This window comes from Gordonia jacobaea (genome assembly GCF_965344965.1).
Classification (GTDB): Bacteria; Actinomycetota; Actinomycetes; order Mycobacteriales; family Mycobacteriaceae; genus Gordonia; species Gordonia jacobaea.
Genome location: NZ_CBDRLS010000001.1, coordinates 172,415 through 230,085, shown reverse-complemented (window position 1 = coordinate 230,085; position 57,671 = coordinate 172,415). Strand labels below are relative to the sequence as shown.

Sequence of the window (57,671 nt, the reverse complement as noted above, 5' to 3'; positions counted from 1 at the left end):
CGCGTGGTCTGGGCGTCGGAGGTGTTCAACTGCAACGCACCCGACACGGGCAACATGGAGGTGCTCACGCTCTTCGGCACCGACGAGCACAAGGAGCGCTACCTCAAGCCGCTGCTCAACGGTGAGATCTCGTCGGCCTTCGCCATGACGGAGCCCGCGGTCGCGAGTTCGGACGCCACCAATATCGAGCTCTCGATGGTCCGCGACGGCGACGAGTATGTGCTCAACGGGCGTAAGTGGTTCGCGTCCAACGCGGTTCGTCCCGACTGCAAGGTGCTCATCGTGATGGGCAAGACCGATCCGACGGCGCCGACACACAAGCAGCAGTCGATGATGGTCGTGCCCACCGACGCGCCGGGCCTCACCATCGTGCGCAACCTCCCCGTCTTCGGATACGTCGATCGTGAAAGCCACGGCGAACTGGTCTTCGACAACGTCCGCGTGCCCACAGCCGACGTTCTCAAGGGTGAGGGCGAGGGCTTCGCCATCGCGCAGGCACGCCTCGGACCCGGACGCATCCACCACTGCATGCGGACTATCGGAATGGCAGAGCGCGCACTGGAATTGATGTGTGAGCGCGCCGTTGCGCGTGTGACCTACGGTGAGCCGCTGGCCGATCGCGCGAACATCCAGGACTGGATCGCGGAGTCGCGCATCGACATCGAGATGGTGCGTCTGCTCACCCTGAAGGCCGCCGACATGATGGACACCGTCGGCAACAAGGCTGCCGCCACCGAGATCGCGGCGATCAAGGTTGCCGCGCCCAACGTCGCGCTCAAGATCATCGACCGTGCGATCCAGGTGTACGGCGGCGCGGGCGTCACCGACGACTTCCCCCTCGCCATGGCCTACGCACACATCCGGACTCTGCGACTGGCCGACGGTCCCGACGAGGTGCACAAGCGGTCGATCGCGCGTCGTGAACTGCGCCCGTACCGCACCGGTCCGGTTCCGGAAACCGTTGCCGGCGTGACGGATCAGGCTCTGGCCGCGCGGTGGTGAGTGCATCGGTGACAGACCTCGGCATCCCCGACGTCGACTCCGATGCCCTGCGGGCGTGGTTGTCGGACAACGGCATCAGCCTCGACGGCCAGGTCACGGCGACGAGAATCGGTGGCGGACAGTCGAATCTGACCTATCTGCTTGCTGACGGGTCGGGTCGGCGCTACGTGCTGCGCCGACCTCCCGTCGGGCACCTGCTCGCGTCGGCCCACGACGTTGCCCGTGAGGCGCGGATTCTGTCGGCGCTCGCACCGACGGACGTGCCCGTACCCAAGGTGTACGGCGTGTGCACCGACGAAGCGGTGGCTCCGGTGCCGCTCGTCGTCATGGACTTCGTCGACGGTATCTCGCTGGAGAAGAGGGAGAACGCGGAGCTTCTTCCGCTGCCCGCACGCCGCAACGTCGGGACGTCGATGATGGAGACGCTTGCGCATATTCACGCGGTTGACCTCGACGCGACCGGACTGACCGATCTCGCCAGCCACAAGCCGTATGCGCAACGCCAACTCAAGCGGTGGGCCGCGCAGTGGGAGCACTCGAAGACGCGGGAGATCCCCGAGTTGGACTCGTTGACTCGCAGGCTCGCGGAGAACGTGCCGGAGCAGCACGAGACGTCCCTGGTGCACGGAGACTTCCACATCCGCAACGTGATGGTCGACCCGCAGACCGGTGACGTGCAGGCGGCTCTCGACTGGGAACTGTCGACGCTCGGCGATCCGCTCGCCGACATCGGCAGCACCCTGGCGTACTGGCCTGAGGTGGGGGAGGAGATCCCCGGACGATTCAGCGCCGAGACCATGGAGGGTTTCCCGACCCCGGCCGACGTGGCAGCCGACTACCTGCGAATCACAGGACGTGATCCGGAGGCGCTCAAGTACTGGCGGACGCTGGGGTTGTGGAAGGTCGCCATCATCGTCGAGGGCGTGGTGCGTCGAATTCAGGACGACCCGACCAACCGCGCCGTCGTCGGCGCCCCAACCCCAGAGTTGGTCGACCGCTTCGTGGACAAGGCGAGCAAGATGGCCGACGAGGCAGGATTGGCGTGACCCGATACCGTTGATCGATCAGACTGTCCGGTCGTGAAGTGAGGCCCGAGATCGCCGAGGAGACCCAGATGAGCACCGAAACCGACGACACCGCCGCGCACGACACCGCGCTCGAGGTGCCGTCGGTTTCGGGTGCTCCGAGCGCGGTGCGCAAACCCCTGACCGCTCGCGGAGAGAGAACGCGGGCGGCTCTGGTGTCGGCGGCGCGCACGGTCTTCGAGCGCGACGGATTCGCCGATTCACGGCTCACCGACATCACCACCGAGGCGCAGTGCTCGATCGGGTCGTTCTACACCTACTTCGACAGCAAAGAAGAGATCCTCGACGCTGTGCTCGCCGAAGCGCATCAAGACATGCTGCATCCCGGCTACCCGCACGTCGAGCCGGGTTCCGACGACGACCCGACCGAGATCCTCGCCGCGGCCAACCGAGCCTATTTCGAGGCGTATCGGCGCAATGCCGGCCTGCGTCTGGTGCTCGAACAGGTGTCGTCGACGATGGCGGAGTTCCGTGAGAGGCGGCGCCAGCGCAGCCTCGTGTTCGTCGAACGCAATGCTCGTCATATTCGGGAGTTGCAGGAGCGAGGCATCGCCGATCCAGAACTCGACCCGACGGCCGCAGCCGCGGCGTTGTCGGGCATGGTGTCGCGGATGGCCTACCAGGCGTTCATCGTCGGCGGCGAGCCGTCGGACATCGACGCGATGGTCGACACCGCCACCCACCTGTGGGTCAACGCGATCGGCCTTCGCCGTCCCGGTGCGGCCCCGCGCGACTGAGTGCCCCACGGGCACGTTCTCCCGGGTGCGCAACATCGGGCCATGAGGGTCTCGACGGGAACCTCATCGAGGTTGCTGTGTACCAGAGCCCGTCGAGCTGAGTTCGCGGAGCGAATCACGGTCGATCGCGCGCTTGAGGATCTTTCCGGTCGCACCCTTCGGTAGTGCATCGACAACGTGGACGATCCGCGGAACCTTGTAGGCGCTGAGTCGTTCCTTCGCCCAGCCGCGCAGGGCATCGGTGTTGAGCACGGCGTCCGGCCGCAACGCGATGACCGCGGCGATCTCCTCGCCATAGTGGTCGTCGGGCACACCGATGACGGCGACCTCGACGATGTCGGGGTGGGTGTAGAGCACCTCTTCGACTTCTCTCGGGTACACGTTGTAGCCGCCGCGGATGATGAGATCCTTTGCGCGGTCGATGATCCGGAGGTCGCCGTCGGCGTCCATCGCGCCGATGTCGCCCGTGCGCAGCCATCCGTCGACGAGTTCGGACGCGGTGGCCTCTGGACGGTTCCAGTAGCCGGTCATCACCGTCGGCCCCTTGAGGAAGATCTCACCGACCTCGTCGGCGCCGAGAGGTGTGCCGTCGGGATCGCGAACCTCGATGGTGAAGCCCGGCAACGCCGGTCCGACGGTTCCGACCTTCGGTTCGCCGTCGAGGTCGCGGAAGGTCGCGGTGCCCGCGGTCTCGGTGAGGCCGTAACCCTCGAGGATCGCGCAGCCGAACTTGTCGGCGAACGCACGAATGACCTCACCCGGCATCGACGCTCCGCCCGAGCACGCCAGTCGCAGGTCGACGAAATCGTCGGATGAGTATCCGGATGCGTTCTGCAACATCGCATTCCACATCGTCGGAACGCCGCACGCGATGGTGACATGCTCGTCGCGGATTCGGTTCATGAACTCCACGGGCGCGAAGGGGGACAGCAGCGACAGGCTGCCGCCCCAGGTCAGCGCGCTGTGCATCACGACGACCTGCCCGAAGCAATGGAACAGGGGAAGTGCTGTGGCCCAACGCTCTTCATCGCCGATTCGCAGCGCCGGACGGAACGCGATCGGAGCCGCGTTGACGTTGGCGATGCTCAACTGAGCGCCCTTGGGCTTCCCGGTCGTCCCCGAGGTGTACAGGATGACCGCGGTGTCGTGCTCGTCGCGTTCGACATAGGCCTCGACCGACGGCGCGTCCGTAACCGGATCATCCTCGAACGGCTTCAGTTCCACGAACGGAAGGCCGCGGTTCGTCGCGACCAGATCGGCCGCCGCTGCCGACTCGTGCCACGCGACGATCAACGAGGTCCCGGAATCGTCGACCACGTAGTCGATCTCGTGGGTGGTCGACATCGTGTTGACCGTGATGATGGTGGCGCCGATCGTATGGAGACCGTAGTGGGCGATGGCGAACTCGGGAATCGACGGCGCAACAAGCAGTACGCGGTCACCGGGAGAGACTCCCGAGGCTGCGAAACGCGCTGCGCTGCGGGCGATTCGAGCACGCAGGTCGCCGTAACGCAGGATGCGCTCGCCGCTGCGTACCGCGATGCGATCGGGATAGGTGTCGGCACCCTTCCACAGGGCGGCTACTGGATTGGCCATGAGATTCCTTATGACAGAAGGGGTGTGGAGCTGTGTGCACCCGGGGCGGTTACTCGCCCCGGGTGCATGGCGGTCACTCGAAGTAGCGGCGCGGGACGTCGACGAGCATGGTCGTGATATCGGCGTCGCTCACACCACGTTCGCGCAGAGCGGGGAGCACGTCCTCGCTGATGTGGCGGTAGTTCCAATTCGGGACCGCCTGCTTCTTGGCCTCGGGATCGAACCAGTCGATGAAGCACGACGCGTCGTGGGCGAGTCCCATCCGATCGGCGTAGCCACGTTTGGCGAGTTCGACGATGGTGTTGATGCGGTCGTCGAAGGGCAGCAGGACGTCGAGCCCGAAGCGGTCCATGCCAAGGATCGATCCCTCGTCGGCGACCTTCATGAGGTAGTCGAGGTCGGTCGAGTCCCCGGAATGTCCGATGACGACCTTGGTCAGATCGACGCCCTCCTCGCGCAGCACGCGCTGCGCGACGAGGCCAGAGCCGGTGTGCGGGTTGGTGTGCACGGTGATCGGAGCGCCGGTCTGAACGTGTGCCTGGCCGACGGCCCGCATCACGCGTTCGACGCCGGGCGTCAGTCCCTGCTCCTCGATGGCGCACTTGAGGAACGAGGCCTGCACGTCCGTGTCGGCGATGCCCTTGGTGAGGTCGCGGACAAAGAAGTTCACCAGCGGCTCGTCGACGTCGAAGAGCAGCCCGGGGCCGGTGTAGTGGAACTGGAAGGGAATGTCGTTGTAGGTGTAGAGGCCGGTTGCCACCACGATGTTCAGGTCGACCTGATCGGCGATCTTCTTGATGCGGGGGATGTAGCGGCCGAGGCCGAGCACCGTCGGGTCGAAGATGGTGTCGATACCGAGACCCTTGAGCTCGCGCAGATCGCGCACGGCGTCGGCGATCTTGCGATCCTCGTCCCAGTCGTCCTGATAGTTCTCTCGGTACTCCTCGCCGAGGACGAAGATGTGCTCGTGGATGAGTGTTGAACCCAGGTCGCCCGAGTCCACGGGGCCTGTGACGGTGTTGACAGTGCTCATCGGTTGTCCCTTCGACGTGTGTGAGTAGTCGCTGACTTCGGTCAGTGTGCGCTACGTCACCAAGAGACAATAGATGAGGCTGAGTTCATGTTCAAGTAGCAGTTTGCCGCTCTGTCACCCGATCAGTGCAGCACTGTGATGCCCCTGAGACTCACGCCGTCTTGCCATTTGCCACACTTGTGTGGTGCAGAAGTTACTGATGAGGCGAATGAGACTGTTGGGACTTGTAGTGATTGCGGTGATGGCTGCAATCGTTGCCGGTGCCGGCCAGGCATTGGCCGCGCCGGGAACCTCGACGACTCCCACATCACCCGCCCCGACATCACCCACCACACCCCACACTCCGACACCGACGTCGCCTTCTCTCGGTATCCCGCAGGTCGACGGAATCTTGGACACCCTCGCGGGTAACGGATCGTCGAAGCCGGGGCCGCAAGCGTCGGATACGGGCCAGATGATCGTGGTCACGGCACCGAAGGCGTCCGACCCGACCGCGACGCTCACCGCATTCGAGAAGGGCGCTGACAAGTCGTGGAAGCCCGTGTTCGGGCCGACCAAGGCGTTCCTGGGCTCGCTGGGAATGGGGGAGCCGAAGGACAACGTGTACCGCACGCCGGAAGGCACCTTCGCGCTGGACCAGGCGTTCGGTAGGCAGGCCAATCCCGGCACCAAGATGCCGTACTTCCAGGCGACGCGTCAGGACTGGTGGGACTCCAACATGAAGTCCCCGACGTACAACACCCATGTGCGCCAGGCGAACAGCCCCGGCGGCGACAGCGAGAACCTTTACGACGCGGGTCCGGTGTACGACTACGCGGTCAACATCGCGCACAACCCGCAGCGCACCCCCGGCAAGGCGTCGGCGATGTTCCTCCACGTCACCAACGGTGAGCCGACCATGGGCTGCGTCGCAATCGATCGCGACGTGATGCGCAAGATCCTCGCGTGGCTCGACCCTGCCAAGCACCCCAAGATCACCATCGGCGTCAACGCCGCCGCCCCCACGGGCGACGGGCCGTCGACCACCGCGCCGTCGGGAACGACGCCGAAGACGCCCACAACGCCGAGCGTGCCGGGAGTGTCAGACATCCTGGGCGACAAGGGGTTGAGCGATCTGTTGACGCAACTGGTCAACCTCATCCCGACTCTGCTCGGGACCAAATAGCACCCCGGGGCCAGTAGCAACGCGCTGACTGTGGGTCGAATCGAAGGACGTGGGTGCTGCAGCACCCACGTCCTTCGATATGGCACACATGTAGGGGCGCGGGTGTCGGCTCAGAATCCGGATGGTTCAAAGCCTGTCGTGAAATGTGGTGGTGCGCGATGCTTCTCGGGCGCATCACAGCCCACAACAGGAGTGAACCATGCCCTTCTTCGACGGCGCGCAGGGCCGGATCTTCTACCGGCACTGGCCAACCAACACCACGCCGACAGCCGCGCTGATACTTCTGCACGGATTCGGGGAGCACTCGGGGCTCTACCACCGCTACGCAGCGGAGTTGGCAGCGCACGGCGTCGAACTCTGGGCACTCGACCAGCAGGGTCACGGGCTGTCCGACGGTGAGCGCGGCGACGTCGGATCGTACGACGCCGTGGTGCACAACGCGCGAGCCCTGACCGACCTTGCCGCTGCACACTCGCCGGAGCTTCCGATCGCGATCAGTGGACATTCACTCGGCAGTCTCGGTGCACTGTTCTCGGCGCTCGATCAGCCGTCGAGGTACTCCAGTGTGGTGATCTCCGGTGCCCCACTGTCGCCGCTACCGTGGCTGAGTTCGGTGACCGAGGCTGGCGGCAGTTTCGAACTCGACCTCGACGCGCTGTCTGCCGACCCGTTCTATCGCGACGAGTTGGCCAACGATCCGTTGGCGTTCACCGGAGCCGATGTCGTCGAGGTCCTGAAGGCACTCTTCGAACCGGCGTGGGCGCGGCTCGACGAGGAACTGCCTACGTTGTCGACACCCGTTCTGGCAGTGCACGGTTCGGACGACCAGATCGCACCGGTGACCGGCGTGCTCGCCTGGCAGGACCGACTGCCCGGACTTCGCGTCGAGATCATCGACGACGCCGCGCACGACGTGCTCAACGAGACGGCCCACCGCGCGGTGGCCGACCACGTCGGCCGCCACGTCGTCGATCACGCCCTGACCGGAGCGAACGCATGACCTCAACTGCCGCAGCCACTTTCGCGCTCGACGAGCACGAACGGCGTGCGCTCGCCGACCTCACGAGCTTTCCGCTGCTCGGGGCGATCACCGGCCGGCGATCACGCCGCTTCCCGGTCGGCGGTGAAATCCCCTCGGGCGAATTGGCTTTCGCCAGTCGCAAGCCGGTGCAGCCGCTGAGCGACACCGAGCGCGCGATCGTCCTCGCGGCGGTCACCGGAGTGACCGGCTGGAACTTCGGGATCAGCCACCACCCCGGATACGCGCCCGCGCTACCGAACTACTCGGGCACCGCAACGGGCCGAACATTCCCATCCGCGGCCGGGTTTCACACCACGGAGTTCTTCTTCACCGACGACTCGGGTACCTACTTCTTGTCGAGCCGCGACGCACAACCGCGAGGGGAACTGCCGGAGGAGGGGAAGGCGTCCGATACCGACATCGAATCGTGGCTCGCGGAGACGGTTGGTCGATACCGGAAGATCTCCGACGAGCGCATCTACCTCCCGCGCGAAGAGCCCTACCTCGAGGGCCACAACACCTGGATCGCCAACCATCCGGGTTCGCTGCTCGTCATACCGATCGCCGACCTGGCGCAGCACTTCATCGCCAACGTGGCCTTCTTCCTTCAGAACGGCTATGGCCTGTACGACGACATCAACGGACGTGAGATCCCCGGTGGCACAGACTCTTCGCTGCGCCACGCCGGTGACCCGTTCCCGCTGTCGTTCGTCGAGCAGTACACGCTCGCCGAGGCGAGCGCGGAACTGATCACCGCCGCCTACAACGGCCATCTCATTCTGGGCGCGCTGGGACTCGGCGGGTGGACCTTCGACGGGATCGACCGGCTCTCGATCCTCGGGGCTTCGGGCGATCCCGCGGTGCCAGGGCTCGGCTTCGAGGTCCAGACCGACGACCGTTGGGCCCTACCGAATCCGACGGGACTGCCCGGCGTGTTCGAAACCCTGTCGCGTCCGCACGTCGCAGACGCTGCCGAGGCGGTATCACGATTTACGGAGCGAAAGTTCGGTCCCGGTGGGCCATTTCATCCGGACACCCCCGGACCGTGGAGTGACAACCCGCGCGTTCGCGGTTTGGCCGCGCGCTACGACGACGACTTCGTTCGACTGCTCACCGAGCAGATCTCGTACGTCGACGACACCTTCGGGAAGATCCCGGGTACCGTGCCGACGGTGCACATCCTCAATTACCTTCAGGCACAACACATCGACACCGACTTCTACGACCACCACTTCGGGCCGGGCGCATATCTGGATACCCACCGTGATCATGACCGGACGTGGCATCGATGAGCGTTACGATCCGACCGCTGTCCGGCCCCGCCGAGGTCAATGCCGCCTTCCGGGTGTTCCTCCGGTCGATGGTCGGGCTGCGGTTCGGACAACTCGACGCCGCGACCATCACCGAGGAGGGCCGGTATCTGGGCGCATTCGACTCCGAGGTCATCGTCGGGGGCGCGGACTCCTACTCGAGCCAGCTCGTCGTGCCGGGCGGTGCACGCGTTCCCCACGCGGCCGTCACACACGTCGGCGTGCTGCCGACCCACCGTCGCCGGGGAATCGTCACCGGACTCATCGAGCGTCAACTGCATGACATCGCCGACCGGGGAGAGGTGGTGGCGACGCTGCGTGCCTCCGAGGCCGTGATCTACGAACGCTTCGGCTACGGGATCGCGAGTTCGAGTCGGGCCGTGACCATCGACGCGCGCCGAGCGAGGCTGCGCGACACCGTGCCCGACGGTGATACCAACGACGTGCGCCTCGTCGACGACGCGGTCACCACCGAACTACTGGAAGACATCTACAGACGTGCCGCAACGTGGGTCGGTGCAATCGACCGCCCGGCAGGCTGGTGGCGACTGCAGCAACTACGACGCGACGCCGCACTCGTGCAGCATTACGTCGCCGTGCACAGCTCCGATGGAGTCGACGACGGCTACGTCGTCTACAAGCCGGAGGACCCCGACCATTGGTTCAGTAGCGACGCCAAGACGATCACCGTCGTCGACTTCGTGGCGTCACGGCCGACCGCGTGGGCAGCGTTGTGGCGTCACCTGCTGACGCTCGACCTCGTCGATGTGATCGAGTGGCCCGCTGTCGCACTGGATGATTCGCTGCCGCTGGCCGTCACCGACCCGCGTGCAGTCCGGCTGGGCGCGGCGCACGACGAGACGTGGCTGCGGCTCGTCGACGTCGAATCGGCGCTTCGCGCAAGGACGTACCGGATCGACGACCCGGTCCGGCTCGAGGTGGTCGACCCGCTCATCGATCGCAACAACGCGGTCTTCGAGATCGGGCCCAAGGGCACCGAACGCGTGACGGGCAAGTCCGATGCAACGACCGATGTGGCGACGCTCGCCGCTGCGTATCTCGGCGGGACGCGGTGGCGGTCGCTGGCAGACGTCGGACGCGTCGACGTGTCTGCCGCGTCGGCTGTCGACCGACTCGACGGCCTGTTCGCCACGGGCGCACTGCCCTTCGCGGGCACTGTTTTCTGACGAGACTGTTTTCCGCCCGCACCGCACGCAACCCGTACGTCATGTGTCGGCCCTCGCCGACAGGAAGGATCTCCCGATGACCGAAACCACCACACACCCGGCTTCCGCGCACGAGGTCGAGGGTTGGACGACCTATCTGCGCGAGCCGACCGCCGACTACGATCAGCTCGTCGAGCGCTTCGCGCCGGCATTCGAGCGCATCGCGGCCTCCAACGTCGCGCGCGAACACGACCGCTCGTTCGGCTACGACGAGGTTGCCGAACTGGTCCGAGAAGGACTGGGCCGCATCAGGATTCCCGTGGAGTTCGACGGCCTGGGCGCGTCACTGGAACAGACCTTTCTGCTGCTGTCGCGACTGGCCGCCGCGGACGCGAACATCGCGCACGTGTTCCGCAACCACCTGGCATTCGTCGAAGATCGACTCAACGCGCCGCAGTCGGCGGGCAACGATCGGTGGATCCAGCGTTTCCTCGCAGGCGAGTTCGTCGGCGGCGGCTGGACGGAGGCCAACAACGGCACGTATGCAACAATCGCGACAACGGTTCGACGTGACGACGAGCGCTACCTCGTCAGCGGAGCCAAGTTCTACGCCACCGGAAGCCTTTTCGCCGATTGGCTCGACGTGATCGGCAAGTCCGACGGCGGCGGCCTGCTCACCGCGCTCGTGCGCAGAGACGATCCCGGTGTCGAACTCGTCGACGACTGGACGGGATTCGGGCAACAGACAACCGCCAGCGGTAGTGCACGCTACGTCGACGTGCCCGCCGAGCCGGACAACGTCTTCGACATCACCGAACGCTTTGTCTACCAAGGTCACTTCTACCAGGTGGCGATCCTCGCGGTACTCACCGGAATCATCCACGCATCCCTGCGAGACGGGATCGAGGCTCTCCGGGCACGCAAGCGCAACTATCCGCAGGGACTGGATGCGGTGCCCGCCAACGACCCTCAGCTGCTGGCAGTGATCGGCGGAGTGTCGGCGCGTGCCTACGCCGCAGACGCCGCGCTGCGTGAGGTGGGTCGGACGCTCGATCGTATCGCCGAGGCGCACGCATCTGGAGACCTCGACCTCCGCAGGGCTCGCGTCACGGAGGCCCAACTGGCCACAGACCACGCGCAACTCACCATCATCGACGCCGCACTCGCGGCAACCACCGAGATCTTCGACGCGCTCGGCGCATCCGGAGTCTCCACCGACAAGGCACTCGATCGCCACTGGCGCAACGCGCGCACCCTCGCCTCGCACAATCCGCGGGTCTACAAGGCGCGCATCGTGGGCAACTGGCTGGTCAATGGTGTCGACCCCGTACCCGACTTCTCGGCATTCGGCCGCGGCGGACAGGGCAACTGAGGAGACAGGCAACTGAAGGGACAGGGCAACTGAGGGGAGAGGGCAGATGAGTGCACCGTACGTCGCGGTCGGATTGACCGGTGAGCAGGTGGGCGCGCTGTTGGCGGATCGTGCGCTCGCCGCGCGCTGGGATTCGCTGCCGCTGGCGTTCACCGTCGTCGGCATCGATCGGGTCAATGGTGCCGACGACGTTGGCGGGGCCGCCGGGCCGGCCGGTCGCACGACGCTGGAATCCTCCGTTGCGACAACCTTTCTCGCAAGGAAGGCTCCACGGTCCCGGTTCCTGTTCACGGCGTCGTCGCGTCGCGATCATCCCTACAACCTCGCCCGACGAGTCGCATCCGCCGGGCATCTCTCGCGGGGGAGAACCGGCGTGCTCCTCGGCGTGAGGGACCCGTACGTGCCTGCAGGTGACCCGTGGACCCACGACGCAGTGTCCGTCGACGACATCGCGCACGCGGTACGAGTCCTGGAACAGACCTGGCCCTTCGCGTCGGTCGTCGCCGACCGTGCGTCGGGGATCTTCGTGGAGTCGGACCAGATTCAGTTCGCCGACCTCGAGAACCCCTACCGGATCGCCGGTCCGTTGACGGTGCCGGAACCCGCGAGCGGTCCGTCGGTGATCGCGACGTACCACTCCGGCGTGCGTGAGGCCGGCACCCGCAGCGACGTCGACCTGGTCGTCGGGCCGACCAGCGCTGTCCGTGAGATTTCGTCGACGGCAGAGTTGCCGACCGATGTCGAGGGAATTCTGTTGCGCGACGACGAGTTGTCGCCCGCAGCGCTGGCCGATGCGGCGGAGAAGCTGCTGGCGATCTCCCGACCGATCGCGCCGGACCTGTCGCTGCGGGCTGCGCTCGGACTACCCGTCGCACCGCGGGATCTTCGTCGGGTGGCATTCGCACGGCCGGAGCCGCTCGACGTACCCTGACCTCCACTCCGAGAGGAACTTCTCATGACCCGACGCGACGGCCACGTCATACTCGGCATCAACGCACTCGTCCTCGGCTACGTGCCCGCCTCATGGCAGACACCGGGCTTGAGCGCGGAATCGTTTGTCTCGCCCGACTATTGGGAAGAGATCGGTCGGATCGCCGAGAGAGGGACACTCGACGCAGTCTTTCTCGCCGACGCCCCCGCACTCGGTGACCCTGCATACGACGCCAATCCGGCGCATCTGGAGCCGACGGTCAACTGGGCACATGTCGCGGCGGCGACGGAGCGGGTCGGGTTGGTGTCCACGGCGTCGACGACGTTCAACGATCCGGTCGAGCTCGCCGAGCGATTGCTGACGCTCGACTACCTGTCACGGGGTCGGGCGGCGTGGAACATCGTGACCACCCGGGGCCCCGCGGCGGCGCGAAACTTCGGGCAACCCGACGTCCCGCCACGCGACGATCGCTACGAGCGCGCAGGCGAGTTCGTCGATGTGGTCCGTGGACTGTGGGCATCCGCGGACACGGGTCGCGAGGTTCGGCACAGGGGAGCCCACTTCTCCGTCGAGGGGCGGCTGCGCACGCCGTCGCGTGGCGAGCATCCGGTGTTGTTTCAGGCGGGCGGGTCGGCTGCCGGCCGCGACCTGGCGGGGCGGGTCGCCGAGGGCGTCTTCGCCGCAGAACTGACACGCGACAAAGCCGTCGAACACTATCGTCTGGTGAAGCGAAAAGCGTTGGCATACGGTCGATCACCCGACAACGTGAAGATCCTTCCCGGTCTGCTCGTCTCCCTCGGCAGCACGGAGGAGGAAGCCAGAAGGCGGAACGACGAACTCCACGACCGAAGTCCGGCGTGGTACTCGGTCGGCTGGCTGTCGCACGCGATCGGCGTCGACGCGACAAAACTCGATCTCGACGCCCCGTTCCCCGAGGACGTGCTCGCCGGACCGGCCGACCTCCAGACCTTCAGTGGCAGTATCGGTTTCCGCGAGTCGATCGTCGCGCAGATCCGCCGTACCAATCCGACGGTCCGCGAGTACCTGCGGCAGACCCGCTACACGGGTTCGGGCCACGCCGGATTCGTGGGCACCCCAGAGCAATTGGTCGATCGAATCGACGACTGGTTCTCCGCGGGTGCGATCGACGGCTTCAATCTGCAACCGGATGCGCTGATCGACGGTCTCGCTGTGATCGCCGACGAGGTGGTGCCCCTCCTGCGTCGACGGGGGCTCTACCGCCACGACTACGAGACCGACACTCTGCGTGGACATCTGCGTGCCGCGGCGTCGTCGGCGCCGCTCGGATGACAGGGATAGAACCGCGCAGAGAATAAGGGCTGGCAACAGCGTCGTCGGCCAGCATACTTCTCTCGATCAATCCCATTCGCGCACAGCGCAATACATAAGATACCCAGATCCGACGGCCGGGTAGTAACCGTCTTCGGCGATGGGTGTCCGAGAGGAATCGAGATGACCACCGACTCGACGTCGACGCGCCCGCCCGAGGCGGCGCACACACCACCAGCGCCACCGCACGTGCCAGAAGGCGCAGCCGCCGGATCGACGGTCACAGAGCAACCGGGTGGTCTGCGCTCGAACACGCTGGGCTCCTGGGAGGTCTTCGCGCAGGGCCTTGCCGCCGCGGCACCGAGCGTCGCTGTCGCGTCCGTTCCGTTCGCGCTGTACACCGCGGCGGGCAAGGGTGCCGCGTGGGCGGCGATCATCGGGTTGGTGATCGCCGTGCTGCTGGCAACCACCATCAGCTTCCAGGCGCGGCGGACGGTGTCGTCCGGCTCGTTGGGAACCTACACCGGTAACGGGCTCGGACCCGCGTTCGCGTTCGTCGGAGGCTTCAGCCTGCTGATCGGCTACATCGGATTCTCAGTGACCGGGACACTCGGTGGTGTGCTCTACGTCGACTCCTTCCTTCTCGAACTCGGAATCGGTTCGGAGGCTTCATGGTTCCGACTCTTGCTGGTCTTCCTGGTCGTCGGGCTCGCGGTGTACCTACCCATCCGCGGTGCGTCGCTCGCCGCGAAGTACGAGTTGGTGTTCGAGGTCATCGCACTGATCTCCATCGCAGTGATCATCGTGGCCGCCTACGTCTCCTACGGGTGGCACTTCGACACCGAGCAGTGGAGCCTCTCGAACCTCGGCCACAGCTCGACATTCGTGGCGGCAGTGACAGCGGTCGGTGCCTACGCGGGCTTCGAAAGCGTTGCCTCGCTCGGTGCCGAAGCGCGGGACGCGCACCGGTCGATCTCGAAAGCGCTTCTGCGCGTCGTGTTGATCATCGGTGTGCTGTACATCATCGCGACGTATCCGCAGGTGTTGCACTTCGACGGGATCAACGGAGACAAGGCGATTCTGCCGCAGCTCGCTGACTCGTCCGGCGTGGGTTGGGTGAAGCCGGTGACGAGCGCTGCCGTCGCGGTCGCCTTCATCGTCTTCGTCACCGCGGTCACGAGTTCGGCTGCGCGGTCGCTGTTCACGTTCGCGCACGAGGGTGCACTGCCGCGCGTGTTCGCCAAGGTCCACTCCAAGTACCACACACCGTGGGTCGGCGTCGCGTTCGTCGGTGCTGCGGCACTTGTCTTTTCGATTGTGGCCACCTTCAGTTCGGCCGGCCGCACCGTCTTCGACGTGTACGGCGCGTACGTCACCAACTGGGGCTTCTTGGTGAGCTATCTGCTCGTGGTGATCGCGACACCGATCTGGCTGTACAAGATCAAGGCGCTCACGCCGTTCCGTGCGATCGTGTCGGGCCTCGCGGTGGTGGCTCTCGGTTACGTGATCGTCAACAACCTGTACCCGGTTCCGGAGTTCCCGTTCAACATCCTGCCGTTCGTGTACCTCGCGATACTCGCGGCGGGCGTGGCGTGGTACGTCTACCTCCGGGTGACGCGACCGGAGATCGCGGCGCGTATCGGCACCATTCAGACTCTGTCCGCAGAGGAGCAGGAGCGACTTGCCGACGCCGACATCGCCGACGAACTGCAGGCCGACGAATTGCAGGCCGACGAACCCGAGACCAGCTCGTCCATCACGCCGAAGTAGCGCGCGGCCGCTTGAGTTCGAAGCACGCCGCGCGACGACCACCGAAGTCGTCGCGCGGCGTGGTCACGGCTTCGATCTGAGCTCGGGCCTGCTCGATGACCGGTGTACCGGGATCGAGCACGCCGAGGTACACCTCGTGTGCCGCAAGGGAACTCACTGCGACGTCGACCTGCTCGGTGACGTCGACGGCATGCGTGGCGTGCGGGCCGTTCTCGAACAGCCACTGCGGGGCGTCGTCGCCGAGTGAATCGTATGCGTCGAGAACCGCTGCGGAGAACTCCATGTGGTCGGACTGGTTGGGCGTCCCGGGCGCCCACTCGGCCCCACCGAACAGCGACAGCACCACCTGCGGGCCGACGCGTCGGATCGTCTCGGCGATCGCCGCGCGCAGCTCGGGAGTGTTGCGAATGTTGCTGTCCGGAAAGCCCCAGAACTCCACGTCGTCAACACCGACGATGGCGGCAGACGCGCGTTGCTCGCCCTCGCGAAGCGGACCTGCTTCGGCCGCCGCCATGCCCTCGATGCCGACCTCGCCGCTCGACGCCAGGGCGTACACGACGTGTTTGCCCTCGCCCGTCCACTTCGCGACCGCTGCCGCCATGCCGTACTCCGGATCATCCGGGTGCGCCACGAGCACCAGCGCGGTCTGCCAGTCGGTGGGGAAGGGCGCGAGATCTGCCACGACTCAGCGCTTGTGATCGAGGTTGGCCATCTTCAACACGTCGAGGCGCTTGTCGAGCTCTTCCTCGCTGAGCTTGTCGGGGACGAGACCACGATCGAGAACGGTCTGCCGAATCGTCTTCTTCTCCTTGAGAGCCTGCTTCGCGACGGCCGCGGCCTCCTCGTAACCGATGGCCGAGTTGAGTGGCGTGACGATCGATGGTGAGCTCTCGGCGAGAGTCCGCAGACGGTCTTCGTCGGCCTTCAGGCCGGAGATACAGCGATCGGCGAACAGTCGCGAGACGTTGGCGAGGAGCTTCAGTGATTCGAGGACGTTGCGCGCCATCATCGGGATGTAGACGTTCAGCTCGAACGCGCCGTTGCCGCCGCCCCAGGTCACCGCGGCGTCGTTGCCGATGACCTGCGCCGCCACCTGCGTAACTGCCTCGGGGAGAACAGGATTGACCTTGCCCGGCATGATCGAACTGCCCGGCTGGAGGTCGGGGAGGTGGATCTCGGCCAACCCGGTGAGCGGACCGGAACCCATCCACCGGACGTCGTTGGCGATCTTGGTCAACGAGACCGCGATGGTCTTGAGCTGACCCGAGAGCTCGACAAGTCCGTCGCGGGCAGCCTGCGCCTCGAAGTTGTTCTTGGCCAACGTGATCGAGTCGACGTCGGTGAGCTTGACCAGTTCTTCGACAACCTTGGTGCCGAAGTGGTCGGGCGCGTTGAGACCCGTTCCGACGGCGGTTCCGCCGATGGGTACCTCGCCGACCCGCGGCAGTGTCGCGACAAGACGCTCGATGCCTGCTTCCACAGCCCTGGTGTAGCCGCTGAACTCCTGGCCGAGCGTGACCGGTACCGCGTCCATCAGGTGGGTACGACCACTCTTGACCACCTCACGCCATTCCTCTGCCTTGGCGAGCAGTGCCAACCGCAGGTGATCGAGCGCGGGGATCAGGTCGGTGACGACGGCTTCGGTTGCTGCGACGTGTGTCGCGGTGGGGAAGGTGTCGTTCGACGACTGCGACATGTTGACGTCGTCATTCGGGTGAACCTCGACGCCGTTCGCCTTCGCGATCGACGCGATGACCTCGTTGGCGTTCATGTTCGAGCTGGTGCCCGACCCGGTCTGGAACACGTCGATGGGGAACTGGTCGTCGTGCTTGCCGTCGGCGATCTCCTTGGCCGCGGCGATGATGGCGTCGGCCTTGGTCGCGTCGAGCAGCCCGAGGTCCTTATTGACCTGCGCACATGCGGCCTTGAGCAGTCCCATCGCACGGATCTGCGTGCGCTCGAGCGGACGGTGGCTGATCGGGAAGTTCTCGACGGCGCGTTGCGTCTGTGCGCGCCAGAGTGCGTCGACGGGGACCTTGACCTCGCCCATGGTGTCGTGCTCGATGCGGTACTGCTGCTCGCTCATCTGATGCGTCCTCCGAGTGTCTGCGGTGGGTTAGGACTACCTCAATCCACGCTACTCGCCGCGACCTGCCGCCAATTCTCGGCCCGGTCAGGACCTGACACGCACCCCCAGCGGGACCGTCACCGTGCCCGACGGGTCGGTGAAGAAGTCGTTGCCCTTGTCGTCGACGACGATGAACGCAGGGAAGTTCTCGACCTCGATCTTCCAGACCGCCTCCATGCCGAGCTCCGGGTACTCGATGACCTCCTGGCTCTTGATGCAATCGAGGGCGAGGCGGGCGGCGGGGCCACCGATCGAACCGAGGTAGAAGCCGCCGTGGGCGTCGCACGCCTGGGTGACCTGCTTCGAGCGATTTCCCTTGGCCAACATGACCATTGATCCGCCCGCGGCCTGGAACTGCTCGACGTAGGAGTCCATGCGACCCGCCGTCGTCGGCCCGAACGAGCCCGACGCCATGCCCGCGGGAGTCTTGGCCGGACCCGCGTAGTAGACGGGGTGATCGCGCAGATACTGCGGCATCGGTTCGCCGGCGTCGAGGCGCTCTTTGATCTTGGCGTGCGCGATATCGCGAGCCACGACGAGAGGTCCGGTCAGCGACAGTCGGGTCTTGACCGGGTACTTCGACAGTTCGGCGAGGATCTCGGGCATCGGCCGGTTGAGATCGATGTCGACGACCTGGCCGCCCTCGATGTCCTCGGCGACGCCGGCGTCCGGCATGTACTGCGCCGGGTCGGTTTCGAGTTGCTCGAGGAAGACGCCCTCGGAGGTGATCTTGCCCAGGGCCTGGCGGTCGGCCGAGCACGAGACGGCGATCGCCACCGGGCACGACGCCCCGTGGCGAGGCAGACGCACGACGCGGACGTCGTGGCAGAAGTACTTACCGCCGAATTGAGCGCCGATTCCGAAGGACTGTGTCAGCTTGAAGACCTCTTCCTCCAACTCGACGTCTCGGAAGCCGTGCGCCGACATCGAGCCCTCTGTCGGCAGCGTGTCGAGGTAGTGCGCCGACGCGTATTTCGCTGTCTTCAAAGCGAATTCGGCCGACGTCCCGCCGATGACGACCGCGAGGTGGTACGGCGGACAGGCCGCGGTGCCCAGTGACCGGATCTTCTCGTCGAGGAAGGTCAGCAGGCGGTCGGGGTTGAGGATCGCCTTGGTCTCCTGGAACAGGAACGACTTGTTGGCGCTGCCGCCGCCCTTGGCCATGAAGAGGAACTTGTACTCAGGCCCCTTCGGCCCCTGCTGCGTGGAGTAGATCTCCACCTGCGCAGGCAGATTGGTGCCCGTGTTCTTCTCGTCGTACGTCGTCAACGGTGCGAGCTGTGAGTAGCGCAGGTTGAGTTTGGTGTACGCGTCGTAGACACCGCGCGAGATCCACTCGCCGTCGTCGACGCCGGTCAGCACTCCCTCGGACTTCTTGCCCATGACGATCGCGGTGCCGGTGTCCTGACACATCGGCAGGACGCCGCCCGCGGAGATGTTGACGTTCTTGAGCAGGTCGAGCGCGACGAAACGGTCGTTGCCCGACGCCTCGGGGTCGTCAATGATCTTGCGCAGCTGCCGCAGGTGTGCGGGACGCAGGTAGTGGCTGATGTCGTGCATCGCCTCTGACGTCAGGCGTTCGAGGGCTTCCGGCGCGACCTTGAGGAAGGTCTGGCCGTCGACTTCGACCGTCGAGACCCCCTCTGTGGTGATCAGGCGATAGGGCGTGTCATCGGCGCCGGAGGGTAGCAATTCGGCATAGCGAAACTCCGGAGCAAGGGCTGGTTTGCTCACGCGAGAATCCTATCGCGGCCGGTCAGTGGCCCTCCGGTGTCCTGGTACCTGATGTGGGCCACGCCACGGGGATTCGTCACGCTCATAGTCCGATGTGCGTGACGAACGGAAGGGGTATTACTGTGTGGTGGATCACAGTTCACTCAACTGTCTCCGATTCACTGATGTCAACACGGGAGGGGAACCCATTGGCCGCAATCGTGCTCGCCGAGGTTCGGACGAACCTTGAACGCGAGGCCGTCGCCGAATGGGCGGCGAGTAAGCATCCCGACGCCCCGGTGCGCACACTCGACGAAGTCGATCCCGAAGCCCTCGACCCGACAACGACGCTGATCCCCGCACGCGTCGTCTGGCTTCCCCCGATGCGCAAGGGCGAGCGCCGCGTCTCGATGGCCGACGTTCTGGTGCTGTCCAACCCGCGTCGACCACCCGCGTTTCGCCAGGGGGCGATCAAGAAGCGTGCGCCCGACCGCGTTCGTGTGGTCGCCGGAGAACCGGCGACGGTGGAGGAGTTGCGTCGCAGGCACGAGCAGTCGTCGGCCGAGGGCGAGGATTTCGGCCAGTTCGTCGAATTGGCGGCAGCACTGTCCGCTGAGCGCGCCGAACGGCAACTGATCGGTGACCGCTACAAGGTGCCCAAACTCGTCGCGCAGCAGATCGGTTCGTCGGCTCGCTTTCAGACGAATGCCGCGAAGCTCGCCGCCGATCTCGGCCGTCCGGCGGCGGCAATCATTCAGGATGCGATCGACAAGATGTCGACGTTCGTGGCCACACAGAGCCCACTGATGGACGACGTGTTCTCGACGACCTTCGGCAAGCTGTACGAACGTACCTGGACGGTCTCGGTCGACCTCGACACGTTGAGTGAACTGCGCAGTCTCAACAAGACCCACGGCTTGGTGTTCTTGCCGTCGCACCGGTCGTACGTCGACACGTTGGTTCTCTCGGATGCGCTACGGCGCCACGACTTTCCGCCCAATCTGGTACTCGGCGGCAACAACCTCGCGCTCTGGCCACTCGCGGCCATCGCCCGACGCGCCGGAGTGATCTTCATTCGCCGTAAGTTCGGCGACGATCCGATCTACAAGTTCGCGATGCGCGCATACCTGTCGTTCATCGTCGAGAAGCGTTTCAATCTCGAGTGGTACATCGAGGGCGGCCGAAGTCGCACGGGCAAGCTACGCCCGCCGATGATGGGGCTGCTCGCCTACGTCGTCGACGCCGTCGAGCAACTCGACACCGCGGACATGATGGTCGTGCCCACGTCCATCGTCTACGACCAGCTGCACGAGATCGCGGCTATCACGCGCGAATCCGCCGGTGGCGCAAAGAAACCCGAAGATGTGACGTGGCTGCTGAAGTACGCCAAAGCACAGCGGTCCTACCTCGGTGAGGCGCGCGTGCGGTTCGGCGAACCGTTCTCGCTACGGGAGTCGATCCTGGAGTTGAGCGAGGACGATCCCGCACGCCTGGAGAAGATCGCATTCAAGGTGATGGACGAGATCAACGCGGCGACACCGATCTCGGCGACGTCGCTCGCAGGCTTCGCACTGCTCGGGGCGGGCGACCGGGCGTATACCGCCAAGGAGATCGAGGACATCCTGCGACCGCTGCTCGCCTATATCGAGCGGCGCGAGCTACCGGGGCCTGATCCGGCGATGTGCCGGGGACTCGGTCTGAAATCGACGTTGAAGGAACTGACCGACGCGGGCGTGCTGACCCATTTCGCGGGCGGCGTCGACGATGTGTGGTCGATCGCCGGGGACAACCACGCGGTGGCCGCGTACTACCGCAATGGGGCGATCCATCATTTCGTCGACCGCGCGATCGTCGAGGTCGCGTTGTTCGCTGCGGACCGTCGCACCATCGACGACGATCGCGAAACACGTCTGGCAGCAGCACAAGCCGAGGCGCTGCGGATTCGGGATCTGCTGAAGTTCGAGTTCTTCTTCCCGACCAAGCAGGAGTTTCTGCACCGTCTCGGTGCCGAGATGGATCTCATCGCGCCCGAGTGGCGGACCGTCAGGCCGACGCCCGCATGGTTGCACGACACCTTCGTCGCGATGTCGGGCGAGCTGTTTGCCCGCAGAACCCTCCAGCCGTTCTTCGACGCACAGCTGGTCATGTCCCGACGGCTGGTTGAGCTGGGCGAGGAGTCCCGCGACAAGCAGGAGATCATCACCGATTGCCTCGGATTGGGTAAACAACTTGCGCTGCAAGGTGTGGTGAAGAGCAGGGATTCGGTGTCGACGGAGCTCTACACCGCCGCGTACAAGCTGGCCGACAATCGGGGACTGATCGATCCCCACGACGGACGCGATCTGGTTGCGGCACGGCAGGAGTGGCTCGACGAGGTCGAGGACATGCGGGATCGTCTTGCCAGAATCGCCGAGATCGAGGCGGAGCAGACAGGAGTGACGGCGGTATGAGCGCACTGGGCGATCGCCTGGCCGAAATCCGCTCCGCACCGCGCGGCAAGCACATCGGTGCGTTCTTCGACTACGACGGAACTCTGATCGAAGGATTCTCTGCGACAGCGCTTTTCGGAGCCCGGATTCGAAGTATGGAGTTCGGGATCGGAGAGGTCGCCGACTTCGCACTCATCGGCCTGCGCGGAGTGGAATCCGAACAGGACTACGCCGAGGTGCTCCAGGCGACCAAACCGACGTTCGCGGGCAAGACGTACGCGGAACTGTTGGACCTGGGGGACAGGCTCTTTCGGCAGGAGACTGCCGCCAAACTACGCCCTCAGATGTGGCAGATCCTCAACGCGCACCGCGAGATGGGGCATCGCATCGTGATCGCGTCGTCGGCTACGCGATTCCAGATCGAGCCCATCGCACGCGAGATCGAGGCCGATCACGCCCTGGCCACCGACGTCGAGGTGGTCGACGGCATCGTCACCGGAGAGGTCCTCGGCCGTCCGCTGTGGGGGCCGGGCAAAGCGGCGGCGGTGCGCTCACTGGCGCGCGAGTACGACATGGATCTCGACGCGTCCTTCGCATACAGCGACGGCAACGAGGACATCCCGTATCTCGAAAGCGTCGGACATCCCGCGGCGGTATCGCCCCGTAGGACGCTGCGGGCCGAGGCGGAGTCGAGGGGGTGGCCGATCCTCGAGCTACGCAATCCGTCGCACAATCGCTTCGGGATGGCGTTGCGTACCGGCGCGATGTACGGGTCGTTTCTCGCTGGTGCCGCTGCCGGAATCGCGGGCGGCGTCGTGGCGCGTAGCCGATTCGAAAGCGCCGTCCAGACGGGCATCGCTACCGGAAACGACGTCGGGTTGGCGTTGGCAGGTGTGCATGTCGACGTGCTCGACGGCAAGGAGAACCTGACGTCGGACCGTCCCTGCGTGTTCGCGTTCAACCATCAGTCGAAACTCGACCTCCCCGTCATGATTCACCTGATTCAACGCGACGCGACGGGTGTGGCAAAGAAAGAGATCCAACGACTTCCGGTATTCGGTCAGATCCTCGACGCGGCCGGGTTGGTGTTCATCGATCGCGCCGACGCGGGCAAGGCCATCAATCAGCTCGAACCCGCGGTGCGCAAGCTGCGCGACGAGGGCGCGTCACTGGTCGTCGCGCCGGAGGGGACGCGATCGCCGACGCCACGGATCGGACGGTTCAAGAAGGGGCCATTCCACATCGCCATGCAGGCCGGGGTGCCCGTCGTGCCTGTTGTGCTGCGCAACGTGGGCGAATTGATGTGGCGCGGTTCGCAACTCGTGGCACCGGGCACGATCGAGGTGCGAGTGTTGCCGCCCGTCGACACATCGGCGTGGCAGGCGGAGACCATCGACGACCACACCGAAGAGGTACGTCAGATGTTCATCACCGCGCTGGCGGAGTGGCCAGTGCCGAACGGAACTGCGGAAGACGATGAATCGCAACACGACGAGAGCGGTAGCGACGACGCAGGGGAGGTTGTCGAATGAGTGAGGATCAACCCCTCGATTGGGGCACCGAGCAGCACATGAGTCCGGTCGACGCGCTGATGTGGCGCGGCGACACCGACCGTCGACTGCGTGGGACGATCTCGATGATCGAGATCTACGACTGCGAGCCCGACTGGGACAGGCTGATCGCGGCGCACGACTGGGGCAGCCGGATGGCGCCCAGATTCCGTTCGCGCGTGGTGGATTCGCCGCTGCACACCGGCACCCCGAGTTGGGCTGTCGACCCGGAGTTCGATCTGCACTATCACGTTCGACGCATCAGGCTGCCCGGCGACGGCTCGATGGGCGAACTGCTGTCGACGTGTGAACAACTGGCGATGACCGCGCTCGACCCGGCCCGACCGCCATGGGAGGGCTACCTGATCACCGGTCTCGCCGACGGCAAGACCGCCTACTTCCTCAAGGCGCATCACGCGCTGACCGATGGGCTCGGCGCGATTCTCGCTCTCGCGCAACTACATTCGCCGTCGCGCGAGCCGATCCCGAACAAGCCTCAGCCGCCCGCGCCGCCGCCGACCGAACTGTCGGCGCTCGAGGTACTCGCTCGACAGGTGGGGGAGGAGATTCGACGTACCCCGTACCGGGCGGGTGTGGTGTTGCGTGGGGCGTTGGCGCTGACCGATCCCAAGCATGCGTTGAGCAAGGTGCTGCGATACGGGCGCTCGGTGCCGCGCGTTGCCGGCCTCGTCAGTCCGCCCGGTTCGCCACTGCTCGCGGAGCGCAGTCTCTCGTGGCGCTTCCTCGCGTTCGAGGTGCCGTTCGTCGAGTTGAAAGCCGTGGCGAAGTCGATGAAGGCGTCGATCAACGACGTCTACCTCGGCGGGCTGATCGGTGGCTTCCGCATCTATCACGAGAAGATGGGCGAGCAGGTCGACGCGATTCCCGTCGCGATCCCGATCTCGGTGCGTCGACCAGAGGATCCCGAGGGCGGCAACCGCATCGCGGTCGGCAGGCTCGCCGGGCCGATGGGCATCGACGACCCGTTCGAGCGGGTATTGACGATCCGTGAGCAGGTGCGTGCCGCACGCACCGAGCCCGCCGTCGACATCTTCAACACCCTCGGATCGGTGCTGGCGTGGATGCCCGGTGAGCTTCTCGGTCAGTTCAGTGGCGCGACGAGCATGAACGATCTGCAGGCCAGCAACGTACCGGGTATCCCGTGGGAGACGTTCGTCGCGGGTGCGAAGGTCGAGCGGTTGTTCCCGTTCGGTCCGCTCCCGGGATGCGCGGTGATGGCGACGATGATCACGCACAACGCCACGGCATGCCTCGGGCTGAACTGCGACGCCGCGTCGATCTCGGATCCGGAACTGTTCGCCGAGTGCATCGTCGCCGGGTTCGACGAGGTGCTCGCCGTCGCCGAACCGACCGGTGATGTCACCGACCGGGTCGGGATGCGGCGCGTCGTATAAGGGTTTCGCTAGATATCGAGGCGGGCGTATTCGCGCAGCTTGGTGGTGCGGTGCACCGCCTCGATACGGCGGATGGTTCCCGACTTCGAGCGCATGACCAGCGAACGGGTCGTCGCACCGCCTCGGCGGTAGGTCACGCCGCGCAGCATGTCGCCATTGGTGACGCCGGTCGCGGCGAAGAAGCAGTTCTCGCCGCGGACGAGGTCGTCGGTGCCCAGCACACGGTCGAGGTCATGTCCGGCGTCGATCGCCTTCTGACGCTCTTCGTCGTTGCGCGGCCACAGCTTGCCCTGGATCTCGCCGCCCATGCACTTCATCGCGACCGCGGTGATGATGCCCTCCGGGGTACCGCCGACACCCATGAGCATGTCGACCGTCGAGTAGTCGCCGGCAGCGGCGATCGCGCCCGCGACGTCGCCGTCGGAGATCAGGCGGATCTTGGCGCCTGCCCTGCGGATCTCGCCGATGAGGTCGGCGTGGCGCGGACGGTCGAGGACCACGACGGTCAGATCGCCGACGTCGATGCCCTTGGCCTTGGCGACCGAGTTGACGTTCCATTCGACCGACTCGTCGATGTTGATGGCGCCCTTGGCTTCCGGGCCGACGGCGATCTTGTCCATGTAGAAGACCGCTGACGGGTCGTACATGGTGCCGCGCTCGCTGACCGCGATGACGGCGATCGAGTTGGGGCGACCCTCGGCCATCAGTGTGGTGCCGTCGATGGGGTCGACCGCGACGTCGCAGTCAGGGCCGAATCCGTTGCCGACCTCTTCGCCGTTGAACAGCATCGGGGCCTCGTCCTTTTCGCCCTCACCGATCACCACGACGCCGCGCATGGAGACTGTCGAGAGAAGCTCGCGCATCGCGTCGACGGCTGCACCGTCGCCCTTCTTCTTCTCGCCGCGTCCCACCCAGCGTCCTGCGGCGAGTGCCGCGGCCTCGGTGACCCGCACCAGCTCCATGGCAAGGTTGCGGTCGGGTGCCTGGTGGTTCTCGGCTGTCATGTCTGATCGACTCCTTGGCGTTGGCAGTGACGCGGCCGCAGTGGCGTACGCGGCAGTGGGCGAACGACGCCCGTCAATCATCCTTTCATGGCGAGTGCGAGTTCACTCACCCGCCTCGGGCGTGATCTGACGCGTCGATGCAGCGCACGCGGGTCGTGGAGGGCTCAGAGGGGGTCGAGGATGCGACGGAGGAACTGACGCGTGCGTTCCTGCGCGGGATGGGCGATCACCTCGTCGGGACCTCCGCGCTCGACGATCACACCACCGTCGACGAACAGCACCTGGTCGGCGACCTCCTGCGCGAATCGGATCTCGTGGGTCACGACGACCATCGTCCAGCTCTCCTCGGCGAGCCCCTTGAGCACTTTCAGCACGTCGCCGACGAGTTCGGGATCGAGCGCCGACGTCGGTTCGTCGAACAGCAGGACCTGCGGGTGGAGCGCGACGGCGCGGACGATCCCGACTCGCTGCTGCTGGCCACCCGACAACTGGTGCGGGTACTGGTCGCGCTTCTCGGCGAGCCCGACGCTCGAGAGCAGTCGATCGGCCTCGGCGATGGCGTCGGCCTTGGTGTGGCGCTGCACCGTGACCGGCCCCTCGATGACGTTCTCGAGGACGGTCATGTGGGGGAAGAGGTTGTAGTTCTGGAACACCATCGCGCTCTGCGCGCGGTATCTGGTGACGTCGGACTTCGAGTACGTGCCACCGAAGTCGATCGTCTGCTCGCCGACGCGGATGACGCCGGCGTCGGGGATGTCGAGGGCGTTGAGCGATCGCAGGATGGTCGTCTTGCCCGATCCGGACGGACCGAGGATGACGGTCACGGTGCCGCGGTCGACGGTGAAGTCGATCCCGCGCAGAACGTGGTTGTCGCCGAAGGACTTCTGCAGTCCCGCGACGTCGACGACTCTCTCCGGCTGATTGACTCTCTCCGGCTGATCGACTCTCTCTGGCTGATTACTGATGGGTTCACTCATGGCGTCACGAACCTTCCCAAGCGGGACTCGAGCCTGTTCTGCAGGGCTGACAGGACCATGCACACGATCCAGTAGTAGATGGCCGCGGTGGTGTAGAGCGCGAAGAACTCGAACGTCGGCGCCGCGGCGAGCTGGGCGACGCGCAGCAGCTCTGTCACCAGGATCGTCGACGCGAGGGAGGTGTCTTTGACCAACGAGATCAGCGTGTTGGACAGACCCGGCACCGCATTGCGCGCCGCCTGCGGCAGGATGATCCGACGCATCGTCGTGCGGTAGTTCATGCCGATCGTCTGGGCCGCTTCTGTCTGCCCCTTCGGAACCGAGAGGATCGCGCTGCGGATGATCTCGGCGGCGTATCCGCCGACGTTCAGTGAGAACGCGACGACGGCGGCGGGGAACGGTGGCACCTTGATGCCCAGTTCGGGTAGCGCGTAGAAGATGATGAACAACTGCACCAACAGTGGAGTGCCACGGACGATCGAGATGTAGACGCGCGCCAGCCAGTTGATCACTCGTGTCTGCGAGAGCCGTGCCAGTGCGACGACCAGGGCGATCACCAGCCCGATCACGAAACTGATCGCGGCGAGCGGAATGGTGACGGTGATCGTGGCCTTGGCCATCGGCCAGAGATTGTCGCCGATGATCTTCCACGTGCTGCGCGGTACGGCCTGCTGCTGTTGCGCGGCAGCGCTTCCGCTGGCGTCGGCCTTGAGGTACTTCTGCGAGATGGTCGACAGGGTTCCGTCGGCGCTCAACTCGTCGAGTGCCTTGTTGATGTCGCCGGTGATTCCGCTGTTCTTCCTGGCGGCGAAGGCCTGCTCGCTGGTGTCTCCGGTCTTGGCGGCGATCTTGACGCTCTTGTCGCCGGTCTCGGCGAAGTAGGCGTAGACCGCGACGCTGTCGTTCACGGTTGCCTGGACGCGCCCCTGGTTGAGCAGCTTGATCGCCTGGGTGAAGCCCTCGACGGATTCGACGTTCGCGCCTGCGTCGCGGGCCACCTGTGCCCAGTTGCTCGTGGCCGACTGCGCGGTGGTTTTGCCCTTGAGGTCGTCGAGCGAGCGGATGGAGTTGTCGTCGGCGCGGGTGACGATCACCCCCTCGCTGACGGCGTATGGCTTGGAGAGGTCGTATTTGGCCTTGCGTTCCGGCGTGATCGATACCTGGTTTGCGACGACGTCGAATCGACCCGACTCGAGTCCCGCGAAAATGGAATCCCAAGGGGTGGTGACGAATTCGGCTCGTACGCCCATCTTCTTGGCGACCGCATTCGCGACGTCGACGTCGTAGCCTGCGAGCTCACCCGTCGTGGGATCGCGGTAGCTGAACGGCGCGTAGGTGCCCTCGGTGCCGACGCGCAGCACGCCGGACGAACGGATCTCGTCCATGCCGTTGCGTTGATCCTCGGAACCGCCGCACGCAGCGAGTGTCGCCGCGGCGATCAGTGCGGACAACACGACGACGGCGATGCGTCCCCTGCCGCCGAGTCGGACGACGGACCCGACACGGGACACGACGAGCTGTAGCGCGCGCATACGGCACCGTACCGCGTGGCGGTGACAGTCGATTGTGGCAGCGGGCACGCTGGTCGAGGGGCGCGACGAGGGGTGCGGCGTGCGGCTGGGATACTCGTCAGCCATGGCGAGCAAACCCCGCATACTGACCAGCGGCAAGGACATGATCTGGACGCTGATCCCGTTGCTGGCGGTGTGCGCGCTGGTGGCGATCGCCTCCGGCAACTGCTCGGTGGGACTGACCGGCACCGCGTCCGACGACAAAACCCCTGCGTACGACGTCTACAACGGACTTGCCGCTGACGCGCGGACCATGCCGTTTCCGATTCGACGCCCCCCGACACCGGAGGGCTGGAAGCCGAACTCGGGCAGCACCGGGGAGATGGCAGGCGGCGCGACGTCGAGCAACGTCGGTTGGGTCACCGGCACCGGCGCCTATCTGCAGCTCACGCAGACCAATGCGTCCGAGGACGATCTCGTCGAGAAGCTCGGCGGCGACGACGTGTCGTCGGGAACGGGCACCAAGGACATCGGCGGGCACACCTGGGTGACCTATTCGACGCACGACGACAACAAGTTCTGGATCACCGATCTCTCCGACGAGCGGATCGCCGTGATGTCGCGCGGTCCCGACTCCGAGATGGAGCAGATGGCGCAGTCGGTGCTCGCCCAGCAGCCGCTGCCGAAGTAGGGCTCGTTAGCCCTGTTCTCGGAGTCCCGGTCCGGGCGCGCCCGTTCGGAGGAGCTCAGTCCTCGTCGGGATCTGAGTCGTCGAACTCCTCGTCGTCGTCCTCGTCGTCCTCGTCGTCCTCGTCGGGTGAGAGGGCAGCCTCGATGCGGTCACGCGCGCCGGTGAGGTGTTCCTCGCACCGCGTGGCCAGTGCTTCGCCGCGTTCCCAGAGCGCGAGCGATGCGTCGAGGTCGAGGCCGCCGTGTTCGAGTGTCGTGACGACCTCGATGAGCTCGTCGCGTGCCTGCTCGTAACCGAGCTGCGCCACCGGAATCGGCTTGGCGGACTTGCCTTTCGCGGGGCCGGTCACTTCGTGCTCCTCTTCGTGCTGGGGGTGTCGGTGCTCTTCGCTGTGTGCTTCTCGGCGTCGGGGGCGGGTTGTGGTGACGTGACCTCAGCCGCGGCGGCGCCGTCGCCGACGCGGATGCGCAGTCGTGCGCCCGCGGGCATCTGGTCGGTCGAGGTCACCACGTGGGGGTCGCCGTCGTCGACACGTTGGACGACGGCGTACCCGCGGGCGAGCGTCTGCGCCGGACCGAGTGTCGACAGGCGGGCGGAGAGATGCTCGACGCGGCGGTGCTCGGCGTCGACCATCCTGCTGACGTCGCGCCGGATATCGCGGCGCATGCGTTCGACGTCGTCGGAGCGTCGATCGATCATGGTGAACGGATTGGCAAGGACGGGCCGTGCACGCAGGCCCGCGATCACCCGTTCTTCGCGGTGGACCCAGTTGCGCAGTGCGTGGGCGCTGCGTCGGCGCATCTCTGCGATGCCCGCGAGTTCGGCGGTGACGTCGGGGACGACGCGCTTGGCCGCGTCGGTCGGGGTGGCGGCGCGGATGTCGGCGACGAGGTCGAGGAGCGGATTGTCGGGTTCGTGTCCGATTGCGCTGATGACCGGCGTGGTGCATGCCGCGACGGCCCGCAGCAGCGCCTCGTCGGAGAAGGGGAGCAGATCCTCGACGCTGCCACCGCCGCGTGCGATCACGATGACGTCGATTTCGGGGTCGGCGTCGAGATCGGCGAGATGCGCCAGGATGCGTGGCACCGCTGTCGGTCCCTGGACGGGAGCGTCGCGGACCGCGAAGCGCACCTGCGTCCATCGTGCTTGCGCCACCGACATCACGTCGCGCTGCGCGGCGCTCGCGCGTCCGGAGATCAAGCCGACGGTGCGGGGCAGGAATGGCAGTGACCGTTTAAGGCGCGGATCGAAGAGTCCCTCCGCCGCGAGGAGTTGTTTGAGACGCTCGATGCGCAGGAGTAACTGGCCGACGCCGATGGGCCGAATGTCCGTGACGCGCAACGAGATCGTGCCGCGGCCGGCGTAGAAGTCGGGTCGGCCGAGCATCACGACGTGGCTGCCCTCGGTCACGGGCACCTCGGTGCGCATCAACAGGTCGGGGCTGCAGGTGACGGTGATGGAGATGTCGGCGGCCGGATCACGCAGCGTGAGGAACGAGGTTCGGGTACCTGGTCGGCGCGAGACCTGGGTGACCTGACCCTCCACCCAGATCTGCCCGAGCCGGTTGATCCACTCCGCGATCTTGCGGTTGACGGTGCGTACCGGCCACGGGTTGTCGGCGCTATTGCCCGTGTCCTTGGAGCTTCCGCTGTCTCTGGAGTTCCCGGGCGGCGTTGCGTTCGCCGAGGTCACGACCGCTTGTTCTGGGCGGTGATCCGGTTGTCGAGCATCGTGATGAACGGCGCCCGGTTCTTTGTCGCCGTCTCGTACGTGACCAGCGCGGTGAGGTCGTCGAGGTCGACGGCCCGCAATTTGGCGCGCAGTTGGGCCAGCGTCAGGGTGTCGTACTCGATGAACTCGACGATCTCCGGCTTGTCGACGTCGGAGACGTTGTCGTCGGAGGAGGCTGTCTCACCTGCGATGAGGTCGGCGGGTGCGGAGCTGTAGAGCGCGAACCGCCCTGCGTCGGCACGGGGTGCCGCGGGCTCGGTGGTGCTCTTCGACGACGCCGGCGTCGTGGTCTTCGCGGGTTCCGCCTTGGGGGTGGCCTTCGCGGGCGTCGAGTCCTTGGTCGCCGTGCTCGTCTCGGCCGTGGCCTTCGGGGCTTTTGTCGCTGTGTCCTTCTGGGCCGAACTCTTGGGGGCCGAACTTTTTTGGGCCGACTTCTTCTGCGCCGCGGCGGGCTCAGTGGGCGACTTCGCAGTCATCTTCGGTGCCGCATGCAGCGTCGTGACCTGGGCGGTCCGGGTCACGGTTGGTTCGGTGTCCGGACTCTCGATGGGCGTCCCGGGGTCGATCTCGGTCAGCTCGTCTTCGTCGAAGCGTGCCCACTCGGGCTGTTCGTCGGGTTTGTCGAAGAGAAGGTCGAGCGCCTCGTCGCCCTTGATGGCCAGCTCGGCGATCTGCTGCTGTGCCCGCATACCGGCTTGCAGCGTCTGACTAACCGCTGTCATGGGCAGCGTGAACAGGCGAGTCGGCAGTCGGCGGGTCTCTTCGATTGCCACGACGATGAGACCTGCGGCGATACGTGCAGGATAGGGTGCGCGAACCATGACAACACTCTGCCATCTGGTCTGCGTCACACCAACCCGAAGTGCGGCGGTTCGCGGGCATGACACCACGTACCCTGGAGACCATGTCTGAACCCAAGCGTGTCCTGCTGGCCGAGCCGCGTGGTTACTGCGCGGGCGTCGACCGTGCGGTCGAGACCGTCGAACGCGCCCTGGACAAGCACGGAGCACCGGTCTACGTGCGCAAAGAGATCGTTCACAACAGGCACGTCGTGGACACGCTCACCGAGCGTGGCGCCGTGTTCGTCGGCGAGACCGACGAGGTCCCGGAGGGTGCGATCGTCGTCTTCTCCGCGCACGGAGTATCGCCGGAGGTGCATCGCACGGCTGCGGCCCGCAGTCTCAAGACCATCGACGCCACCTGTCCGCTGGTCACCAAGGTGCACCAGGAGGCCAAGCGTTTCGCCCGCGACGATTACGACATCCTGCTGATCGGTCACGAGGGCCACGAAGAGGTCGAGGGAACCTCCGGCGAGGCTCCCGAGCACATCCAGATCGTCGACGGCCCCGACAGCGTCGACAAGGTGACCGTGCGCGACGAGTCCAAGGTGATCTGGCTTTCGCAGACGACACTGTCCGTCGACGAGACGATGGAAACCGTGCGCAGGCTGCGCGAAAAGTTCCCTCTTCTGAACGACCCGCCAAGCGATGACATCTGTTACGCCACCCAGAACCGCCAGGTCGCGGTGAAGGCGATGGCTCCGCAGTGCGACCTGGTGATCGTGGTGGGGTCCAAGAACTCATCGAACTCGGTGCGGCTTGTCGAGGTCGCGGTGCAGAACGGCGCCAAGGACGGCCACCTTGTCGACTACGCCCGCGAGATCGACGACTCGTGGCTCGACGGCGTCTCGACTGTCGGCGTCACCTCCGGTGCGTCGGTGCCCGAGGTCTTGGTGCGCGGAGTGCTCGACTACCTCGCCGAACGCGGCTACGACACGGTCGAGAAGGTCAATACCGCCGAGGAGACGCTGACGTTCGCACTGCCGCGCGAGTTGCGGCCCGCGCGGACGTCGTCGAAGTAGCCGACGGTTGTTGTAGGCATGGCGAGTCAGTACTAGTACTCGTCGGGACTGAGCGTGCGGGTGCGTCGATGCGGCAGCGCTAGCGCGAGAACCACCACGATGAGCACCGCGGCTGCCCCCGTACCGAGCAGGGCGACGTTGCGAGCGGTGTGATCGGGTGCCCGCGGTGACGGCGGTGCCGCGATCGGATGTGCGACGGCGTCGGCGCGCGGACTGTCGTCGAGTTCTGCGGTGAGCGCCGCGACGGGATCGACGACTCCGAATCCGATACGGGTGTCGCGACCGGTGCCCGGTGCGTGGGCAGTTCTGGTGACACGATCGATGACCGCGGCCGCGGTCAGACGCGGGTAGCGCGCACGAACGAGCGCGACGAGGCCGCTGACGTAGGCAGTCGAAAAGCTGGTGCCGCGCAGGGGGATTGGTCCCGATTGGTCCTGCTGCGCGTACACGACGCGCCCCGAGCCGTCGATGCTGACGACGTCGGTTCCCGGTGCTGCGACAGATACCCACGGGCCGTTGATGCTGAAATCGCTGGGGGCGCCGGTGCCCGCGTCCACGGAGCCGACCGTGAGCACATACGGCGAGAACCATGCGGGGCTCGCGATCATCGAGACCGAACGCCAGCCTGTCGGGTCGTCGCCGCGGGGGATCGGATTCTGACTCGAACATGCCGAATCACGCGTCAGATTGCCCGCGGCGACGACGACAACGACGTCGCGCGTGTGTGCGTATCTCACTGCGGCGCCGAGCGATCGGTCGTTGAGCTTGGACCCTACGGCGGCACACGCCACCTCCGAGATGTTGATGACCGTTGCGCCGAGGTCGACGGCGCGGACCACGGCGTTGGCGAGCGTGCGGACCGAGCCGTATCCACTTCCCACGTTTGGATCGTCAGAACCGCGAGAACGTTTGGCGCCAAACGCTGTACTCGACTGACGAATCGAGATGATCGACGCGTCGGGTGCCACGCCGGTGAAGGCGTCGGTGCTGCTCGGCGCGCCCGCGATGATGCCCGCGACGAGTGTGCCGTGTGCGTCGCAGTCGGACAAACCGTCGCCGGTCGACACGTAGTCGCCACCCGCGGTCAGCCGGGGGAGTCGTCGACTCGGGCTCACGCCGGTGTCGATCACCGCGACGCGCTGTCCGGTGCCCCTGCTGAATCGCCAGGCGTCCGGCAGCCGCATCATCGCCTGCGCACCCGTCGCAGACGAATACGACTCTGCGGCAATCGGTGTGGCACACAGCGTGCGTTGCTCTGTGGCTTCGGGCGGTGCCACCGGCGCAGATCTGACCAGCGCGGCGGCGTCGATGACAGGTGGTGTCACCGCAAGCGCGGGAGCCTCACTCGAGCATACGAGCACCGCGACGCACGAGACCATCGCCGCCACAACAGAACATGCGCGTGCGCGCGCCAACGTCAGAACTCCCGCACGATGCGGTAAAGGTCGAGTATCCACAGCAGCAACGGGATGACCGCGAGCAGCAACGCGTACTCGAACAGTTCTGCGCTGCGTCGCAGCATCGGTGAGAAGTCATGAGCCGCAGCGAGTCTGCCGACGATCACGGCAACGACAGCCAGTGCCGTTGCGACGCCGAACCCGACGAGTGCCCACGGCGACGGATCGCCCACCGCGAGTCCGACGAAGACCGCGATCACCGTCAACGCGCCACCGGCGATCTGTGTTGCCGCCTGCGCAAGGTCGCTGTACGAGCGACCACGCAGGCACAGGACCAGACCGATGACGATCGCGTATGCGACCGCGATCGCGTGGAATCCCGAAAGGGGAGCGGCTGTGCCACATGCTGCTAGTGCGGTGACAGTGGTTGCGCCGCCGATGATCCCGGTCAGATACGCGTTGGCGAGATGCGAGCGTCGTTCGAGCGCATCGACTTTGGGTAGCGCAATCGCACCGATAGCGCCGATCCCCTCGATCGCAGGTGTCGGTTCGAACACGTCGAGGTCGATCGGTGCGCCCGCCGTCGGTACCGGTGGCACAGGCAGTTTGGTGAGTAGGATCGTTGCGCGCGATGCAGTGCACACGGTCAACAGGCCGACTGCCGCCACGACGGCCGAGACCTTCTCAACACCCATGCCGTCTGCGACGAGCGCCAGGACTGCTCCACCGCCTGCCAGCGCGGCGGCAGTGGTCAGCGCGCTGTGGGTGACCGGCCCGACCGCGGTCACGCGATACGAGACGACAGCGGCGAGTAAGACCAGCGCGCACCCCAGCGCCAGGTGGGCAGCGCCGAAAGTGCCGGGAGGCGTCAACAGGCCAGTGACGAATGCGAATGGCATGGCCGACGCCGACAGCACGGTCGCCGACGGCGCGTCGTCGTAGTGTCGCGCGACAACCGCGGCGGCGACAAGAAATGCCAGCGCCGCGATCGCACCGAATATTGCTGTCGTGCTTCCCATTCCGCCGAGTCGAGTGAGGCCGAGCGATGTGGCTGCACCCAGTGTGGCCACCAAGGTCGCGACGTATCCGCTGTAGCGCGCGGCGGTCGGCGACCACGTCGCGAACACCGAATCGTTGAGTCGTGCGACGGCGTCGACGACGTCGTCGAACAACACGGGCGATTCGCCGGTGTCGACCGACTGCAGCATCAGGAGGTCGCCGTCACGAACACCTGACTCCGACAACGTTCGGTTCGGCGCGAGCGGTTGCTGTCCGACGAGTGCGAGCGTCCAACGGTGATGGCGCTCGGGTGGCTGCGTCGAGGGGTCGACGTCGGGGTCGTCCTGGTCGCGCTGGACCGGGATGCGTGAGGTGATCTGGGCGACGAGTTCGCCGATCAGCACTGCCACCGGCACGGCAGCGGGGAGCCCGACGTCGAGTTGGGTGTTGCCGCCGAGGACCGACACTCGCACGAGTGCCGGCTCGATCGACGTCGTACGGCCGGTGCTTCGCTCGGTGGCTGGGCTGCCCCCGACCAGCCCGCCCCCGACCGGGCTGCCCCCGCCCGTCCTCGACGTGTCCACAGATGTCATGTTTGTCCGTTCTCCCCGCGGTTGGGAGTTAACATAGCGAACTACGACATCGACGACCAGCCAAGTCTCAACAGGGCTAGAAGCCATGAGGCGCAGCGTGTGTCCGGGTTCTGTGGGGGAGATGAGTTGGCTTCGACGACCGAGGGGTTCGTGCGGCGTGCGCGGATCGCCATGCCGCGTACCCCCGGCGGTGAGTTGACGATCGCGCCCCCGCCCGACGTTCCCCGTGTGGTCCCCGGGAACCTGTTGATGAAGCTGCTTCCGGTCGTCATGGTCGTCGCGGTCATCGGGATGCTGGCGTTGATGTTCGCGACCGGCGGTCGCAACATTCTCAGCAACCCGCTGTTCATGATGTTTCCGCTGATGATGCTCATGTCGATGTTCGGCATGTTCGCCGCGGGTGGTCGGGGAGGGGGTAAGCGCGCCGCGGAACTCAACGAGGAGCGCAAGGACTACTTCAGATACCTCGGACAACTGCGGGAACAGGTCCGCGACACCGTCGACGCGCAACGCGCAGCGCTGACCTGGAGCCATCCCGACCCGCGCGCACTCCCGACGCTCATCGGTACGCGCCGGATGTGGGAACGACGGCCATCCGATGCCGACTTCGCACACGTCCGGATCGGTGTGGGCGCGCACGGGCTCGCGACACGCCTGATGCCGCCAGAGACCGGGCCACCCGAAGACCTCGAGCCCGTCTCGATGGTGGCGTTACGCCGTTTCGTCCGAACACATTCCGTCGTTCACCGATTGCCGACGTCGATCTCCCTGCGCGGGTTTCCGACAGTGAACATCGGCGGCGTGCGCGGGGAGACACGCGACGTGGTGCGCGCCCTCGTCGCAGAGCTGTGCGTGTTCCACGGGCCCGACCATCTGCGGATCGCGATCGTCACCTCCGACCCGGTCGGCGAGGCGTGGGACTGGACGAAATGGCTTCCTCACGTGGGACATCCGAGTCTTCGTGACGGACTGGGGCCGATGCGCATGATTTTCGAGTCGCTGGCTGATCTGGAGACGTCGCTTGCCGCGGAACTACTCGACCGCGGTCGATTCAGCAGATCCGCGCCGCCCGTCGCCGGTCGAGCGCATCTCGTCGTGATCATCGACGACGGCCACGTCGCCGGTGACGAGAGGCTGATCAACGATGCCGGTACCGAGCAGGTGACCGTTCTCGATCTGTCCGCCCCGCCCGACGGCCTCGCGGCGAGACGCGGACTCGAGCTGACGATTCGCGGCGGAAAGGTTTGTGCGCGAAGCGCTGTCGGCATCGAGGAGTTCGCCGACATGGATGGGTTGACGATCGCCGAAGCGGAGGCCATTGCACGCAGACTGGCTCGTTATCATGTAGCAACCGCGGCGAGCCTGGCCAACTTGGACTCCGAAGCCACGGCGGGAGACCCGGGACTGCCCGCTCTCCTCGGCATCGACGATGTTGCCCGATTCGATCCAGCTGTCGAATGGCGCGGACGGACGGGCAAGGATCGTCTGCGTGTCCCGATCGGTTTCCAGCCGAACGGAACCCCTGTCGAACTCGACATCAAAGAGAGCGCACACGGCGGAACCGGGCCGCACGGATTGTGCATCGGCGCAACGGGTTCGGGGAAGTCCGAGTTTCTGCGCACGCTTGTCGTGTCGATGTTGGCGACCCATTCGCCCGCCGAACTCAACCTGGTGCTCGTCGACTTCAAAGGCGGGGCGACGTTCCTGGGGCTCGAATCGGCGCCACACGTCGCGGCGATCATCACCAACCTCGAACAAGAGCTGGCGATGGTCGATCGGATGAAGGATGCGCTCTCCGGTGAGATGACTCGTCGCCAGGAGGTGCTTCGTGCCTCGGGAAACTTCGCCAACGTCGCCGAGTACGAGCGTGCGCGCGCGTCGGGTGTGCGTCTCGAGCCGATGCCTGCCCTGTTCATCATCGTCGACGAGTTCTCCGAATTGCTCTCCCAGAAGCCCGATTTCGCCGAGCTGTTCGTAGCGATCGGCAGGCTCGGGCGTTCTCTGCACATCCATCTGCTGCTGGCCTCGCAGCGGTTGGAGGAGGGCAAGCTGCGCGGTCTCGACAGTCACCTGTCGTATCGCATCGGGCTGAAGACCTTCTCGGCCAACGAGTCGAGGTCGGTGCTCGGCGTTCCCGACGCCTACCATCTGCCGAGCGTCCCGGGCTCTGCGTACCTCAAATGTGACAGCGCCGAACCGATCAGGTTCAACACCTCGTATGTGTCAGGGGCCTATCACTCGCCGTCTGCCTACCTCGACGAGATCGACGAGGACCCCGACCGTCCGCGCGCCACGATGAAATTGTTCTCGGCGCTGCCGGTGCCACTCGACGGCGCGGACCACGGCGGGGCAGGTTACGGCGGTGCAGATTACGGCGGGGCAGATTACGCAGTGGCGCAGGAAGGTTCGATACTCGATGCGGCGCTGGCGCTGCTCGACGAGGAGCCGCCGGCCGTCGACGCGAGCACTGCAGGCATGAACGCGGTCGACGGAAGCGCGTCGGGCGATTCCGGTGACAACGGCAGCGTCGGTGCCGACGTCGTCGGAGTCGGGGTTCCGACGTTGCTGCAGACACTTGTCGGGAGGATTGCCGGACACGGACCCGCGGCGCACGGTGTCTGGTTGCCGCCGCTCGACGAGTCGCCGACAGTCGATGCACTTACTGGTTGGGACGTGAACCGGGCTACCGCACCAGGCAATCTCGTCGCTGCCGTCGGCATCGTCGACCGCCCGTATGACCAGCGTCGCGACCTGCTCCTGCTCGACCTGTCCGGCGGCGCAGGCAATGTCGCGGTTGTCGGTGGCCCGCAGTCGGGCAAGTCGACGACGCTGCGGACTCTGGTCATGTCGATGGCGGCAACGCACACGCCCGAGCAGGTTCAGTTCTACTGCCTCGATTTCGGTGGAGGCAGCCTCGCGGGTCTGACCGGTGTCCCGCATGTCGGGTCGGTGGCTTCGCGTGGCGACCTCGACGCGGTGCGTCGCACGGTCGCCGAGGTGTCGGCGATCCTGCGCCGTCGCGAATTGTTGTTCGCGCGCTTGGGAATCGAGTCGATGCAGGATTTCCGCGCGCGTCGGTCGCAGTGGTTCGCCACCGGAGTCCTCGCCGACGACGACCCTCTCGGCGACGACCGGCACGGCGATGTGTTCCTCGTCTTCGACGGCATCGCGGTGCTCCGCGGCGAATTCGACTTCCTCGACGAACAGATCAGCACGCTTGTCTCACAGGGACTCTCGTATGGAGTCCACGTCGTCATCGCGGCGTCGAGATGGGCAGAGGTCAAGCCGGCGATGCGCGACCTGATGGGCAGTCGGATCGAACTGCGGCTCGGCGACCCCAGCGATTCGACGATGGGCAGGCGCGCGGCGGCATCGGTGCCGCAGAATCGACCAGGACGCGGACTCACCGCACAGGAGCTACACATGCTCATCGCGCTGCCGAGGCTCGACGGGGTCTCCTCGGCGCAATCGCTACGCGCAGGCGTCGCTCACGCCGCCGAGAAGCTGCAGGCCATCTACGGGCCCGACCGGCAAGCGATGCCGGTTCGCAAACTCGGCACCGAGATCACGCGTGAGCGCGTCGACGAGTTGTTGGCGGCGTCGTCGATCACGTTGGGGCCCAACCAGGTAGCGATCGGCGTCGGCGAACTCGAGCTTGCTCCCGTCATCCTCGACTTCGGCGTTCAGCCGCACTTCATGGTGTTCTCCGACGTCGAACACGGCAAGACCAATGTGCTCAGGACGATCGTGAACGGGCTCGTGCGCAATTCGACGCCCGACGAGGTCAAGATCGTCCTCGTCGACTTCCGCCGCACGATGCTGGGCATCATCGAGGGCGATCATCTCGCGGGCTATGCGAGCTCGACCGAGAACGCGGGATCGATGATGACCCAGCTCGCGGGCTACTTCCGTGATCGGCTGCCACCGGAAGACCTCACGGTGCAGCAGCTGAAGGAACGTAGCTGGTGGTCGGGCCCCGACATCTACGTCATCATCGACGACTACGACATGGTGGCCACCGGCGCGCGGCACCCGATCGAACCGCTGGTCGAGATGGCGTCGCACGCCCGCGACATCGGACTGCACATCGTGCTCGCACGTCGGTCTGGTGGCGTCGGTCGGGCGATGTTCGATCCGGTGATCGCCCGCCTGAAGGACCTGTCGAGCGACGTGCTGCTGATGAGCGGCGACCGCGACGAGGGCTACATCGTCGGTCGATCCAGAATGCAGCAGCTCGTGCCCGGCCGCGGAGAACTCGTGTCGCGGGTCAGGCCGCAGGAGATGATCCAGGTGTCCCTCGAGGCGGATCAGTGAGCGCGACGATCCCACGGGAACTGCTCGCACCGGCGGCACCGACGGCCCTGCCGGTCGTCGTCGATCTTGCGTACGGCGAGGCGGTCGTCGACACCATGACCGGGCCGGAGCTCCTCGATGTCACCTTCCTGCTCGACCACATCGACGCGGCCGTGGTGACCGTAAAAGGTGCGTCGCGTGATGTCGCAGAGCTGTGGCGTGAGGTGTTGTGGAACATCGCTCGCAGCGTGAGCGGCAGACCCATCCTGATCGGCCACCCCAGCACCTGGGGGTCGGTGCGGTGCGGAGTTCTCTTCCGGGCGGCGGCAGGTATGCACCCGCCCGTGAGCCTGATACCGCGCGCTGTTCTCGTGGCACGCAGCCACAGCGACACCGTGATGGGCAACTGCGTGGTCGTCGAGACGACACACCGGCCGAGCTATCCGGCCGACACGGTGGCACCGACCTGGGACGTTGCGCGGATGGTTCGTACCTCCGCGGGATGGGCGATCGAGCGCAGCGGCGTCATTACTGTCGACGGCGATGCGCAGGCGGGGGAAAAGATCGTCGAGCTCATCGACGACTCGGTCGAGGCGGTATTCGTCGACGGTGCCGACCGGAATCAGGTACGCGCCGCGATCGAGGAGATCTGCGCGCACACCGTCGCCGGACGCGTCGTTCCGGTCGATCGGGGACTTGTCCGTCGGCACGGAGCACGGACGACGGTTATCGCCCCGCTACCCGAGGCGGTGGGTGCTCAACCGGACGACACACGTGCACGCCAGTCGTTCGCGCGGCGGTACCGACTGCCGATCGCATGCTGTGCCGCGCTGGTCGTCGGTCTGGTGGTGCTCGGAGTCGTCGGATGGCGACACGACGCGCCACAGGGTCCGGCATACCGCGACGCCGTGGTCGGCCGCACGACGCTCTCGGTGCCCGCCGGCTGGCATCACAGTGCACCGCCGATGCCCGGCGATCCGACCGATCGTGGCGAGGGCCAGACCCGCAGTGTCTTCACCGATCCGGGGTCCGGTGGTCGGATACTCCTCGTGCAGAGCGACGTCCGGTCGGCGTCGACGCTCGACTCGGTGGCGAACAGTCTGCGCAACCGGATCAGTCAGCGTGGAGACGACGTGGTGAGTGAGTTCTCGGCGTCGACGAGGTTCGGAGATCGCGAGGTGATCGCCTACAGAGAGGCGCCGGCGTCGGGGTCGGCGATCCGCTGGTACGTGCTGGTCGACGACGACCTTCAGGTGAGTATCGGGTGCCAGGCCGGTTCTGCGGGAGAATCGGTCGACGCCCACTGTGCACGGGCTGTGTCGACGGCGCGGATCGTCCCGTGAGGCCGCCGGCCGCGTTTTGACCCTGACCTGCGGCGTCGCGTACTCTGAATCGCTGGTGCGTGACACCTTCGCTCCCGCGCGGAGCAAGGTAGCAGAGCCCCGGGTCCCCACTGGTCGCCGGGAATCGTCTCCGTCTGCGCTCCTGACCAGCACCATCGACATAAGAGTTGAGGACCACCTGTGCCTACTTACACCCCGAAGGCCGGTGACATCACGCGTACGTGGCATGTCATCGACGCCAACGACGTGGTGCTCGGCCGGCTGGCCGTGCAGAGCGCGAACCTGCTCCGCGGCAAGCACAAGCCGACCTACGCACCCCACATGGATGGCGGCGACTTCGTCATCATCATCAACGCCGAGAAGGTTGCGCTGACCAGCAACAAGGCTGATCGCAAGCTGAACTACCGGCACTCCGGACATCCGGGTGGCCTCAAGGTGCAGACCACCGCAGAGCTGCTCGACTCGCACCCCGAGCGGGTCGTCGAGAAGGCGATCAAGGGAATGCTGCCCCACACCAAGCTCGGCCGCGCCATGGCCTCGAAGCTCAAGGTGTACGCAGGCCCGAACCATCCCCACGCGGCCCAGCGCCCCGTTCCCTTCGAAATCAAGCAGGTGGCCCAGTGAGCAACGAGAACATCAGCGACGAGGCTGTGGAAAACGCAGTCGAGAACGCCGCCGAGGCGCAGGCCGCTGCCGGTGAGAACACCGCTGCCGCAGAGGGCGCTGTCGAAGCTGCCGTCGAGGCCGCTGTCGAGCTCGAGCAGGCCGCAGACGATTACGACACCGAGGCACCCGCTGCCGCCGAGGTCACCATCGATCGTGGTCCCGTGGTCATCGACCGTCCGATCCAGACCGTCGGTCGCCGCAAGGAGGCCGTGGTCCGCGTCCGCATGCTGCCCGGTTCGGGTGGCTTCACCCTCAACGGCCGCAGCCTCGAGGACTACTTCCCCAACAAGGTTCACCAGCAGCTCATCAAGGCTCCGCTGGTGACCGTCGAGCGCACCGAGTCGTTCGACATCTACGCCAAGCTCGTCGGTGGCGGCCCCTCGGGCCAGGCCGGTGCGCTGCGTCTCGCGATCGCCCGTGCCCTCATCGAGGTCACCCCTGAGGATCGTCCGGCACTGAAGAAGGCCGGCTTCCTGACTCGCGACCCGCGTGCGGTCGAGCGCAAGAAGTACGGCCTGAAGAAGGCCCGCAAGGCGTCGCAGTACTCCAAGCGCTGACTTGGCACGCCTTTTCGGTACCGACGGCGTCCGAGGCCTGGCCAACGACCAACTCACCGCAGAGTTGGCGTTGCGCCTGGCCTCGGCCGCCGCGGTCGTTCTCGGAGACCTTTCCACAACCGGCGACACCGCATCAGCCGGCGACAGCACCACGGGCTTCCGGCCCCAGGTGGTCGTCGGGCGTGATCCGCGCGCGTCGAGCGAGATGCTCGAAGCCGCGGTCTGTGCCGGACTCGCCTCGGTCGGCGCCGATGCCATCCGCGTCGGCGTGCTGCCGACGCCCGCCGTCGCCTTCCTGACCGGCGACTACGACGCGACGTTCGGTGTGATGATCTCGGCGTCGCACAATCCGATGCCCGACAACGGCATCAAATTCTTCGGCGCGGGCGGGCACAAGCTCGACGACGAGGTCGAGGACCGGATCGAAGCCGTGATGACCTCCGGCGACGTTCCCCATCCCACCGGTGCGGGCGTTGGCCGTCTGCGCGAGGCGCCCGACGCCGGTGCTCGCTACGCAGCGCATCTCGCCGCAGCCATCGACGCGCGACTCGACGGACTCAACATCGTCGTCGATTGCGCGAATGGTGCTGCGGCACAAGTGGGTCCGCAAGTGTTCGCGAGCGCTGGTGCGACCGTCACCACCATCCACGCCGAACCCGACGGCATCAACATCAACGCCGACTGCGGCTCGACGCACATGGAGAAGTTGCAGGCGGCCGTGCTGGAACACGGCGCCGACCTCGGCATCGCGTTCGACGGCGACGCCGACCGCTGCCTCGCAGTCGACTCGACCGGACAACTGGTCGACGGCGACGCGATCATGGCCATTCTGGCCACCGCACTGCATGCCCGCGGCCGACTCGTCGACGACGTGCTGGTCGCTACCGTCATGAGCAACCTCGGTCTGCACATCGCCATGCGCGAAGCGGGAATCGAGGTGCGTACCACCGCTGTTGGCGATCGATACGTGCTCGAGGAACTGCGACGCGGAGGCTATTCGCTCGGTGGCGAGCAGTCCGGTCACATCGTCTACCCGCAGGCGGGAACGACCGGCGACGGCATCCTCACCGGGTTGCTGCTGATGGAGCAGATCGTCAGGTCGGGCAAGCGTCTGGCCGAACTCGCGTCGATCGTCACCGTGCTGCCACAGGAACTCATCAACGTTCGAGTCGCCGACAAGCACGCGGTCGCGATCGCCGACTCGGTGCGCGACGCCGTCGAGGCGGCCGAGCAGGAGTTGGGATCGACAGGACGAGTTCTGTTGCGCCCGTCGGGAACCGAGCAACTCGTCCGCGTCATGGTCGAGGCACCGACTCCCGAGCTCGCACACGGCATAGCCGAGCGTATCGCCTCGGTCGTCGCCGAGGCAGGCGCGTCGGAGTCTGTCGGTGCATCAGCGCGGTCGGAGTAGGGACGTCGGTGACGCGATGAGCAGCGCTCCCAAAGCAGTCCTTTTCGACTTCTCCGGGACGCTGTTCCGCTTCACCGACCAGCCCGAATGGTTTGCCGACCTCCACGACGAGAACGGTCAACCGCTGCACCTCGACCACCAGATGGAACTCATCCGACGGATGACACAGCCCGTCGGACTTCCCGCCGCCGTCGAAGACGATGATCGGATCTCTTGGGAGAGAAGAGATCTCGATCCGGCCGAGCATCGTCGTGCATATCTGGCGATTCTGCGGGCATCGGGACTGTCGGTTCCCGGCCAGGCGGAGTCGCTCTATGAACGGGTGCTCGACCCTGCGTCGTGGGAGCCGTTCGACGACGCCGCGACGGTACTGCGGGGCCTGAAGTCGGCGGGTGTTCCGGTCGGCATCGTCAGCAACATCGCCTTCGACGTGCGCAAAGTACTCGAGCGCGTCGGTCTGCGCGATCTCGTCGACGCGTACGCACTGTCCTACGAGGTCGGCGCGATCAAGCCCAATCCGAGGATCTTCGAGGCCGCCCTCGACGAGCTCGGTGTCGCGGGTTACGACGCCCTGATGATCGGGGACAGCTCCGAAGCCGACGGCGGGGCGACGCGCATCGGCAGCGCCTTCGAACTCGTACACGACGTGCCGCCGCAGCAACGCCCGACAGCCCTGGTCGACGCCGTGGAGCGGCACGGAATCGCTTTGTCGTAGCGTTCTGCGAGCTCGTCGACTGCGCCTGCTGCCGAGCAGTCTTCGGCTGCGCCGAGAAATCTCGGCGAACATGGAACCCGCGGCGCATTCCCACCGTCTAGACTTCAACGCCACACGTAGATAGCCGCATATCGGGCAGCCCGACGAGGTGCCCGGCGCTATCTCGACAGCGCGGGCGGCAGACGGGGTGGGACTGTGTCGGAAGTGAGTTCGCAGGCGGCGGGAGAGCGTCTCCGCGTCGACCTCGATCAGGTGCACGGGGTGGTCTCGTTCTATCGGCGTGCGTCGCTGGTCGTCGGCGCCGCCGCATCCGACATGGAGTCGGCCGCCTTCGGCACGTGGTGTTCCGGCGAGGCGTACGCGACTCTCGCAGAACGCTACATCGCGATGGGAGACCATCTCGCACAACGACTTCGGGCCCAATCCGTCGCTGCGGCCGATCTCGCGGACACACTCGAACGCGGCATCACCAGCCTCGGCGACGCCGATGCCGAGCTCACGCATGTCATCCGACGAACCGCTGACGGCGATTCGGCGACCGTGAACCCGGCTGGAGCGAGCGAGTGACGCAGGCGATGGGGGAAGTGCTGGACAGTCTGCCGGTCCTACGCGAGCAGGCGATCGCGAGCGTCGACGACCTGATCTCGCTGATGGGTGTCGGCCGGTCACTGGGGGTCGACGTTCCCGTCGACGACGAGCTGCGAGAACCGTTGGCGCGCATCGGACAATTCGACGTCACCGCACTCGCCGACGATGCGCATCGGCTCGCGGCAGCACATCGCGCGGTGGCCGATCAACTGCACTGGCTGCCCGAGCAGCAGATCAGACTCGACGACGGGTGGTCGGGCGCATCGGGCGACGCCACGACCGCGCTGCTCGTCGCACATCAGCGTCGCGCAGAGTCGGATCTCGGTGTGTTGCGCACCGTGTCGGAGTCGACGAGCAGTGCGGCGTCGGGAATCGATCGACTGTTGCGGACCTGGTACGTCACGGTCGCGCGTTGCTCCTGTCCCATCATCGCGGGCGTCCCGATCGCCGAGTTACCCGCAGCGGTCCTCACCGGGGCGGTGCCGCTCTCGCTCGTGGCGGCAGACATCGCCTCGCGCGTGCGCCTGTTTCTCGACACCGCCGACACGACGGTCCGCACGCTCGACGAGATCCTCCACACGCTCAACCGGGCGACCGAGGGACTGGATGTCGAGACGTATCCCGATCGCGAACACGGCCGATCGGACGTGAATCACTCTGCACCACAACAGATGTCGGTTGACCTCTCAGGCCACCCGCCGGTGCAACGCAATCATGACGAAGATGGGAGTGGCAGTGGCAATGGGAGTGGCAGTGGCGCTGAGCGGGAGGTCCAGCCGTCCGATCGCTCTGTCGAGCACGAGAACGTCGACGTTCCGCTGACTCTGCCGCAACCCGACGGTGCTCAACCCGACAGCCCGGCCTCGACCGACACGGCGCCCGCTTCCCAGCCGCCGGCTACCCAACCGCCCTCAACATCGCCGGACGTCGACTCGGGCGCAGACCTGGCACTGGCAGGAGACCAATGAGCCTCGCGGATCAGATCGACGCCATCGCTCGCGGCGCTACCGAATCGATCGTCGGCGCGTCGCGTGAGTTCACCGCAACGCAGGCCGAGTTGGCGAGGACTCTGGCCGAGCATCGACGGCGGTCAGGAACACAGACGGCCAGGATGCGCGACCAACTCGTCGACGACGCCGACGAGGCCGATGCGGTGCCTCGGCTGCTGCTGCCCGCAGATCTGGCCGACGCAAGTCCGCATTCTCCCCCTGAGGCGCTTTCGGGCGGTGTGACCACATAGGCTGAGCAACGTGGCCCGGAAAAAGCGCGTCTCCACGAAGTCTCCCGACAAGTTGTCCAAGCAGCTTGCTCGACGAGGTCCGCACAAGGTGTTGCGCGGCGACCTCGGCATCGTCGGAATGCCCGGTCTGGTCTTCACGCCGGCCGACGCCGGTCGGTATCCGGCTATCGCATTCGGTCACGGGTGGCTCACCGGTGCCGACCGCTACCGCTCGCTGCTCTATCACTTGGCGTCGTGGGGGATCGTCGTCGCAGCCCCCGACGATCAGAAGCGTGTGATGGCCTCCGACATCGCGCTGGCGGCACAGATGCGCGCGGCGGCGTCGATCGTCAGCAATTACTCGCTCGGCACCGGAGAGATCACCGTCGACCGTGACCGCATCGGGTTCGTCGGGCACGGTTTCGGTGCGTCCGCGGCCGTCATCGCCGCAGGTGATCAGCAACTACTCGGGCAGGAAGCGCTGGACGTGCGCGGCGTCGTCGCACTGTTTCCGGCTCCGACCACGCAAGCGCTGCCGCAGGCCGCGAAGACCGCAACCGCTCCGTGTCTGCTGCTGACCGGGGCCGGAGATCTCGACAACGTCGACGCCAACGGGCTCGCGCTGGCTCGTGATTATGCGGGCGATGTGTCATTGCGCACCATCCCCAAGGCGACTCGGGCGGGCATCGTCGAGCGGCCCTCGGTCAAGTCGCTACTCGGATTCGCCGCGGTCGACCGCAAGTCCCATTCGACCGTACGTGCGATGACGACGGGATTTCTGCTGTACACCCTCACCGGCGACCCCCAGTACGCGGGCTTCGCCGACGCCGAGGCGCAGATTGGCAAGACCACGGTCGTCGACGTCGACGACGCGCCGCAGGAGCGCCTTGATTCGGTATCGCGATTGCTGGGCGCCAAGTCGGGCGGCGGGGCTCGTCAATTGCTCGCAAAAACCCCGGTACGCTGAACATCTATGTGTGGAATTGTCGGATACGTGGGCAGGCGAGACGCCCTCGACATCGTTGTCGAGGCGCTGCGTCGAATGGAGTACCGCGGATATGACTCGGCGGGTGTCGCCATTCTCGACGGGAACGGTCACACGACCGTCGAGAAGAAGGCAGGCCGTCTCGAGAACCTGGACAAACAGATCGCCGCGGTCGGTCGGGAAGCCCTGACGGGCACGACCGGAATGGGGCACACGCGGTGGGCGACGCACGGTCAGCCGACCGATCGCAACGCGCACCCGCATGTGAGCACCGACGGCAAGATCGCCGTCGTACACAACGGGATCATCGAGAACTACGCTCCGCTGCGCGACGAACTCGAGGCCGCGGGCATCGAGTTCACCTCCGACACCGACACCGAGACCGCGGTGCACCTCGTCGAGCGTGAGTACAACTCCGGCCCGACCGCAGGCGACTTCGTCGCGAGCGCATTCGCCGCCCTGCGTCGACTCGACGGTGCGTTCACGCTGGTCTTCACGCATTCCGATCACCCCGACACGATCGTCGCGGCGCGTCGGTCGACGCCGCTGGTCGTCGGTGTCGGCAAAGACGAGATGTTCGTCGCGTCCGACGTCACCGCCTTCATCGAGCACACGCGCGACGCCGTCGAACTCGGCCAGGACGAGGTCGTCGTGATCACCGCCGAGAGCTACACGATCACCGACTTCGACCAGAACCCTCGCCCCGGCAAGCCGTTCCACATCGACTGGGATCTCGCGGCCGCTGAGAAGGGTGGCTACGACTACTTCATGCTCAAGGAGATCGCCGAGCAGCCCCGCGCGCTCGCCGACACCCTGCTCGGGCATCTGGAGAACGGTCGGATCGTGCTCGACGAGCAGCGCCTCTCCGACGACGACCTGCGCGACGTCGACAAGGTCTTCGTCGTGGCGTGCGGTACCGCGTATCACGCGGGCATGCTCGCCAAGTACGCGATCGAGCACTGGACCCGCCTGCCCGTCGAGGTCGAGTTGGCCAGCGAGTTCCGGTACCGCGATCCGGTCCTCGACCGCCAGACGCTCGTCGTCGCCATCTCCCAGTCGGGCGAGACGGCCGACACGCTCGAGGCGGTGCGGCACGCCAAGGACCAAAAGGCACGTGTCCTGGCGATCTGCAACACCAACGGTGCGCAGATCCCGCGCGAGTCCGACGCCGTGCTCTACACGCACGCCGGACCGGAGATCGGCGTCGCATCGACCAAGTGCTTCCTCGCGCAGATCGCCGCGGCGTATCTCGTGGGACTCGCGTTGGCGCAGGCCAGGGGCACAAAGTACGCCGACGAGGTCGCGCGTGAGTTCGGTGCGATGGAAGCGATGGTCGATGCGGTTCGCGAGGTGCTCGACACCATGGAGCCCGTCCGCGATCTCGCCCGTTCGCTCGCCGATCGCGGCACTGTGCTGTTCATCGGTCGCCACGTCGGCTATCCGGTGGCGCTCGAGGGCGCGCTCAAGCTCAAGGAACTCGCCTACATGCACGCGGAGGGATTCGCTGCCGGTGAGCTCAAGCACGGCCCGATCGCACTGATCGAAGACGGACTGCCGGTCATCGTCGTGATGCCGCAGGCCGACGGTCGCGCGGTGCTGCACTCCAAGATGGTCAGCAACATCCGCGAGATCCAGGCGCGGGGCGCGCGGACGATCGTGATCGCCGAAGCCGACGACGACTCCGCGCGTGCCGTCGCCGATCACTTCATCCCGATCCCGAAAACGCCGACGCTGCTGCAGCCGCTGGTCTCGACCATCCCGTTGCAGGTCTTCGCGGCGAGCGTCGCGCAGGCTCGTGGCTACGACGTCGACAAGCCGCGCAACCTCGCCAAGTCGGTCACCGTCGAGTAGGTCCTGATGCCGGTCAGCTACCTCACCGCCGACGCCGTCCGCGCCGCGGAACGCGCGACAGGGGAACTGCTGACCAACGGCACACTGATGCGCCGCGCCTCGCACGGCGTGGCTCAGGCAGTGGCCGCGCTTCTGGCCGAACGCACGAACGGTGTTGTGGGACGGGCCGTCGGGATCGTGGTCGGGGCAGGCGACAACGGCGGCGACGCCCTCTACGCCGGCGCTGAACTTGCCAGACGCGGCGCCGCGGTCAGCGCGACGCTGCTCGCCCCCGACAAGGCACACGCCGGTGGGTTGGCGGCACTTCGACGTGCACGTGGTCGGGTCGTCGAAACGCTCCCGAGTTCGCTCGACGTCGTCATCGACGGCGTCGTGGGGATAGGCGGTCACGGGCCGCTACGGCCCGCCGCTGCAACGGTTTTCGCGTCCGTCGATCCGCTGACACCGATCGTGGCCGTCGACCTTCCATCCGGTGTCGACGCCGATACCGGGCAGATCAACCAGCCCGCCGTCCGCGCCGACGTCACGGTCACGTTCGGCGTACGACGACACGCGCACCTGCTCGCCGCACCGCAATGCGGACGCGTAGAACTCGTCGACATCGGTCTTGCCGAGGACCCGGAGGGTGCACCGCTGGTGTCGACGCCCCCGACGCGGCCAAGGCTGTACTCACTCACCGATACCGAGATCGCCGACGCCTGGCCGGTCCCCGGACCGCACGACGACAAGTACACGCAGGGTGTCGTCGGAGTGATCGCGGGATCGCATCGGTATCCGGGCGCCGGCATCCTGTGCACGGGAGCCGCGGTGACCGCGACGTCGGGGATGACTCGGTATGTCGGGTCGGCGCACGCCGAGGTGGTCGAGCACTTTCCGGAGGTCGTAGCGGTACCGGACTTCGCCGACGCCGGTCGTGTGCAGGCGTGGATCGTCGGACCGGGAGCAGGAACAGACGACGCTGCCGTCGATCTGCTGGGAAAGATCCTCGCCACCGAGCTGCCGGTTCTCGTCGATGCGGATGGATTGACCGTCCTGTCCCAGCACCCAGAACTGGTACGTGGACGCGAGGCGCCGACACTGCTGACGCCGCACGCGGGTGAATTCGCTCGCCTCACCGGCGAGGAGGTGGGTGCTGACCGCCTCGGGGCGGTGGCGGGGCTCGCTCAGCGCTGGGGTGTGACGGTGCTGCTGAAGGGGCGCATCACGCTGGTCGCCGAGCCCGACGGCACGGTGTTCGGCAACGACGCGGAATCGTCGTGGGCGGCGACAGCAGGAGCGGGAGACGTGTTGTCGGGCATCGCTGGTGCGCTGCTGGCGGCGGGCCTGCCACCCATCTGGGCGGGTGCGGCTGCAGCGAGGGTGCACGCCCGGGCAGCGGCGTTGGCCAGCGGCGGAGCGCCGATCGGTGCGTCGAATCTGCTGGCTGCGCTCCGGCCAGCTCTGCGCACACTGCTTGTCTGAAGGAGTCCGTAGCCCTGGCTGGTCAGGGAGCTTTGCTGAAGACGGCCCTTGCTAGAAATTCAGGTAGAAGGCAAGGACTGCATGCCCGATCAGATTCAGGCCTGTGACCACCCATGCCGTGACGATCACCCAGGGCGCGCCGAGATGGCGTGTCTGCGAGATGACGGTGAGCGCGAGTGCCGCGAGCGTCATGATGCCCGAAGCGACGATGAGGCCCACTGTGACCGCCAGCAGAGCGACTCCGACATACCCTATGGCGTTGCCGGCTTCGGCGCCGCTGATGGTGAGGACAAATCCGAATAGCCCCGCGAGTTCGGCCAGCGGTAAGACGCCGATCGACACCGCGTTGAGCACGAATGACCAGGCGAGCACAGCCCTGCTCGGCTGAGCGGCTCCGACATTCGGCATCGGGTACGAAGTGGGGTGGTAGGGCACGAATGTCATCGGGAACCTCCGGTGAGCAGGGAGTTGGGGGATTGGCGTGAGCGCCACGGTCCAGTTCACTCGCCGGTCGCCGCGTGCGGATGCGGGAGACTACTCACCTGCGTGGTGGGAATCGCTCGAGTGTGCCGCCGACCACTCCGTCGGATCTGGGACAATGGTCGCGATGACCTCACATGATTCGACGCCCGATGCGCCGGTGGCTGCCGAGACCGGCCTTCCCGCAGCGCTGACGGCGTTCATCGACCTCGACGCGATCGCCCACAACGTGGGTGTCGTCCGCGCGGCGGCCGGTACGGACGTGATCGCCGTGGTCAAAGCGAATGGCTACGGTCACGGCGCCGAGCCTGTTGCGCGTGCCGCGCTGGCGGCGGGCGCCACAGAACTCGGGGTCGCCCACATCGCAGAGGCGCTCGCGCTGCGCGAGGCAGGTATCGACGCGCACATCACGGCGTGGCTGCACACCAACCATGCACCGTTCGACGCCGCGATCGGCGCCGACATCGACGTCGCGCTGTCGTCGCGGCGCCAACTTGCCCTGGTCGCCGACGCCGCGCGCCGTCTGGGACGAACTGCCACCGTGACCGCCAAGGTCGACACCGGCCTCAACCGCAGCGGCGTCGCCGCGGACGAATGGGCCGACTTCGCCGACGACCTGGCCAAAGCGAATGCCGACGGGGCCGTGCGGGTACGAGCGATCATGTGTCATCTCGTGCGCGGCGACGAACCCGAGCATCCGCTGAACTCGCAGCAGGCCGAACGCCTCGATGCCGCTGCCGCTGACCTCGTGCGGCTCGGAAGTCCCGCCGAGGTGATGCACATCGCCAATTCGCCTGCCGCACTGACACGTCCGGACCTGGCACGCGACCTGGTTCGTCCGGGCATCGCGCTCTACGGATGCACTCCGATTCCGCAGCGCGGCGACTTCGGGTTGGTACCAGCGATGACGTTGCGGGCCGAGGTTGCTCTCGTCAAGAAACTTGCTGCGGGGCAGGGTGTTTCGTACAACCATCACTGGACGTCGGATCGCGACACCGTGATTGCTGTCGTCCCCGCAGGCTATGCCGACGGTGTGCCGAGATTGCTGTCCAACCAGATGCGGGTACAGGTCAACGGTCGGGGATTTCCGCAGGTCGGTCGAGTGTGTATGGACCAGTTCGTCATTGATCTCGGACCAGACGGAGGCGGGGTCGCCGAGGGCGATGTCGTCGAATTGTTCGGCGCCGGAACGCGTGGCGCTCCCATCGCGCGTGACTGGGCCGATCAGATCGGCACCATCGACTACGAGATCATCACCGGCATCGGCGCTCGAGCGCATCGGCAGTACGTCGGTGGGGGAGCCGTGGCCGGCAACGTGGGGCACCGGTGAAGCCGTACGAACGGGTTGGCCTCGTGGCGGGTCTCGGAGGTCTCGGAGCGCTGGGCGGGTTGGCCGTCGCGGGTGCCGGACGTGCGCTGGCCCGGCGTCGTGTCGACGCACTCGACGATCCCTATGCGGGAATCGATTTCACCGCCATCTACTCCGACGAGCCGTCGACTGTCACCACCGACGACGGGCTGGCGCTCGCAGTGCGCACCGTCGACCTCGGGGGCATCGCGCCCGGCGAGAAGCCGGAGCTGACAGTGCTGTTCGTGCACGGCTTCAGTCTTCGTATGGCGTCGTGGCACTTTCAACGATTCGACCTCGCCGAACACTGGGCCCAACGGCGAATCCGGTTGGTGTTCTTCGACCATCGCGGACATGGGAAGTCCGACGACGCGCCCCCCGACACCTGCACGATCGCACAACTCTCCGACGACGTCGCGGCCGTGATGCGGACCGTCGCACCGTCGGGACCTGTTGTGCTGTGCGGACATTCGATGGGTGGCATGTCGATCATGGCGCTCGCGCGACGCCACCCGGAGCTCTTCGGTCCTGACGGGCCCGTGGCAGGCGTCGCGCTCGTCGCCACCGCCGCACGTGGACTGACCGAGGCGGGTCTCGCGCGCGGGCTGCGCAACCCCCTCGTCGACGCGTTCCGCGCGACTGTTCGACACACCCCGCGCGTGATCCAAGCCGGGCGCGACCTCACCAGGCTGGTTCTCGAGCCGGTCCTCGTGTCGGCAAGCTTCGGGCCCGACTTCCACAGCCCCGCACTCGGTCGGGCCGTGGAGAAGATGATCCAGAACACGCCGATCTCCACTGTCGTGAGTTTCCTGAATGCGTTGGAACACCACGACGAATCGATGGGCCTGCCGGTCATCGCCGCCGTGCCAACGGCTGTCGTCTGTGGAACCGCCGACCAGATGACACCGCTGCCCAACTCACTGCACATGTTCGGCGACCTCGGCGACGACTCCCGACTCGACATCGTCGACGGCGCAGGCCACATGGTCTTGATGGAGCAGCCCGACCGGGTGACCGACGCCATCGCCGACCTCGTCGAACGGTCGCGGGCAGCGCGCCCGCAGCCTCGGCGTCGTCGAATCCCGTTGTTGGGCAGGCGACGATGAGCGACACCGATGATGTCCAGACTCGTGAGCTGGCCGATGTCGCCGACACCGAGGCATTGGGAGCCGAACTGGCACAAGGCCTCTCGGCAGGTGACGTCGTCATCCTCGACGGGCCGCTCGGGGCGGGTAAGACGGCACTGGCACGCGGTATCGCCGCGGGTCTCGATGTCGTCGGCCGGGTGTCGTCGCCGACCTTCATCATCGCTCGTGAGCACAAACCCGGGTCGCCCGACCGTCCGGGGATGGTGCACGTCGACGCGTACCGCCTCGGCGGACTCGACGAACTCGACGCGCTCGACCTCGACACCGATCTCACGGACGCGGTCGTCGTCGTCGAATGGGGCGAAGGCGTTGCGGAGCGTCTCGCAGACCGGCACCTGCTGGTGCGCTTGCAGCGCGATCCCGATACCGATGTCCGTCACGCACAATGGAGTTGGATAGATGGATGAGATGACGGTGCTCGTCATCGACACCGCGACCGATGTGGTGGTGACCGGCGTCGGGACGGTCGACGGTAGTGGTGTGCGTGTGTTGGCCGACCGTGCGACGGCCGACCACCGGCGGCACGCGGAAGTGCTGACGACGCTGATGTCGGAGGCACTCGACGAGGCCGGTGTGCGCCGAGACGGGCTCGACGCTGTCGTGGTCGGTTGTGGCCCAGGACCTTTCACGGGTCTACGGGTCGGTATGGCGACCGGCGCCGGATTCGGCGACGCGCTCGGTCTTCCGGTGTACGGGGTCTGCTCGCTCGACGCGATCGCCGCCGACGCCGCGCAACACTTTCCGGCCGGATCGTCGATGGCTGTGGTCACCGACGCGCGACGCCGCGAGGTGTACTGGGCGCGTTACCGCGACGGAGCGCGGATCAGTGGTCCCGACGTGTCGGCACCCGCGGTGGTAGCCGAATCGCTTGCGGCGCAGCCGGTCGACGTCGCGGCAGGCTCGCCGAGTCATCTCGAACTGTGCGGGTGGCAGGGAGAGCCGTCGCTGGTGACAACGCCGACGGTGCGCGGCCTGCTCCTGGCAAGCGCGGACGACGTCGTGACAGGCGCGGCGCCGGGACCGCTCGTCCCGCTCTATCTCCGACGCCCGGATGCCGTAGAACGAAAAGACCAGCGCGCCAAGGCGGTGACTCCGAAATGACCACCCACGAATTGCTGATCGACCGGCTCGATTATTCGGACATTCCACGGTGCGCGATGCTCGAGCGTGAGATGTTCGTCGGTGATTCGCCGTGGCCCGCAACCGCATTCCGTGCCGAGCTCAACGCGCCGTACAACCGGTACTTCGCGGCGCGCGAGACGCCAGGTGGCGAAGTCGTCGGATACGCGGGCATTTCGACGCTGGGCGGCGAGGGCAACTTCGAGTGCGAGATCCACACCATCGCAGTCGCGCCGAGTCATCGTGGTCTCGGCTACGGACGCGCACTGCTCGACGTGATGCTCGGCGTCGCCGATGCCGCGGACGCTCCGGTCTACCTCGAGGTCAGGACCGACAACGACACCGCGATTGCGCTGTACGAACGCAACGGCTTCGTCCGACGTGGTGTGCGCCGCAACTACTATCAGCCGTCCGGCGCCGACGCCTACACGATGGCGCGTCCCTCGGTGTCGGGGCGCGGAGGTGATCCCACATGATCGTGATGGGCGTGGAGAGTTCGTGCGACGAAACCGGAGTCGGGATCGTCGAGTGGACGCCGGGTGAGGGTGACGGGCCCGGCGAGGTGACGCTGCTTGCCGACGAGGTGGCCTCGAGTGTCGACGAGCACGCGCGCTTCGGGGGAGTGGTGCCCGAGATCGCCTCGCGTGCGCACCTCGAAGCGATCGTGCCCGCCATGCAGCGGGCGCGTGAAGCCGCGGGGATCGACAAGCCGGATGCCATCGCCGTCACCATCGGGCCGGGCCTCGCAGGCGCGCTCCTCGTCGGAGTTGCTGCGGCGAAGGCGTATTCGCTGGCGTGGGATGTACCGCTGTATGCGATGAATCATCTCGGCGGGCACGTCGCCGTCGACACACTCGAACACGGGCCGATGCCCGAATGCGTCGCACTCCTCGTCTCGGGTGGCCATACCCATCTCCTGCACGTCACCGATCTCGCCGACCCCATCGTCGAACTCGGCACCACGGTCGACGATGCTGCCGGGGAAGCCTTCGACAAGGTGGCGCGCCTGCTCGACCTCGGCTTCCCGGGCGGTCCCGCACTGGATAAGGCTGCGGCACAAGGCGACCCGCACGCAATCGAGTTCCCGAGAGGCATGACGGGGCCGCGTGACGCCCGCTACGACTTCTCGTTCTCGGGGGTGAAGACGGCGGTGGCGCGCTACGTCGAGAAGTGCCGCCGCGATGGCGTCGACGTTCCGGTCGCCGATATCGCGGCGTCGTTTCAGGAAGCCGTGGCAGATGTGTTGACACTCAAGGCGGTTCGCGCGTGCACGGACCTCGGCGTCGATACCCTGGTGCTCGGCGGCGGCGCGACGGCCAACTCCCGGATTCGGTCGCTGGCGCAAGAACGTTGTGCCGCAGCCGGAATCACGCTGCGCGTGCCGAAGCCGCGCCTGTGTACCGACAACGGTGTCATGATCGCCACGCTGGGCGCGCACGTCATTGCGGGGGGCGCGCAACCGTCACCGCTGACCGTGGCCACCGACCCGGGGCTGAGTGTGCAGGTGTCGCAAGAACGCTGATCAGCCCTCGCGCAACAGTTGCGGGCACCCATCCGTGAGCGACGCGAGGGTCTCGCGCTGCGTCGGGCGTGCCTGCGCATACCGCTGCTCGCCCGAGGCGGTCAGGGTGGCGAAAACCGAGCGTCGGTCTGAGGAACACATCGTGCGGACAACCAGCCCGTCCTTCTCCAGTCGGCCGACAACTCGGGAGAGTGCGCTCTGGCTCAGATGCACTCGGCTTGCCAGCTCGCTCATCCGGGCTTGATGGTCGTCGGCCTCCGCGAGCAGCTCGAGTACCTCGAACTCGCTCGATGAGAGTCCGTGCTTGGCCTGCAGCTCACGGTCGAGACTGCACAGAACCTTGTTGTAGCGGATCGACAGATCTCGCCACGCGGCAGCCAACTGGTCCTCAGAAGTCACCGCCTTGGTCATGCACCGCATCCTACCCTGCAACTGCAATATATGCTCCAGCAAAAGATTTGATGACAATTAATGTAGACGCATTGAATGCACATGCATATAGTTCCTCGCATGGCACACAACACACGAGACGTGGTCATCGCGCATCGGTCCGAGTCGTCGAGCGTCGACGATCGGGCACACGACATCAATCAGGCGGCTCCCGAACCGTCATCGGACCTTCACATCACCTCAGCGACAGGGTGGACCGGGAAGGTGTGGCTGCTGCTGGTGGTTCTGGCGGGAGCGCTCTTCCTCGACGGCCTCGACATCTCGATGGTCGGCGTCGCACTGCCGTCGATCGGCGAGGACCTCCACATGGGTCAGTCGCAGTTGCAGTGGATCGTGAGCGGATACGTTCTGGGCTACGGCGGTCTGCTGTTGCTGGGCGGGCGTGCAAGCGATCTGTTCGGTCGTCGCAGGGTGTTCCTGGTGGCACTGGGCGTGTTCGGCGTCGCATCTGTCGCGAGCGCCGTCGTCGACATCAATGCGGTCATCATCGCTCTGCGTTTCATCAAGGGGATCGCTGCGGCGTTCACAGTGCCCGCCGGCTTGTCGATCATCACGACGACATTCGCCGAGGGGCCCGCACGCAACAAGGCATTCAGTATCTACACCGTGTGCGGAGCGAGTGGCTTCTCGCTCGGCCTGGTCTTCGGTGGTCTGCTGACCGAACTCTCCTGGCGCGCAACGCTTCTGTTCCCGGGGCCCGTCGCGCTAGCGTTGCTGTTCGCCGGCCTGCGGGTGATCCCGACAGCGCCACGCACACCCATGCACTGGCGACAGTTCGACGCGCTGGGCGCTCTGACCAGCACCGGTGCACTGCTGTTGCTCGTCTTCGCGGTCGTGCGCGCTCCCGAGGTCGGGTGGACCGCAGCCGTCACGATCGCGAGTTTCGCCGCGTCGGCAATCCTGGGCGTCGCGTTCGTCGCCGTCGAACTTCGCCACCGACACCCGCTGGTGCGTCCGGGAATCCTGAGGTCGGCATTGCTGGTCCACGCGAACCTCTCCGGCGCGCTGATGTTCGGCGGCTACGTCGCGTTCCAGTTC

General features: G+C 66.2%; 50 protein-coding genes (2 of these 50 running past the window's edge). 35 read left to right on the top strand and 15 right to left on the bottom strand.

All coding sequences use genetic code 11. From position 1 onward, the window contains the following. The 3 genes from ACRVY7_RS01025 to ACRVY7_RS01015 all read left to right on the top strand — a co-directional run. Positions 1-1,002 carry the 3' portion of an acyl-CoA dehydrogenase family protein gene (locus tag ACRVY7_RS01025; RefSeq protein WP_049699645.1) on the top strand. Its footprint begins 264 nt before the window's first position, so only the last 1,002 of its 1,266 coding nucleotides appear in the window; the start codon falls outside the window, past its left edge; it ends in the stop codon at positions 1,000-1,002. Positions 1,003-1,010: 8 nt separating this feature from the next. Then, entirely contained in the window at positions 1,011-2,048 is a 1,038-nt protein-coding gene (locus ACRVY7_RS01020) for a phosphotransferase family protein (RefSeq protein WP_431815672.1), read from the top strand. A gap of 68 nt (positions 2,049-2,116) precedes the next feature. Further along, a complete protein-coding gene (locus ACRVY7_RS01015) occupies positions 2,117-2,824 on the top strand; it encodes a TetR/AcrR family transcriptional regulator (protein ID WP_049699820.1) in 708 nt (235 codons plus the stop codon). Positions 2,825-2,887: 63 nt separating this feature from the next. On the opposite strand, the gene ACRVY7_RS01010 is transcribed toward ACRVY7_RS01015, so the two are convergent. Continuing rightward, complete coding sequence (locus ACRVY7_RS01010) at positions 2,888-4,420, bottom strand: AMP-binding protein (protein WP_431815671.1); 1,533 nt, start codon at positions 4,418-4,420, stop codon at positions 2,888-2,890. Positions 4,421-4,493: 73 nt separating this feature from the next. Beyond that, positions 4,494-5,453: a phosphotriesterase family protein gene (locus ACRVY7_RS01005; RefSeq protein WP_049699643.1), complete on the bottom strand. Its 960-nt coding sequence runs from the start codon at positions 5,451-5,453 to the stop codon at positions 4,494-4,496. 208 nt (positions 5,454-5,661) lie between these two features. On the opposite strand from ACRVY7_RS01005, the gene ACRVY7_RS01000 reads away from it, so the two are divergent. The 8 genes from ACRVY7_RS01000 to ACRVY7_RS00965 all read left to right on the top strand — a co-directional run bounded on the left by ACRVY7_RS01000 (position 5,662) and on the right by ACRVY7_RS00965 (position 15,478). Continuing rightward, positions 5,662-6,618 carry a L,D-transpeptidase family protein gene (locus ACRVY7_RS01000; RefSeq protein ID WP_049699642.1) on the top strand — a complete coding sequence of 319 codons (957 nt, stop codon included), beginning with the start codon at positions 5,662-5,664 and terminating at the stop codon, positions 6,616-6,618. Between the two features lie 199 nt (positions 6,619-6,817). Next, complete coding sequence (locus ACRVY7_RS00995; RefSeq protein WP_431815670.1) at positions 6,818-7,618, top strand: alpha/beta fold hydrolase; 801 nt, start codon at positions 6,818-6,820, stop codon at positions 7,616-7,618. Continuing rightward, positions 7,615-8,931: a hypothetical protein gene (locus ACRVY7_RS00990; RefSeq protein WP_431815669.1), complete on the top strand. Its 1,317-nt coding sequence runs from the start codon at positions 7,615-7,617 to the stop codon at positions 8,929-8,931. Before ACRVY7_RS00995 ends, ACRVY7_RS00990 begins: the two co-directional genes overlap by 4 nt. Beyond that, the gene (locus ACRVY7_RS00985; protein ID WP_431815668.1) at positions 8,928-10,136 is read left to right on the top strand and encodes a GNAT family N-acetyltransferase; all 1,209 of its coding nucleotides are present in this window, start codon (positions 8,928-8,930) and stop codon (positions 10,134-10,136) included. The genes ACRVY7_RS00990 and ACRVY7_RS00985 overlap by 4 nt, the downstream gene beginning before the upstream one ends. Positions 10,137-10,212: 76 nt before the next feature. Further along, positions 10,213-11,487: an acyl-CoA dehydrogenase family protein gene (locus ACRVY7_RS00980; protein ID WP_431815667.1), complete on the top strand. Its 1,275-nt coding sequence runs from the start codon at positions 10,213-10,215 to the stop codon at positions 11,485-11,487. A 46-nt stretch (positions 11,488-11,533) separates the two neighbouring features. Beyond that, entirely contained in the window at positions 11,534-12,418 is an 885-nt protein-coding gene (locus ACRVY7_RS00975; RefSeq protein WP_431815666.1) for an LLM class oxidoreductase, read from the top strand. Positions 12,419-12,442: 24 nt separating this feature from the next. Further along, a complete protein-coding gene (locus ACRVY7_RS00970; protein ID WP_431815665.1) occupies positions 12,443-13,729 on the top strand; it encodes an LLM class flavin-dependent oxidoreductase in 1,287 nt (428 codons plus the stop codon). A gap of 162 nt (positions 13,730-13,891) precedes the next feature. Beyond that, a complete protein-coding gene (locus ACRVY7_RS00965; protein WP_431815664.1) occupies positions 13,892-15,478 on the top strand; it encodes an APC family permease in 1,587 nt (528 codons plus the stop codon). Here the strand turns inward: ACRVY7_RS00965 and ACRVY7_RS00960 are convergent. The 3 genes from ACRVY7_RS00960 to ACRVY7_RS00950 all read right to left on the bottom strand — a co-directional run bounded on the left by ACRVY7_RS00960 (position 15,465) and on the right by ACRVY7_RS00950 (position 19,340). Next, complete coding sequence (locus ACRVY7_RS00960) at positions 15,465-16,160, bottom strand: PIG-L deacetylase family protein (protein WP_431815663.1); 696 nt, start codon at positions 16,158-16,160, stop codon at positions 15,465-15,467. The genes ACRVY7_RS00965 and ACRVY7_RS00960 overlap by 14 nt on opposite strands. A gap of 3 nt (positions 16,161-16,163) precedes the next feature. Continuing rightward, positions 16,164-17,564, bottom strand: coding sequence for a class II fumarate hydratase (locus ACRVY7_RS00955; RefSeq protein ID WP_431815662.1), 1,401 nt, complete (start codon positions 17,562-17,564; stop codon positions 16,164-16,166). An 87-nt stretch (positions 17,565-17,651) separates the two neighbouring features. Further along, positions 17,652-19,340, bottom strand: coding sequence for a fumarate hydratase (locus tag ACRVY7_RS00950; protein ID WP_064869533.1), 1,689 nt, complete (start codon positions 19,338-19,340; stop codon positions 17,652-17,654). A 188-nt stretch (positions 19,341-19,528) separates the two neighbouring features. Between ACRVY7_RS00950 and ACRVY7_RS00945 the strand changes: the two genes are divergently transcribed. From ACRVY7_RS00945 to ACRVY7_RS00935, 3 genes are read left to right on the top strand one after another with little or no spacing between them, the layout of a single operon-like run. After that, positions 19,529-21,769, top strand: a complete 2,241-nt coding sequence (locus ACRVY7_RS00945) for a glycerol-3-phosphate 1-O-acyltransferase (protein WP_431816368.1) — start codon at positions 19,529-19,531, stop codon at positions 21,767-21,769. After that, on the top strand, positions 21,766-23,280 hold the full coding sequence (locus ACRVY7_RS00940; RefSeq protein ID WP_431815661.1) for an HAD-IB family hydrolase: 1,515 nt from the start codon (positions 21,766-21,768) through the stop codon (positions 23,278-23,280). The genes ACRVY7_RS00945 and ACRVY7_RS00940 overlap by 4 nt, the downstream gene beginning before the upstream one ends. Then, positions 23,277-24,713 (top strand): wax ester/triacylglycerol synthase domain-containing protein, encoded by a 1,437-nt coding sequence (locus ACRVY7_RS00935; protein WP_431815660.1) that lies wholly within the window; start codon positions 23,277-23,279, stop codon positions 24,711-24,713. Before ACRVY7_RS00940 ends, ACRVY7_RS00935 begins: the two co-directional genes overlap by 4 nt. An 8-nt stretch (positions 24,714-24,721) precedes the next feature. Here the strand turns inward: ACRVY7_RS00935 and glpX are convergent, their stop codons facing one another. The 3 genes from glpX to ACRVY7_RS00920 form a co-directional block, all read right to left on the bottom strand. Beyond that, complete coding sequence (gene glpX / locus ACRVY7_RS00930) at positions 24,722-25,717, bottom strand: class II fructose-bisphosphatase (protein ID WP_049699629.1); 996 nt, start codon at positions 25,715-25,717, stop codon at positions 24,722-24,724. Positions 25,718-25,881: 164 nt separating this feature from the next. After that, positions 25,882-26,694 carry an amino acid ABC transporter ATP-binding protein gene (locus ACRVY7_RS00925; RefSeq protein WP_431815659.1) on the bottom strand — a complete coding sequence of 271 codons (813 nt, stop codon included), beginning with the start codon at positions 26,692-26,694 and terminating at the stop codon, positions 25,882-25,884. After that, positions 26,691-28,226, bottom strand: a complete 1,536-nt coding sequence (locus ACRVY7_RS00920) for an ABC transporter permease subunit (protein WP_431815658.1) — start codon at positions 28,224-28,226, stop codon at positions 26,691-26,693. The genes ACRVY7_RS00925 and ACRVY7_RS00920 overlap by 4 nt, the downstream gene beginning before the upstream one ends. A gap of 103 nt (positions 28,227-28,329) precedes the next feature. Here ACRVY7_RS00920 and ACRVY7_RS00915 point away from each other — a divergent pair, with 103 nt between their 5' ends. Next, positions 28,330-28,896 (top strand): DUF4245 domain-containing protein, encoded by a 567-nt coding sequence (locus ACRVY7_RS00915; protein ID WP_431815657.1) that lies wholly within the window; start codon positions 28,330-28,332, stop codon positions 28,894-28,896. 55 nt (positions 28,897-28,951) lie between these two features. Here ACRVY7_RS00915 and ACRVY7_RS00910 read toward each other — a convergent pair whose 3' ends face one another. The 3 genes from ACRVY7_RS00910 to ACRVY7_RS00900 are packed head-to-tail and all read right to left on the bottom strand — an operon-like array spanning position 28,952 to position 31,448. After that, positions 28,952-29,245, bottom strand: coding sequence for an exodeoxyribonuclease VII small subunit (locus ACRVY7_RS00910; RefSeq protein WP_431815656.1), 294 nt, complete (start codon positions 29,243-29,245; stop codon positions 28,952-28,954). Then, a complete protein-coding gene (gene xseA / locus ACRVY7_RS00905) occupies positions 29,242-30,588 on the bottom strand; it encodes an exodeoxyribonuclease VII large subunit (RefSeq protein WP_431815655.1) in 1,347 nt (448 codons plus the stop codon). The genes ACRVY7_RS00910 and xseA overlap by 4 nt, the downstream gene beginning before the upstream one ends. Next, positions 30,585-31,448 carry a lipid droplet-associated protein gene (locus ACRVY7_RS00900; protein ID WP_431815654.1) on the bottom strand — a complete coding sequence of 288 codons (864 nt, stop codon included), beginning with the start codon at positions 31,446-31,448 and terminating at the stop codon, positions 30,585-30,587. The genes xseA and ACRVY7_RS00900 overlap by 4 nt, the downstream gene beginning before the upstream one ends. Before the next feature lie 83 nt (positions 31,449-31,531). Between ACRVY7_RS00900 and ACRVY7_RS00895 the strand changes: the two genes are divergently transcribed. Beyond that, on the top strand, positions 31,532-32,488 hold the full coding sequence (locus ACRVY7_RS00895) for a 4-hydroxy-3-methylbut-2-enyl diphosphate reductase (RefSeq protein ID WP_431815653.1): 957 nt from the start codon (positions 31,532-31,534) through the stop codon (positions 32,486-32,488). Positions 32,489-32,520: 32 nt separating this feature from the next. Here the strand turns inward: ACRVY7_RS00895 and mycP are convergent, their stop codons facing one another. Then, positions 32,521-33,867, bottom strand: a complete 1,347-nt coding sequence (gene mycP, locus ACRVY7_RS00890; RefSeq protein ID WP_431815652.1) for a type VII secretion-associated serine protease mycosin — start codon at positions 33,865-33,867, stop codon at positions 32,521-32,523. A gap of 38 nt (positions 33,868-33,905) precedes the next feature. Further along, positions 33,906-35,477: a type VII secretion integral membrane protein EccD gene (gene eccD / locus ACRVY7_RS00885; RefSeq protein ID WP_431815651.1), complete on the bottom strand. Its 1,572-nt coding sequence runs from the start codon at positions 35,475-35,477 to the stop codon at positions 33,906-33,908. Positions 35,478-35,603: 126 nt separating this feature from the next. On the opposite strand from eccD, the gene eccCa reads away from it, so the two are divergent. From eccCa to ACRVY7_RS00825, 12 genes are all read left to right on the top strand, one after another. After that, positions 35,604-39,791, top strand: a complete 4,188-nt coding sequence (gene eccCa / locus ACRVY7_RS00880; protein WP_431815650.1) for a type VII secretion protein EccCa — start codon at positions 35,604-35,606, stop codon at positions 39,789-39,791. Then, complete coding sequence (locus ACRVY7_RS00875) at positions 39,788-41,113, top strand: type VII secretion-associated protein (RefSeq protein ID WP_431815649.1); 1,326 nt, start codon at positions 39,788-39,790, stop codon at positions 41,111-41,113. The genes eccCa and ACRVY7_RS00875 overlap by 4 nt, the downstream gene beginning before the upstream one ends. A gap of 180 nt (positions 41,114-41,293) precedes the next feature. Then, a complete protein-coding gene (rplM, locus tag ACRVY7_RS00870) occupies positions 41,294-41,737 on the top strand; it encodes a 50S ribosomal protein L13 (protein WP_049699623.1) in 444 nt (147 codons plus the stop codon). Beyond that, entirely contained in the window at positions 41,734-42,336 is a 603-nt protein-coding gene (gene rpsI / locus ACRVY7_RS00865) for a 30S ribosomal protein S9 (protein WP_053117479.1), read from the top strand. Before rplM ends, rpsI begins: the two co-directional genes overlap by 4 nt. A 1-nt stretch (position 42,337) precedes the next feature. After that, on the top strand, positions 42,338-43,747 hold the full coding sequence (gene glmM, locus ACRVY7_RS00860) for a phosphoglucosamine mutase (protein WP_431815648.1): 1,410 nt from the start codon (positions 42,338-42,340) through the stop codon (positions 43,745-43,747). Positions 43,748-43,763: 16 nt separating this feature from the next. After that, positions 43,764-44,462 (top strand): HAD family hydrolase, encoded by a 699-nt coding sequence (locus tag ACRVY7_RS00855; RefSeq protein ID WP_431815647.1) that lies wholly within the window; start codon positions 43,764-43,766, stop codon positions 44,460-44,462. 204 nt (positions 44,463-44,666) lie between these two features. After that, positions 44,667-45,029 (top strand): hypothetical protein, encoded by a 363-nt coding sequence (locus ACRVY7_RS00850; RefSeq protein WP_431815646.1) that lies wholly within the window; start codon positions 44,667-44,669, stop codon positions 45,027-45,029. Positions 45,030-45,037: 8 nt separating this feature from the next. Further along, positions 45,038-46,018 carry a hypothetical protein gene (locus tag ACRVY7_RS00845; protein WP_431815645.1) on the top strand — a complete coding sequence of 327 codons (981 nt, stop codon included), beginning with the start codon at positions 45,038-45,040 and terminating at the stop codon, positions 46,016-46,018. Further along, positions 46,015-46,290, top strand: a complete 276-nt coding sequence (locus ACRVY7_RS00840; protein ID WP_049699619.1) for a hypothetical protein — start codon at positions 46,015-46,017, stop codon at positions 46,288-46,290. Before ACRVY7_RS00845 ends, ACRVY7_RS00840 begins: the two co-directional genes overlap by 4 nt. 10 nt (positions 46,291-46,300) lie before the next feature. After that, entirely contained in the window at positions 46,301-47,236 is a 936-nt protein-coding gene (locus ACRVY7_RS00835) for a dienelactone hydrolase family protein (RefSeq protein ID WP_431815644.1), read from the top strand. 6 nt (positions 47,237-47,242) lie between these two features. After that, positions 47,243-49,105, top strand: a complete 1,863-nt coding sequence (gene glmS / locus ACRVY7_RS00830) for a glutamine--fructose-6-phosphate transaminase (isomerizing) (protein WP_431815643.1) — start codon at positions 47,243-47,245, stop codon at positions 49,103-49,105. A gap of 6 nt (positions 49,106-49,111) precedes the next feature. Continuing rightward, positions 49,112-50,566 (top strand): NAD(P)H-hydrate dehydratase, encoded by a 1,455-nt coding sequence (locus tag ACRVY7_RS00825; RefSeq protein WP_431815642.1) that lies wholly within the window; start codon positions 49,112-49,114, stop codon positions 50,564-50,566. A gap of 51 nt (positions 50,567-50,617) precedes the next feature. Here ACRVY7_RS00825 and ACRVY7_RS00820 read toward each other — a convergent pair whose 3' ends face one another. Beyond that, positions 50,618-51,010, bottom strand: a complete 393-nt coding sequence (locus ACRVY7_RS00820) for a hypothetical protein (RefSeq protein WP_431815641.1) — start codon at positions 51,008-51,010, stop codon at positions 50,618-50,620. Between the two features lie 163 nt (positions 51,011-51,173). Here ACRVY7_RS00820 and alr point away from each other — a divergent pair, with 163 nt between their 5' ends. The 6 genes from alr to tsaD are packed head-to-tail and all read left to right on the top strand — an operon-like array spanning position 51,174 to position 56,183. Beyond that, on the top strand, positions 51,174-52,376 hold the full coding sequence (gene alr, locus ACRVY7_RS00815) for an alanine racemase (RefSeq protein ID WP_431815640.1): 1,203 nt from the start codon (positions 51,174-51,176) through the stop codon (positions 52,374-52,376). After that, positions 52,373-53,500, top strand: a complete 1,128-nt coding sequence (locus tag ACRVY7_RS00810) for an alpha/beta fold hydrolase (RefSeq protein ID WP_431815639.1) — start codon at positions 52,373-52,375, stop codon at positions 53,498-53,500. Before alr ends, ACRVY7_RS00810 begins: the two co-directional genes overlap by 4 nt. Next, positions 53,497-53,949 carry a tRNA (adenosine(37)-N6)-threonylcarbamoyltransferase complex ATPase subunit type 1 TsaE gene (gene tsaE, locus ACRVY7_RS00805; protein WP_431815638.1) on the top strand — a complete coding sequence of 151 codons (453 nt, stop codon included), beginning with the start codon at positions 53,497-53,499 and terminating at the stop codon, positions 53,947-53,949. The genes ACRVY7_RS00810 and tsaE overlap by 4 nt, the downstream gene beginning before the upstream one ends. Then, positions 53,942-54,643, top strand: coding sequence for a tRNA (adenosine(37)-N6)-threonylcarbamoyltransferase complex dimerization subunit type 1 TsaB (gene tsaB, locus ACRVY7_RS00800; RefSeq protein ID WP_270485853.1), 702 nt, complete (start codon positions 53,942-53,944; stop codon positions 54,641-54,643). Before tsaE ends, tsaB begins: the two co-directional genes overlap by 8 nt. Then, positions 54,640-55,137, top strand: coding sequence for a ribosomal protein S18-alanine N-acetyltransferase (gene rimI / locus ACRVY7_RS00795; RefSeq protein ID WP_431815637.1), 498 nt, complete (start codon positions 54,640-54,642; stop codon positions 55,135-55,137). The genes tsaB and rimI overlap by 4 nt, the downstream gene beginning before the upstream one ends. After that, on the top strand, positions 55,134-56,183 hold the full coding sequence (gene tsaD / locus ACRVY7_RS00790; RefSeq protein WP_431815636.1) for a tRNA (adenosine(37)-N6)-threonylcarbamoyltransferase complex transferase subunit TsaD: 1,050 nt from the start codon (positions 55,134-55,136) through the stop codon (positions 56,181-56,183). The genes rimI and tsaD overlap by 4 nt, the downstream gene beginning before the upstream one ends. On the opposite strand, the gene ACRVY7_RS00785 is transcribed toward tsaD, so the two are convergent. After that, positions 56,184-56,594, bottom strand: a complete 411-nt coding sequence (locus ACRVY7_RS00785) for a MarR family winged helix-turn-helix transcriptional regulator (RefSeq protein ID WP_049699808.1) — start codon at positions 56,592-56,594, stop codon at positions 56,184-56,186. A gap of 99 nt (positions 56,595-56,693) precedes the next feature. On the opposite strand from ACRVY7_RS00785, the gene ACRVY7_RS00780 reads away from it, so the two are divergent. Then, positions 56,694-57,671, top strand: the 5' portion of a protein-coding gene (locus ACRVY7_RS00780) for an MFS transporter (protein ID WP_431815635.1). It continues 543 nt past the right edge of the window; the window shows 978 of its 1,521 coding nt (coding positions 1-978); its start codon is at positions 56,694-56,696; the stop codon falls past the right edge of the window.

Excerpts from the sequence above, each read along its gene's own strand:
- ACRVY7_RS01005 (WP_049699643.1), bottom strand. The coding sequence starts at position 5,453 with ATGAGCACTGTCAACACCGTCACAGGCCCCGTGGACTCGGGCGACCTG.
- ACRVY7_RS00900 (WP_431815654.1), bottom strand. The coding sequence starts at position 31,448 with ATGGTTCGCGCACCCTATCCTGCACGTATCGCCGCAGGTCTCATCGTC.
- glmS (WP_431815643.1), top strand. The coding sequence starts at position 47,243 with ATGTGTGGAATTGTCGGATACGTGGGCAGGCGAGACGCCCTCGACATC.
- ACRVY7_RS00925 (WP_431815659.1), bottom strand. The coding sequence starts at position 26,694 with ATGAGTGAACCCATCAGTAATCAGCCAGAGAGAGTCGATCAGCCGGAG.
- ACRVY7_RS00975 (WP_431815666.1), top strand. The coding sequence starts at position 11,534 with ATGAGTGCACCGTACGTCGCGGTCGGATTGACCGGTGAGCAGGTGGGC.
- ACRVY7_RS01010 (WP_431815671.1), bottom strand. The coding sequence starts at position 4,420 with ATGGCCAATCCAGTAGCCGCCCTGTGGAAGGGTGCCGACACCTATCCC.
- mycP (WP_431815652.1), bottom strand. The coding sequence starts at position 33,867 with ATGGTCTCGTGCGTCGCGGTGCTCGTATGCTCGAGTGAGGCTCCCGCG.
- tsaD (WP_431815636.1), top strand. The coding sequence starts at position 55,134 with ATGATCGTGATGGGCGTGGAGAGTTCGTGCGACGAAACCGGAGTCGGG.
- ACRVY7_RS00920 (WP_431815658.1), bottom strand. The coding sequence starts at position 28,226 with ATGCGCGCGCTACAGCTCGTCGTGTCCCGTGTCGGGTCCGTCGTCCGA.
- ACRVY7_RS00895 (WP_431815653.1), top strand. The coding sequence starts at position 31,532 with ATGTCTGAACCCAAGCGTGTCCTGCTGGCCGAGCCGCGTGGTTACTGC.
- ACRVY7_RS00785 (WP_049699808.1), bottom strand. The coding sequence starts at position 56,594 with ATGACCAAGGCGGTGACTTCTGAGGACCAGTTGGCTGCCGCGTGGCGA.
- tsaB (WP_270485853.1), top strand. The coding sequence starts at position 53,942 with ATGGATGAGATGACGGTGCTCGTCATCGACACCGCGACCGATGTGGTG.
- ACRVY7_RS00855 (WP_431815647.1), top strand. The coding sequence starts at position 43,764 with ATGAGCAGCGCTCCCAAAGCAGTCCTTTTCGACTTCTCCGGGACGCTG.
- ACRVY7_RS00955 (WP_431815662.1), bottom strand. The coding sequence starts at position 17,564 with ATGAGCGAGCAGCAGTACCGCATCGAGCACGACACCATGGGCGAGGTC.
- alr (WP_431815640.1), top strand. The coding sequence starts at position 51,174 with ATGACCTCACATGATTCGACGCCCGATGCGCCGGTGGCTGCCGAGACC.
- ACRVY7_RS00915 (WP_431815657.1), top strand. The coding sequence starts at position 28,330 with ATGGCGAGCAAACCCCGCATACTGACCAGCGGCAAGGACATGATCTGG.
- ACRVY7_RS00820 (WP_431815641.1), bottom strand. The coding sequence starts at position 51,010 with ATGACATTCGTGCCCTACCACCCCACTTCGTACCCGATGCCGAATGTC.
- ACRVY7_RS00845 (WP_431815645.1), top strand. The coding sequence starts at position 45,038 with ATGGGGGAAGTGCTGGACAGTCTGCCGGTCCTACGCGAGCAGGCGATC.
- ACRVY7_RS00995 (WP_431815670.1), top strand. The coding sequence starts at position 6,818 with ATGCCCTTCTTCGACGGCGCGCAGGGCCGGATCTTCTACCGGCACTGG.
- glpX (WP_049699629.1), bottom strand. The coding sequence starts at position 25,717 with ATGACAGCCGAGAACCACCAGGCACCCGACCGCAACCTTGCCATGGAG.
- ACRVY7_RS01015 (WP_049699820.1), top strand. The coding sequence starts at position 2,117 with ATGAGCACCGAAACCGACGACACCGCCGCGCACGACACCGCGCTCGAG.
- ACRVY7_RS00935 (WP_431815660.1), top strand. The coding sequence starts at position 23,277 with ATGAGTGAGGATCAACCCCTCGATTGGGGCACCGAGCAGCACATGAGT.
- rimI (WP_431815637.1), top strand. The coding sequence starts at position 54,640 with ATGACCACCCACGAATTGCTGATCGACCGGCTCGATTATTCGGACATT.
- eccD (WP_431815651.1), bottom strand. The coding sequence starts at position 35,477 with ATGACATCTGTGGACACGTCGAGGACGGGCGGGGGCAGCCCGGTCGGG.
- ACRVY7_RS00990 (WP_431815669.1), top strand. The coding sequence starts at position 7,615 with ATGACCTCAACTGCCGCAGCCACTTTCGCGCTCGACGAGCACGAACGG.
- ACRVY7_RS00970 (WP_431815665.1), top strand. The coding sequence starts at position 12,443 with ATGACCCGACGCGACGGCCACGTCATACTCGGCATCAACGCACTCGTC.
- ACRVY7_RS00940 (WP_431815661.1), top strand. The coding sequence starts at position 21,766 with ATGAGCGCACTGGGCGATCGCCTGGCCGAAATCCGCTCCGCACCGCGC.
- ACRVY7_RS00825 (WP_431815642.1), top strand. The coding sequence starts at position 49,112 with ATGCCGGTCAGCTACCTCACCGCCGACGCCGTCCGCGCCGCGGAACGC.
- ACRVY7_RS01000 (WP_049699642.1), top strand. The coding sequence starts at position 5,662 with ATGAGACTGTTGGGACTTGTAGTGATTGCGGTGATGGCTGCAATCGTT.
- ACRVY7_RS00980 (WP_431815667.1), top strand. The coding sequence starts at position 10,213 with ATGACCGAAACCACCACACACCCGGCTTCCGCGCACGAGGTCGAGGGT.
- ACRVY7_RS00985 (WP_431815668.1), top strand. The coding sequence starts at position 8,928 with ATGAGCGTTACGATCCGACCGCTGTCCGGCCCCGCCGAGGTCAATGCC.
- tsaE (WP_431815638.1), top strand. The coding sequence starts at position 53,497 with ATGAGCGACACCGATGATGTCCAGACTCGTGAGCTGGCCGATGTCGCC.
- ACRVY7_RS00840 (WP_049699619.1), top strand. The coding sequence starts at position 46,015 with ATGAGCCTCGCGGATCAGATCGACGCCATCGCTCGCGGCGCTACCGAA.
- ACRVY7_RS00965 (WP_431815664.1), top strand. The coding sequence starts at position 13,892 with ATGACCACCGACTCGACGTCGACGCGCCCGCCCGAGGCGGCGCACACA.